At 66.5% G+C, this 57671-nt stretch carries 53 protein-coding genes, 1 tRNA gene and 1 pseudogene (1 of these 55 only partly in view); 28 read left to right on the top strand and 27 right to left on the bottom strand.

Translation table 11 applies throughout. The features are described from left to right. Together ACFVIV_RS14070 and ACFVIV_RS14075 are read right to left on the bottom strand one after the other, a co-directional pair. Positions 1–1180, bottom strand: partial view of a hypothetical protein gene (locus ACFVIV_RS14070; protein ID WP_379196072.1) — the 5' portion only. It extends 179 nt beyond the left edge of the window; the window shows 1180 of its 1359 coding nt (coding positions 1–1180); the start codon lies at positions 1178–1180; the stop codon falls past the left edge of the window. Positions 1181–1287: 107 nt separating this feature from the next. Continuing rightward, positions 1288–1581 (bottom strand): hypothetical protein, encoded by a 294-nt coding sequence (locus ACFVIV_RS14075; RefSeq protein WP_379196074.1) that lies wholly within the window; start codon positions 1579–1581, stop codon positions 1288–1290. A gap of 340 nt (positions 1582–1921) precedes the next feature. On the opposite strand from ACFVIV_RS14075, the gene ACFVIV_RS14080 reads away from it, so the two are divergent. The 5 genes from ACFVIV_RS14080 to ACFVIV_RS14100 all read left to right on the top strand — a co-directional run bounded on the left by ACFVIV_RS14080 (position 1922) and on the right by ACFVIV_RS14100 (position 4030). After that, a complete protein-coding gene (locus ACFVIV_RS14080) occupies positions 1922–2644 on the top strand; it encodes a tyrosine-type recombinase/integrase (RefSeq protein ID WP_379196076.1) in 723 nt (240 codons plus the stop codon). Continuing rightward, positions 2641–2889 (top strand): tyrosine-type recombinase/integrase, encoded by a 249-nt coding sequence (locus tag ACFVIV_RS14085; protein ID WP_379196078.1) that lies wholly within the window; start codon positions 2641–2643, stop codon positions 2887–2889. Before ACFVIV_RS14080 ends, ACFVIV_RS14085 begins: the two co-directional genes overlap by 4 nt. A gap of 159 nt (positions 2890–3048) precedes the next feature. Continuing rightward, positions 3049–3267 (top strand): hypothetical protein, encoded by a 219-nt coding sequence (locus tag ACFVIV_RS14090; protein WP_379196080.1) that lies wholly within the window; start codon positions 3049–3051, stop codon positions 3265–3267. A gap of 113 nt (positions 3268–3380) precedes the next feature. Next, positions 3381–3545: a hypothetical protein gene (locus ACFVIV_RS14095; RefSeq protein ID WP_379196082.1), complete on the top strand. Its 165-nt coding sequence runs from the start codon at positions 3381–3383 to the stop codon at positions 3543–3545. Between the two features lie 203 nt (positions 3546–3748). Beyond that, on the top strand, positions 3749–4030 hold the full coding sequence (locus tag ACFVIV_RS14100) for a hypothetical protein (RefSeq protein ID WP_379196084.1): 282 nt from the start codon (positions 3749–3751) through the stop codon (positions 4028–4030). A gap of 270 nt (positions 4031–4300) precedes the next feature. On the opposite strand, the gene ACFVIV_RS14105 is transcribed toward ACFVIV_RS14100, so the two are convergent. Beyond that, positions 4301–4876: a dihydrofolate reductase family protein gene (locus ACFVIV_RS14105; protein ID WP_379196086.1), complete on the bottom strand. Its 576-nt coding sequence runs from the start codon at positions 4874–4876 to the stop codon at positions 4301–4303. 176 nt (positions 4877–5052) lie between these two features. Here ACFVIV_RS14105 and ACFVIV_RS14110 point away from each other — a divergent pair, with 176 nt between their 5' ends. After that, on the top strand, positions 5053–5400 hold the full coding sequence (locus ACFVIV_RS14110; protein WP_379196394.1) for a hypothetical protein: 348 nt from the start codon (positions 5053–5055) through the stop codon (positions 5398–5400). On the opposite strand, the pseudogene ACFVIV_RS14115 reads toward ACFVIV_RS14110, so the two are convergent. Beyond that, positions 5393–5510 (bottom strand): annotated as a pseudogene (locus tag ACFVIV_RS14115) (IS5/IS1182 family transposase); the annotation flags it as partial. The gene ACFVIV_RS14110 and the pseudogene ACFVIV_RS14115 overlap by 8 nt on opposite strands. Positions 5511–5684: 174 nt before the next feature. Continuing rightward, on the bottom strand, positions 5685–6581 hold the full coding sequence (locus ACFVIV_RS14120; RefSeq protein ID WP_379196088.1) for an alpha/beta hydrolase family esterase: 897 nt from the start codon (positions 6579–6581) through the stop codon (positions 5685–5687). A gap of 101 nt (positions 6582–6682) precedes the next feature. Here ACFVIV_RS14120 and ACFVIV_RS14125 point away from each other — a divergent pair, with 101 nt between their 5' ends. Then, entirely contained in the window at positions 6683–6913 is a 231-nt protein-coding gene (locus tag ACFVIV_RS14125) for a hypothetical protein (protein ID WP_379196090.1), read from the top strand. A 3-nt stretch (positions 6914–6916) separates the two neighbouring features. Here the strand turns inward: ACFVIV_RS14125 and ACFVIV_RS14130 are convergent, their stop codons facing one another. Further along, positions 6917–7300: an ArsR/SmtB family transcription factor gene (locus tag ACFVIV_RS14130; protein WP_379196092.1), complete on the bottom strand. Its 384-nt coding sequence runs from the start codon at positions 7298–7300 to the stop codon at positions 6917–6919. 55 nt (positions 7301–7355) lie between these two features. Then, positions 7356–8123 (bottom strand): arsenite methyltransferase, encoded by a 768-nt coding sequence (gene arsM, locus ACFVIV_RS14135; protein ID WP_379196094.1) that lies wholly within the window; start codon positions 8121–8123, stop codon positions 7356–7358. 97 nt (positions 8124–8220) lie between these two features. On the opposite strand from arsM, the gene ACFVIV_RS14140 reads away from it, so the two are divergent. The 3 genes from ACFVIV_RS14140 to ACFVIV_RS14150 all read left to right on the top strand — a co-directional run bounded on the left by ACFVIV_RS14140 (position 8221) and on the right by ACFVIV_RS14150 (position 10802). Next, positions 8221–8574, top strand: coding sequence for an Rv2640c family ArsR-like transcriptional regulator (locus tag ACFVIV_RS14140; protein WP_379196096.1), 354 nt, complete (start codon positions 8221–8223; stop codon positions 8572–8574). A 94-nt stretch (positions 8575–8668) separates the two neighbouring features. Beyond that, positions 8669–10432 (top strand): AMP-dependent synthetase/ligase, encoded by a 1764-nt coding sequence (locus ACFVIV_RS14145; protein WP_379196098.1) that lies wholly within the window; start codon positions 8669–8671, stop codon positions 10430–10432. 115 nt (positions 10433–10547) lie between these two features. Continuing rightward, positions 10548–10802, top strand: a complete 255-nt coding sequence (locus tag ACFVIV_RS14150) for a hypothetical protein (RefSeq protein WP_379196100.1) — start codon at positions 10548–10550, stop codon at positions 10800–10802. A gap of 353 nt (positions 10803–11155) precedes the next feature. Here ACFVIV_RS14150 and ACFVIV_RS14155 read toward each other — a convergent pair whose 3' ends face one another. Next, the gene (locus tag ACFVIV_RS14155) at positions 11156–11572 is read right to left on the bottom strand and encodes a PaaI family thioesterase (RefSeq protein WP_379196102.1); all 417 of its coding nucleotides are present in this window, start codon (positions 11570–11572) and stop codon (positions 11156–11158) included. Positions 11573–11758: 186 nt separating this feature from the next. On the opposite strand from ACFVIV_RS14155, the gene ACFVIV_RS14160 reads away from it, so the two are divergent. Continuing rightward, a complete protein-coding gene (locus tag ACFVIV_RS14160; protein WP_379196104.1) occupies positions 11759–14869 on the top strand; it encodes a BTAD domain-containing putative transcriptional regulator in 3111 nt (1036 codons plus the stop codon). A 586-nt stretch (positions 14870–15455) separates the two neighbouring features. Here the strand turns inward: ACFVIV_RS14160 and ACFVIV_RS14165 are convergent. Further along, on the bottom strand, positions 15456–16838 hold the full coding sequence (locus ACFVIV_RS14165) for a serine hydrolase domain-containing protein (protein ID WP_379196106.1): 1383 nt from the start codon (positions 16836–16838) through the stop codon (positions 15456–15458). 308 nt (positions 16839–17146) lie between these two features. Here ACFVIV_RS14165 and ACFVIV_RS14170 point away from each other — a divergent pair, with 308 nt between their 5' ends. Continuing rightward, positions 17147–18184 (top strand): alpha/beta hydrolase, encoded by a 1038-nt coding sequence (locus tag ACFVIV_RS14170; RefSeq protein WP_379196108.1) that lies wholly within the window; start codon positions 17147–17149, stop codon positions 18182–18184. Positions 18185–18193: 9 nt separating this feature from the next. Here the strand turns inward: ACFVIV_RS14170 and ACFVIV_RS14175 are convergent, their stop codons facing one another. From ACFVIV_RS14175 to ACFVIV_RS14185, 3 genes are all read right to left on the bottom strand, one after another. After that, positions 18194–19807 (bottom strand): flavin-containing monooxygenase, encoded by a 1614-nt coding sequence (locus ACFVIV_RS14175; protein ID WP_379196109.1) that lies wholly within the window; start codon positions 19805–19807, stop codon positions 18194–18196. Between the two features lie 446 nt (positions 19808–20253). Continuing rightward, complete coding sequence (locus ACFVIV_RS14180) at positions 20254–20622, bottom strand: metalloregulator ArsR/SmtB family transcription factor (RefSeq protein WP_067541431.1); 369 nt, start codon at positions 20620–20622, stop codon at positions 20254–20256. 4 nt (positions 20623–20626) lie between these two features. Further along, positions 20627–21865 (bottom strand): MFS transporter, encoded by a 1239-nt coding sequence (locus ACFVIV_RS14185; RefSeq protein WP_379196111.1) that lies wholly within the window; start codon positions 21863–21865, stop codon positions 20627–20629. 204 nt (positions 21866–22069) lie between these two features. On the opposite strand from ACFVIV_RS14185, the gene ACFVIV_RS14190 reads away from it, so the two are divergent. Next, on the top strand, positions 22070–22843 hold the full coding sequence (locus ACFVIV_RS14190; protein WP_379196113.1) for a hypothetical protein: 774 nt from the start codon (positions 22070–22072) through the stop codon (positions 22841–22843). A gap of 398 nt (positions 22844–23241) precedes the next feature. On the opposite strand, the gene ACFVIV_RS14195 is transcribed toward ACFVIV_RS14190, so the two are convergent. Continuing rightward, entirely contained in the window at positions 23242–24024 is a 783-nt protein-coding gene (locus tag ACFVIV_RS14195) for an SDR family oxidoreductase (protein ID WP_379196115.1), read from the bottom strand. A gap of 147 nt (positions 24025–24171) precedes the next feature. After that, positions 24172–26067 carry a TerD family protein gene (locus ACFVIV_RS14200; RefSeq protein WP_379196117.1) on the bottom strand — a complete coding sequence of 632 codons (1896 nt, stop codon included), beginning with the start codon at positions 26065–26067 and terminating at the stop codon, positions 24172–24174. A 120-nt stretch (positions 26068–26187) separates the two neighbouring features. Here ACFVIV_RS14200 and ACFVIV_RS14205 point away from each other — a divergent pair, with 120 nt between their 5' ends. Further along, on the top strand, positions 26188–26685 hold the full coding sequence (locus tag ACFVIV_RS14205; RefSeq protein WP_379196119.1) for a hypothetical protein: 498 nt from the start codon (positions 26188–26190) through the stop codon (positions 26683–26685). 15 nt (positions 26686–26700) lie between these two features. On the opposite strand, the gene pabB is transcribed toward ACFVIV_RS14205, so the two are convergent. After that, positions 26701–28830 (bottom strand): aminodeoxychorismate synthase, encoded by a 2130-nt coding sequence (gene pabB, locus ACFVIV_RS14210; protein WP_379196120.1) that lies wholly within the window; start codon positions 28828–28830, stop codon positions 26701–26703. 139 nt (positions 28831–28969) lie between these two features. Between pabB and ACFVIV_RS14215 the strand changes: the two genes are divergently transcribed. Both ACFVIV_RS14215 and ACFVIV_RS14220 read left to right on the top strand, forming a co-directional pair. Next, positions 28970–30034: a phosphotransferase family protein gene (locus tag ACFVIV_RS14215; RefSeq protein ID WP_379196122.1), complete on the top strand. Its 1065-nt coding sequence runs from the start codon at positions 28970–28972 to the stop codon at positions 30032–30034. A gap of 85 nt (positions 30035–30119) precedes the next feature. Continuing rightward, a complete protein-coding gene (locus ACFVIV_RS14220; RefSeq protein ID WP_379196124.1) occupies positions 30120–30701 on the top strand; it encodes a DinB family protein in 582 nt (193 codons plus the stop codon). On the opposite strand, the gene ACFVIV_RS14225 is transcribed toward ACFVIV_RS14220, so the two are convergent. Together ACFVIV_RS14225 and ACFVIV_RS14230 are read right to left on the bottom strand one after the other, a co-directional pair. After that, positions 30698–31264, bottom strand: coding sequence for a TetR/AcrR family transcriptional regulator (locus ACFVIV_RS14225; RefSeq protein ID WP_379196125.1), 567 nt, complete (start codon positions 31262–31264; stop codon positions 30698–30700). The two genes, ACFVIV_RS14220 and ACFVIV_RS14225, sit on opposite strands and share 4 nt — an antisense overlap. Positions 31265–31277: 13 nt before the next feature. Then, positions 31278–32390 (bottom strand): agmatine/peptidylarginine deiminase, encoded by a 1113-nt coding sequence (locus ACFVIV_RS14230; RefSeq protein ID WP_379196127.1) that lies wholly within the window; start codon positions 32388–32390, stop codon positions 31278–31280. 167 nt (positions 32391–32557) lie between these two features. On the opposite strand from ACFVIV_RS14230, the gene ACFVIV_RS14235 reads away from it, so the two are divergent. Continuing rightward, positions 32558–33649 (top strand): RNA ligase (ATP), encoded by a 1092-nt coding sequence (locus ACFVIV_RS14235; RefSeq protein WP_379196129.1) that lies wholly within the window; start codon positions 32558–32560, stop codon positions 33647–33649. Between the two features lie 40 nt (positions 33650–33689). On the opposite strand, the gene ACFVIV_RS14240 is transcribed toward ACFVIV_RS14235, so the two are convergent. Next, positions 33690–34880, bottom strand: a complete 1191-nt coding sequence (locus tag ACFVIV_RS14240; RefSeq protein ID WP_379196131.1) for a serine hydrolase domain-containing protein — start codon at positions 34878–34880, stop codon at positions 33690–33692. Between the two features lie 168 nt (positions 34881–35048). Continuing rightward, the gene (locus tag ACFVIV_RS14245) at positions 35049–35837 is read right to left on the bottom strand and encodes an alpha/beta fold hydrolase (protein WP_379196133.1); all 789 of its coding nucleotides are present in this window, start codon (positions 35835–35837) and stop codon (positions 35049–35051) included. Between the two features lie 45 nt (positions 35838–35882). Between ACFVIV_RS14245 and ACFVIV_RS14250 the strand changes: the two genes are divergently transcribed. From ACFVIV_RS14250 to ACFVIV_RS14270, 5 genes are all read left to right on the top strand, one after another. Continuing rightward, positions 35883–36293 carry a MerR family transcriptional regulator gene (locus ACFVIV_RS14250; RefSeq protein WP_379196135.1) on the top strand — a complete coding sequence of 137 codons (411 nt, stop codon included), beginning with the start codon at positions 35883–35885 and terminating at the stop codon, positions 36291–36293. A gap of 211 nt (positions 36294–36504) precedes the next feature. After that, positions 36505–37944, top strand: coding sequence for an amino acid permease (locus ACFVIV_RS14255; protein WP_379196137.1), 1440 nt, complete (start codon positions 36505–36507; stop codon positions 37942–37944). 18 nt (positions 37945–37962) lie between these two features. Further along, complete coding sequence (locus ACFVIV_RS14260) at positions 37963–38775, top strand: serine hydrolase domain-containing protein (protein WP_379196139.1); 813 nt, start codon at positions 37963–37965, stop codon at positions 38773–38775. A 119-nt stretch (positions 38776–38894) separates the two neighbouring features. Beyond that, the gene (locus ACFVIV_RS14265; protein ID WP_379196141.1) at positions 38895–39428 is read left to right on the top strand and encodes a DUF3145 domain-containing protein; all 534 of its coding nucleotides are present in this window, start codon (positions 38895–38897) and stop codon (positions 39426–39428) included. A 54-nt stretch (positions 39429–39482) separates the two neighbouring features. Next, entirely contained in the window at positions 39483–39896 is a 414-nt protein-coding gene (locus ACFVIV_RS14270) for a hypothetical protein (protein WP_379196142.1), read from the top strand. 3 nt (positions 39897–39899) lie between these two features. Here the strand turns inward: ACFVIV_RS14270 and ACFVIV_RS14275 are convergent, their stop codons facing one another. The 8 genes from ACFVIV_RS14275 to aceE form a co-directional block, all read right to left on the bottom strand. Further along, positions 39900–40877: an esterase/lipase family protein gene (locus tag ACFVIV_RS14275; RefSeq protein ID WP_379196144.1), complete on the bottom strand. Its 978-nt coding sequence runs from the start codon at positions 40875–40877 to the stop codon at positions 39900–39902. A gap of 100 nt (positions 40878–40977) precedes the next feature. Beyond that, positions 40978–42741, bottom strand: coding sequence for a penicillin-binding transpeptidase domain-containing protein (locus ACFVIV_RS14280; RefSeq protein WP_379196146.1), 1764 nt, complete (start codon positions 42739–42741; stop codon positions 40978–40980). Between the two features lie 472 nt (positions 42742–43213). Then, positions 43214–44644 carry an acyl-CoA carboxylase subunit beta gene (locus ACFVIV_RS14285; RefSeq protein WP_379196148.1) on the bottom strand — a complete coding sequence of 477 codons (1431 nt, stop codon included), beginning with the start codon at positions 44642–44644 and terminating at the stop codon, positions 43214–43216. Positions 44645–44783: 139 nt separating this feature from the next. Then, positions 44784–46034, bottom strand: a complete 1251-nt coding sequence (locus ACFVIV_RS14290) for a KasA/KasB family beta-ketoacyl-ACP synthase (protein WP_379196150.1) — start codon at positions 46032–46034, stop codon at positions 44784–44786. Between the two features lie 9 nt (positions 46035–46043). Next, positions 46044–46343, bottom strand: a complete 300-nt coding sequence (acpM, locus tag ACFVIV_RS14295; protein ID WP_067541463.1) for a meromycolate extension acyl carrier protein AcpM — start codon at positions 46341–46343, stop codon at positions 46044–46046. Positions 46344–46449: 106 nt separating this feature from the next. Continuing rightward, a complete protein-coding gene (locus ACFVIV_RS14300) occupies positions 46450–47364 on the bottom strand; it encodes an ACP S-malonyltransferase (protein WP_379196152.1) in 915 nt (304 codons plus the stop codon). A gap of 128 nt (positions 47365–47492) precedes the next feature. Next, on the bottom strand, positions 47493–48791 hold the full coding sequence (locus ACFVIV_RS14305) for a PucR family transcriptional regulator (RefSeq protein WP_379196374.1): 1299 nt from the start codon (positions 48789–48791) through the stop codon (positions 47493–47495). Between the two features lie 45 nt (positions 48792–48836). Then, on the bottom strand, positions 48837–51707 hold the full coding sequence (aceE, locus tag ACFVIV_RS14310; RefSeq protein ID WP_379196376.1) for a pyruvate dehydrogenase (acetyl-transferring), homodimeric type: 2871 nt from the start codon (positions 51705–51707) through the stop codon (positions 48837–48839). Between the two features lie 208 nt (positions 51708–51915). Between aceE and ACFVIV_RS14315 the strand changes: the two genes are divergently transcribed. The 6 genes from ACFVIV_RS14315 (at position 51916) to ACFVIV_RS14340 (ending at position 57155) form a co-directional block, all read left to right on the top strand. After that, positions 51916–52473 (top strand): hypothetical protein, encoded by a 558-nt coding sequence (locus ACFVIV_RS14315; protein ID WP_379196154.1) that lies wholly within the window; start codon positions 51916–51918, stop codon positions 52471–52473. Between the two features lie 236 nt (positions 52474–52709). Further along, positions 52710–53132 (top strand): DUF3052 domain-containing protein, encoded by a 423-nt coding sequence (locus ACFVIV_RS14320; RefSeq protein WP_379196378.1) that lies wholly within the window; start codon positions 52710–52712, stop codon positions 53130–53132. 89 nt (positions 53133–53221) lie between these two features. Beyond that, complete coding sequence (locus tag ACFVIV_RS14325) at positions 53222–53686, top strand: peroxiredoxin (protein ID WP_379196156.1); 465 nt, start codon at positions 53222–53224, stop codon at positions 53684–53686. 30 nt (positions 53687–53716) lie between these two features. After that, positions 53717–53788 (top strand) — tRNA-Val (locus ACFVIV_RS14330). A 172-nt stretch (positions 53789–53960) separates the two neighbouring features. Beyond that, positions 53961–54437, top strand: coding sequence for a hypothetical protein (locus ACFVIV_RS14335; RefSeq protein ID WP_379196158.1), 477 nt, complete (start codon positions 53961–53963; stop codon positions 54435–54437). 15 nt (positions 54438–54452) lie between these two features. Continuing rightward, positions 54453–57155 carry an ATP-binding protein gene (locus tag ACFVIV_RS14340; protein WP_379196160.1) on the top strand — a complete coding sequence of 901 codons (2703 nt, stop codon included), beginning with the start codon at positions 54453–54455 and terminating at the stop codon, positions 57153–57155. The last annotated feature ends 516 nt before the right edge of the window (positions 57156–57671 follow it).

Raw genomic sequence — 57671 nt, forward strand, 5'->3', positions numbered from 1 at the left:
CCTGATCTAACCTTTCCGAAGGCCAGCAGTACACCCCTAGCTGCGCTCGCAACGGTGGAAACAGCCACCAATTTCCTTCTACCCACCAGTGGCTTGGGTCGACAAATCTTAGGGCGCCGTCGCCAACGAAATTCAAGCCGACATGGGAAAGGGTGTGAGGTGTTCTCTTTCTCTCTCTTAAGAGTTCTATTGAGTACATTAAGGTTGCATGTGGAATTCTTTCAGTCACCCAGGGTAACTCTGCTGCGCCTGATAGATTCGAGATATCGGTAAGAAGGGCATCGACTCGACCCATGCGAAGACCGGTTGCAATTTCCCATTTTCGATAGCTGTCTAGTAGTACCTCGGGTTCTGGTTCAAGATACTCCAAGGCAACGGGATTTTTGGTGAGCGACATTGCGGCCGCCAAGAACCGACACGGTGGATATAACTCTTCCCATCGAACAGTTGAAATTCCATAATGCAGCCCCGGTATCGGTGGGTTGAGTGCAAAATCGATCATGGCGAGCACTACATTTGGGCCAATGGCGCGCCCGGCAATGCGTTCTGCCATCCAGTACGGAATACCATAGCTGCCGCTCATAGTGTGCTTTAACATACGTTGAAGCGCAGGATCGGTAAACTCACGCAATGAACCCCGGAATAGAGGGTACCCCTCGTCTAATGCTGCCGCGCACTCAAGTAGTAGGGCTGTCGTCAGTGTTGTGGAATTAGCTTTCAAGGCAACGCTGATGCCAGTAACGTGTGAAACTCCTCTTGCGGAGGAGCGGTCGAGCATACCTTTGTTCTGCCATTGGGCCCAATTTATCGCCAGTGCTCGATCTATTATGTCGACTGGTTCTACGTCGGCAACCCTCAACTCGTCTGTAGTTCCGCCATTCAACAACGCCAGAAAAGCGGAGTGAAGGTCTAGCCAGTCTAACCCAAGATTGCATATTTGAGGGTCTGAATTCCTGACAATATAACTATCTCTGTAATCCAATAGTTTGTGACCATTTGACCTGTCATATGATAAGATCAACTTCTCGTTATTCGAAAGGGAGTTCAGAAGAGTTGTCGCAAGCGCGTCCCTGCTTCTCTGGAGAAACGTTAGCAAAATCCCGATCGAGGAACCATGAAACCTTATCCAATGATTGATTTCATGGAGATACTTATAGTGCCAGGAAAGCATCGTGGTCACGAGTGTTTCATCACCGCCCGTATAGTCGGGCGGGTCGAGGAAGAGTATCTGGCTTCGTAAATCCAACCTTGCGCCGAATGAAGAATGTAGGCTAGACAACGACGAAACTAGTTCTGCTCGTTCCTATCGTCTGGGCTGTCGGATTTATCCTCAATCTTCCCTCTGCTGCGAGCGCGTTTCAGCAAAGTCGCCAATATCTCGTAGACGGCAGATGTCGCGACACCGGTTGCGATGGTGATCGTGAGCTCAGCGAAAGCTCCGTAACGAAGCTCATCTCCTGTGGTCGACACAACCTCGGTGACTCGCACTTTGCAAGCATCCGCAAGCTGGGGGTGCTCTGCCACCTCATCGGCGAAGACCTTCAGATTGGCCTCTTCACCTTGGTACACAAGGGTTGTCATACCGCGCCCCCCTAGAGATTGATCACGCATGGTCGGTCAAGACTAACCTGGCCGTGACGGTACCGCTCCTTGAACGCGCTTGCTGCTGGTTCCGCTTTGAGGGCCAAGGAGCAGCCGATCCACCAACAAGATCGTCAAACGAATCGCCGAAGAGCAATGTATTCCCGCGTTACGCTTGCTGATGAACGGCATTTTCGCTGGTCAGGACAATGTCAGGCTTCTTTGATCTCATAATCCATTGGTCGCGGGTTCGAGCCCCGCCCGCCCCACAAACACCCTCTCACCTGCGGATACGCGCCACGAAAACGCGAAAGTAGTCCAGTGCAGAGCACGTAGATCAATGGACTATGGGCGTAGAATCGGCCCGCATGGGGCGCTGGACCTAGATGATCTCCGCGAACTGAAGGACGACTTCGCGACCGCGCTGCGCCGCAGGAACCGAAGCCAAGTGACCATCAGCGGCTACCTGTTGCGGATCGGCTACTTCATCGACTACCTGATCGAGCACGAGTTACCAACTCTTGCACCGGAGGTCACCCGTGATCACATCGGCGGGTTCATCGAGTCGTTGCTGACCCGACCGAACAAACGGACCGGCGAACCGCTCTCGCCGGAGTACGCCCGGGGCCACTACCGAGCGCTACAACAGTTCTTCAAATACCTTGCGGCAGAGGACATCATCGAGCATGACCCGTTTGACAGGATGGCCTTGCCCGATGCGCCCGAGAGCCTGACTGCGGTTCCGCCCGATGAAGCCCTGCGGGCGCTGCTGGCCGAGTGCGCTGGCACCGACTTCGAATCCCTACGCGATACCGCGATCATCCGGATGTTCATCGACACCGGTTGCCGCGTCGGAGAACTCGCGGGCCTCGACATCGACGAGATCGACTTCGCCGAGAACACGGCCCTGGTGATCGGCAAGGGGAGGCGGCCGCGGACCGCGCCATTCGGCGACAAGACCCGAATCGCCCTCCGCAAGTATCTGCGGGCACGCGCGAAACATCGCCAAGCCAAGCTCACCCAGAACGAGACGCGCTCTGGCTCGGCCGCCAGGGCCGCATGACCGACAACGGCATCAGGCAGATGCTCGAGCGCCGCGCTATCGCGGCAGGCATCGACCACATCCATCCCCATCAATTCCGTCACTGGTTCGCCCACAACTGGCTCGCCAGCGGCGGCCAGGAGCAAGACCTCATGATGCTCGCGGGCTGGCGATCCCGCCAGATGCCGGACCGCTACGGCAAATCCGTTGCCGCCGACCGTGCGAAGGCAGCCCACCGCCGCGCCCGCCTCGGCGACAAACTGTAAACGGATCCCGCGGCCATGACGCCGAAGCCAAACCCGCGTGACAGGTCAACTCACGCAGTGAACTTCGGTATCGAGCTCAGACTTCCGACATCACAGTGTGTGCGTGATGCGGAGCGGAGTGGATTCCTCCTCTCGCTGGGGCGGGAAACGTCGTTGGGCGTGGCGATCGATCCCGCCGCACACACGGTCTATCTCACCTCCGGGGGTTTCGGCAGTATCACGATGATCGATACGCGTACCCGCACGCTCAGTGCGTCACGACTCACCGTCAAGCCCGGCAGCTGGACCGGGGGAATCGCGGTGGACACCACAGCCCACGAGATCTACATAGAGCACGGCGAGTCCTCCCGGACCATCGAAATCCTAGCCCCCGCATAACCGACGTTCCGTGCTCCACGGACCTCCGCTGGACCCTTGGGTGAGTTCTGTGGCACTTCATTTGATTCGGCAACGACCCTCGAAATGTGTCCGATCCCGGGACAATCAGAAGCGTGACGGAGCTGATTCTGACCAATGAACGGCGCGGTGAACTCGTGGCACTGCTCCACGACGAAGCCAGGTTGAGAGCCGAGTATCCCGCGGTCGCGGACTATCTCTCCACAGCTCCGATGCCGGCAGGCACCGGAGATGATCGCGCAGACGAGCTTATCGTCTAGCTTACCGGAGTCCGCTGTGTGCGCTCGGTTGATCATGCGAGCAGCATCTGGCTAATGATTCCTGTTGCGGCACAACGAACTTGAGAATCCTTCGGGCGTGCCCGAATGCACTCGGTGAGTGGCGGGACATCGGATACCCTCTACCGTGGATCGATCGCCCACAGATCGGTGCTACTCGATCTTCTGATGCGGCGGAGGTGGCTATGGATTCGGGCACGCACATCCTGGTCGTTCTGGGTATCGCCTTCGCCTGCGGGCTTGTCTCGATGGTCATCGCGGATAGCAGAAACCGCTCGGACATCGAATTCTTCATCGTCGGGTTCATACTCGGCCCGATCGGCATCCTTATTGCGATACTCATCTCACCAGGTCCACCCGACGGAATGCGAAAGGTAACCTGCCCCCGTTGTAACGCGAAGCAGAATATCAACATTATTGCGGATGCGTACGAGTGCTGGCGATGCAAAACCAAGGTAACCGCGTGATCATCGAAAGAGCCGCCGAAGACCCGCAATTTGCGGAGATCGCAACAGCGCTGACACCGCAGGCGCGGCACCGGCGCACACCGATTCGGCGCCTGCCATGTTGTGTGTCAGCTCCGGTCCAACCATGACCCGTCGCTTCCCCTTGGTTTCAACTGCGGGTTCAGGCGGTCATCGCAACACTTCATCGAGTGCTTCTGATCCGTCGTTCGGCGCGGCGCTTGATTCTCGCCGCCGTGCGGTACGTCGGGCGTACCGCACGGCAACGCCTGCTTAGTGCACGACGTCGTACACGAGCTTGGCCACGCCGTTGGAGTAGGTCGCCGACTCCCGCAGGCGCAGTTGCTGCCTGTCCCGGTCCGACCGGCTGAACAGGCTCTTGCCCGCCCCGAGCAGTACTGGGAACACGAGCAGGTTGTACCGGTCGATCAGATCAGCGTCCGCCAGCCGCCGGGCCAGTTCGGCGCTTCCGTGGATGAAGACCGCACCGCCATCGCCCTTCTTCAGCTCGGCGATATCGTCGGTGGAGCGCAGGATCGTGATCGGGCCCCAGCCCTCGACGACAGCGTCGTCGGTGAGGCTGGAGGAGACCACGTACTTCGGAAGCTCCTTGTACGCGGCGTGGTCGGCGGAGTCGCGCCAGAACGGAGCGAACGCCTCATAGCTGCGGCGACCGAACATCAATGCCGTTGTGTCGGCAAGTTCTTCGCCCTTGAGCGAGTAGGCCTCGGGAACGAATTCGGTGTCCATCACCCAACCGCCACTGCGGTGCCCTTCCTCCTTGCCGCCCGGCGAGTCCGCTACACCGTCGAGCGACATGAAGCCCGTGTAGACCAGTTCACGTGTCAAAATTCCTCCTGAGTTTCGAAAGCGGTGATCGCCGATCGCCGGTGATCGCCCAGGCGCTGATCGCACCGGGCGGTTTGTACTTTCGCCAATCTGGCTGACACGGACCTGACACGGACCTGTCGGCAGGTTGGCTGTCGCGGTGGTGCGATGAGGTCACTGAGCTGGCCACTGTGCCGGTGGCCGCTGCTGACTTGATGGCCTTTTATGGTTACGTGGGTGAAGTCGTACTGGGTGACGTCGGAAACGGCTACTTCATCCATTCGGCTCGGCTGACGTTGGGACATTACCGGGAGGAAGGCACCGTATTCCTGCCGGCAGCCGAGAATCCGCACGGCTTGGTGTTCGCTTCCGATGGCGGGGGCGTCTTGTTCGCCGCCGATTCGAAAGGAGCCGTTCACCGTTCGAGCGCTGCTTCCTTCAGCGGTGCCTTCGAGAGAGTCACCGAAAACCTGGCAGAGTTTCTCGATTTGATCTACCGGTCTGTTGTTCGATTCGCGGCCACTGGTGAGCCCGGATTGATCTAGCTAGGCGTGGCAAGCGTGTCCGAGCGCGCACCCGCGGCATGCTGATGCGCCCGCGCGCTCGTCGAGTCCACCGACAACAGCTTCTCCACGTCCGCGGCCATCCCGGCATCCGCGGGCAAATCCCATCGTGAGTGTGGTGGACGACCTCGAACTCGGTGATGGCGCCGAGGGCCGGCCACTCGCCTGGAATGTCAGGGAGATGGAGTACTCCGATGCTAGGACAATCGAGGGGGCGGAACACATCATCGAAAGGCTTTGGCCGCCAAGACCGGTTCCCGTGTCGCTCACCGGGTGTGGGTTTTGAAGAAGTCCCAGATGAGGTCGGTGGCGGAGAGGCCGGCGGTGGGGTCGTTGAGTTCGCCGGTGGTGGCGCCCGGCCAGGAGTGGAACATTTCGGGGAGGCGGTAGGTTTGGACTTCGCTGCCGTCGGCGCAGGTGGCGGTGGTGTGGGTGATGCCGCGGGGGAAGTTCGAGATGGGGTTGGCGGGGGTGCAGGATAGGCGTTCCTGCCAGAGGGCGATGCCCTGTTCGAAGCGGTCGATGTTGCGGTCGCGGCCGCCGAGGAAGGTCAGGACGGGGATGGGGGTGGTGGGTTTGTAGGTTGGGGGCTCGACGGTTTGGCCGATGAAGCCGCCGCTCACGGCGGCTATTGCGGCGAAGGTGCCGGGGAGTTCCACGGCCAGGCGGAAGGACATGTCGCCGCCGTTGGAGATGCCGGTGGCGTAGGTGCGGGCGGGGTCGGCTTTCCAGGTGGTGATCATGCGGGCGACGACCTCTTTGATGAAGCCGACGTCGTCCTCGCTGCCGCAGCAGACCAAGGCGTTGAAGGCGCCGGAGTAGCCCTCGGGATAGGCCACCAGGAAATTCTCGGTGTCCGCCTTCGCGTTCAGGGCGGAGAGTTCGGCGATTCCCGCGGCATTGCCGGGGCGGTAGTGCAGGGCCACCACCAGCGGTAGCGGGGTGGCGCCGGTGTAGCCGGGTGGTGCGTGGACCACGTAGGAGCGGGTTTTGCCGGCGAAGTCGAAGCGGATCGTCTGATCGCCGGGGCCGGGTTTCTCCGGCGCGGTGGCGGTGGTGGTCGATGCGGTGGCATCGGTTGAATCGGGGGAACTTTCGCACGCGGTCAGCGCGAGCGCGGGTAGCGCTATGGCGGCGACGGCGGCAAGGCGCAGGCCGAACATCGAATCACTATGGCACGGAAGAGATCTGCAGTCGGGACGTTCCGGACAGGTTTGGCTGGTTCGACAGCCGCGGGGGTTCGGCGCTCGTAGTATCTCGCGGTATGCGGAAGCCGATTACGGTTGAGCTGGGGGAGACGGCGGCTCGGTTCCTCGAGCGGATGGCGGCGGACAGTGGGCTCGAGGTGTCGGCCTGGCTGGATGGGCATCTGCGGTATGAGGCGCGGGTGCTGGAGATCAAGGATCGGCTGCAGAAGGTGGCCGTGGAGGTGAGTTCGGCGGAGTTCGAGGACAGTACGCTGACGTGCCCGGCGTGTGGCGCCGTGCAGCTGTGAGGATCAGCGGTCCATGAAGACCGAGTCGAGGGTCGTGCCCAGAAGTTGGGAAAGCTGGTGCAGGACTTCGGGTTCGACGCGGTAGTAGAGCTGGGGGCCGCGGCGTTCGCGGGAGAGGAGGCCGGCTTCGCGGAGGATGCGCAGGTGGAGGGCGAGGGTTTGGCGGGAGGCGTTGAAGGCGGTGGCCAGGTCGCATTCACAGGTTTCGCCGCCCTGGTGGGCGGCGATCAGGCTGAGAATGCGCAGGCGCAGGGGGTCGGAGAGGGCAGCGAAGGCGGGGGCCAGGGTGGTGGCGGCCGCGGCGGACAGGGGTGATCGCGTCAGGGGCGTGACTCCGCAGGAGGTGGAGGGCACGACCGTGAGGTGCAGCCGCCCAGCTTTCGGCATTCATCGATAGTGACTCATATCCAATCGCCGGGCAATACACCGTGCAGCCGCCGAGCTAACGCGGTTTGACGGCCTTCACGATCGCCGAGTGCATCTCGGGCGCGACCTGGTGCGTGGGGATGAGTTCGATCTCGGTGAAACCGGCCGCGGCCAGCCCGGCGCGGTACTCGGCCATGGTCAGCGCGCCGGCGATGCAGCCGGCATAGTCGCCGCGGGCGAGACGGTCGGCGAGGGTGAGATGGTCCTCGGCGACCACATCGGTGACGCCGAAGCGGCCACCGGGACGAAGCACCCGGAAAGTTTCAGCGAAGACGGCCGACTTGTCCGGCGACAGGTTGATGACGCAGTTGGAGATGACCACGTCCACCGCGGCGTCGGGCAGCGGAATGGATTCGATGGCGCCCTTCAGGAATTCGACATTGCGCGCACCGGCCTCGGCGGCGTTCGCGCGGGCCAGGTCCAGCATCTCGTCGGTCATGTCCAGGCCGTAGGCCTTGCCGTCCGGCCCGACACGCCGCGCGGACAGCAGCACATCGATGCCGCCGCCCGAGCCCAGGTCGAGGACGGTTTCGCCGGTACGCAACTCGGCCACCGCCGTCGGATTGCCGCAGCCGAGGCTCGCGGCCACCGCATCGGCGGGAATCGCCTCGCGATCGGCGACGGTGTAGAGCCGATTGCCGAAGCCCGCTTCATCGAAGGTCTCAGCGCCGCCGCACCCGCCCGGACCGCAACAGCCGGTGCCTTCCTGCCGCAATGATGTTGCCGCCGTGGCATATCGGGCGCGTACGGCCGCATAGATCTCGTCTGCGTTCGAGTTGGTCATGACTCCACCTACCTGTGAGACATATATCGAAAAAGTCTGACCCACTCAGCATGGCCACCCTTTCGACATATGTCAATATCCTCGGTAGGGTGGTTTCGTGCCCAAATCTCTGCCCGTGATCGACATGTCCGCCCCGGTCTGTTGCGTACCGGTTGCCGCGGAGCCGATCGACGACACCATGGCGCTCGAAGTCGCCCTGCGGCTCAAGGCGATCGCCGATCCGGCGCGGGTGCGGCTCATGTCGATCCTGCTCACCGCCCGCGGCACCATGAGCACCGGTGAACTGGCCGCCGTCGTGGAGCTGGCCGAGTCCACCGTCAGCCATCACCTGGGGCAATTGCGCAAGGCCGGCTTCGTGGAATCCGAGCGGCGGGGCATGACCGTGCAGCACGGCGCCCGGCGTGACGCGCTCGCGGCACTGTGCCTGGTGCTGGATCCGAACTGCTGTTGAGAACAGGGCTTTCGCTGCCGGAATCGGGCAAATCGGTTCACCCTGCGTATGCTGACGCGCGGTCGAACCGATCGAACGAGGAGCACCCGGATCCATGACAGCAGCACCGGCCACCATGTGCGCGGCGTTTCAGGCGACAATCGCCCGATATGCGGGGGAGGTAGCGGTACGCACGGCCGGGGACGCGGACACGCTGACCTTCGGCGACTGGGGCCGTCGGGTGCGCACGCTGGCGGGCGGATTCGCCGCGCTGGGCGTCGGGCGCGACAGCAAGGTCGCGCTCATGCTGGCCAACCGGCCGGAGTTCTATCCGATCGATACCGCGGTGGTTCACCTTGGGGCCGTGCCGTTTTCGATGTACAACACCTCCTCGCCGGAGCAGCTCCAGCATCTGCTCGGGGACTCCGGGGCCGAGGTAGTGGTCTGTGAATCCCAGTTCCTGCCGGTGATCACCAAGGGGCGCAAGGGAACAGGCGTCAAGCACGTGGTGTGCATCGACGGCGGTGATGCGGAGACCATGAGTCTCGACGACCTCACCGCGCAGGCCGACCCCGACTTCGACTTCGAATCCGCTTGGCGCGCGGTGCAACCCGATGACGTGCTGACCCTCATCTACACCTCCGGCACCACCGGCGCGCCCAAGGGTGTACAGATCACGCACGCCAATATGGTCGCCATGGTGCAGGCCACCGTCACCTTGGCCGGCGCCGACAACAACGAGCGGGTGCTGTCGTTCCTGCCGTCCGCGCATATCGCCGATCGCTGGTCGGCGCTGTACCTGAGCATGTATGTCGGCAGCACCATCACCACCGTCGCCGACCGCACCGGTTTCGCGCCGGGCCTGGCCGACTGCCGCCCCACGTTGCTCGGCGCGGTCCCGCAGGTGTGGCAGAAGCTGCGCACCGGCATCGAGGACAAGCTGGCCGAATCCACCGGCGCCAAGGCGAAACTCGCGCACTGGGCGGTCGGCGTCGGCCGTCTTGTGTCCGACGCGCGGCTCGAAGGCCGTCAGGTGAGCCCGCTGCTGAGCATTCAGCACGCCATCGCCGACGCGCTCGTGCTGTCCAAGGTGCGCGCCGCGCTGGGCCTCAATGACATCAAGGTCGCCATCTCCGGCGCCGCGCCGGTCTCGCCGGAACTGCTGCGCTACTTCAACGGTCTCGGCATCGAGGTCAGCGATGCCTGGGGCATGTCCGAGCTGTCGGGTATGGCGACCCTGTGCCCGCCGGGACAGCTGCGCCTGGGCACCGTCGGAAAGCCGGTGGACGGCATGCGGATCCGCCTTGCCGAGGACGGCGAGGTGCTGGTGGCCGGGCCGCTCATCATGAAGGGCTACCTCAACCAGCCGAAACAGACCGCCGAGATCATCGATCCGGAGGGCTGGCTGCACACCGGCGATATCGGCGAAGTCGATGCCGACGGCTACCTGCGAATCGTCGACCGCAAAAAGGAACTCATCATCAATGCCGGCGGCAAGAATATGTCGCCGTCCAATATCGAGAACTGGATCAAGGCGTTCGCGCCGCTCATCGGGCAGGCCATCGCCATCGGTGACAATCGCAAATACAATTGCGCACTGATCGCCCTGGATCCGGACGCGGCCGCCGCCTTCGCCGAAAAGCACGGCATTGCCTGCGATCCCGCCGAGCTGGCGGCGAATCCCGAGGTGAAACGCCTCGTCATCGAGGCGATCGACCAGGCCAATGCCAAACTCTCGCGCATCGAACAGGTGAAGAAGTTCCGCATCGTGAGCGAGTTCTGGCAGCCTGGCGGGGAATTCCTCACGCCCACCATGAAGCCGCGCCGCAAGCCGATCAATGAGCGCTACGCGAGCGTCATCGAAGAGTTGTACGCCTGATCCGGAGAACCCGGAACAGGCGCTCGAGCAGCCGATATCTCGCCTCCCGCCGCGAATCCGCGGCGATCATGCGAGAATCGGCGTGCTCGTGACCCCGATCCGTGCAGGAGATTTCGTGCGCACTGGAAAAATCGTCCGCTGGTCCGTCGCCACCGCCATGGGGCTGTCGGCGCTCTCGTTCACCGCCGTGGGCACCGCGAACGCCGAGGTCAGCTACACCTACACCTGCACCGCGGAGGACTGGTCCGGAAACCCGCTGCCCGCCGTCACCGTCGAGGTGCGCAAGGGCAAGAACCAGGCGCGGTATGCGGCCCGCCCGGAATGGCGCGGGCAGGCCAAGTTCGAAACCATCGAGTGCACCCCGGTTTAACCAACTCTCGGGACTCTCAGGGGTTCCCCCTGAAACCCCGATCGGGAGGGAGCTCTCAGGGGTTCCCCCTGAAACCCCGATCGGGAGGGAGCTCTCAGGGGTTCCCCCTGAAACCCCAATTGGGAGGGAGCTCTCAGGGGTTCCCCCTGAAACCCCGATCGGGAGGGAGCTCTCAGGGGTTCCCCCTGAAACCCCAATTGGGAGGGAGCTCTCAGAGGTCCCCCTGAAACCCAGTTGGGAGGGGCTCAAGGGTTTCTCTGAACCCCGATCGGGAGTGGCTCTCGGCGGGGACTGAATCGCAGTTGAGAGGGTCGGCTCTCGGTGTTCCCTGACCCCCGAACCAGGGTTCGGTGTCAGAGCACTGCCTGGGTCTGGGTGACTTTGGCGACGAGTTTTCCGGCGTCGTCGTGGATTTCGGTTTCGATGACGATGAAGCTGCGGCCTGCGTGAATGGGGCGGGACGAGGCGGTGGCGTAGCCGGAGCGGACGGCGCGCAGGAAATTCGTCTTGGATTCGACCGTGGTGGTGCCTTGTTTGCCTGCGGGCAGGTTGAGGAATGCGCAGACCGCGCCGGTGGAATCGGCCAGCGACATGAGCACGCCGCCGTGGATCGTGCCGCCCAGCGTGCACAGCGATTCGTCCCAGGCCAGTCGGCTGCGCACCAGTTCGGGACCGTGTTCGAGCACCTCGATGCCGAGTTTCTCGCTGAATGGCATGGTGGCGAACAGTTGTGTGCCGATGGGGTCCGGAACGGTTTCGATATCGGTCATGAGATCGACTCTGCCGCAGGGGGCGCGGCGGGTCGATTACCTGTCGGGTAAAGGTCCCGATCAGCGGAAGTGTCGCCTCCGGCGGGGTTCTGCGAGACTCTCCCGGTGCGGGTAGGTGTGCTTGGGCCGGTTCAGGTTATTGCGGATGACGGGTCTCCGGTGGAGATCGGCGGGGTCAGGGTGCGGATGCTGGCGGCTCGGCTGGCGCTCGAGAACGGCGGGGCGGTGCCGGTCGGCGCGCTGATCGACGGGCTGTGGGGTGAGGACGCGCCGGCGGAGGCGGCGGGTGCGCTGCAAGCCCTGGTGTCGCGGCTGCGGAAGGCGCTGCGCGGAGTGGGAACCGTGGAGCTCGGGGCGGGCGGGTACCGGCTGCCGGAGGCGCGGCTGGATGCGCAGCGATTCGAAGACCTGGTGCGGCAAGGACGCAAGGACCTGGCGGCCGGACGCGCGGAAGCGGCGGCCTCGCTGCTGCGCGAGGCATTGAGCCTGTGGCGCGGGGAGGCGCTGGGTGATGTGGCCGAGGCGCCGTTCGTGCGCGCGGTCGCCGCGCGACTGGACGACCTGCGCGCCGCGGCCATGGAGGATCGCTTCGATGCCGAACTGCGCATCGGTCGGTACGCCGATATTCTCGGCGAACTCGAGACCGCGGCCGAGGAGAATCAGCTCAGCGAAAGGCTGGCGGCGCTGCGGATGCGGGCGCTGACCGCGGCCGGGCGGCAATCCGATGCACTGGCGGTGTACGAGGAGATGCGCGCCCGCCTCGATGACGAGCTGGGCATCGACCCGTCCGCGGAACTGCGCGAGACCCATCTGGCACTGCTGCGCGGCGAGCTCGAAACCCCCGTGGCGCGACGGGAACCCACCGTCAACCGGCTCCCGGCGCGATTGACCAGCTTCATCGGCCGCGATACCGAACTGGAGCGATTGAGCCGCTTGCTCACCGACTCCCGGCTGGTCACCATTGTCGGACCAGGCGGCGCGGGCAAGACCCGCCTCTCCCTCGAGGCCATGGACCGATACACCAGCGGCCCAGTCTTTTTCGTCCCACTGGCCGAAGTCGGCGCCCCCGACCAACTCGCCGATGCCGTGGCCGGCGCCCTCGGCAGCTCCGACGAACGCCGCGCCGACCAGGCCACCCGCCTCGCCGAACTCCTGAATGTCGGTGCCGCCGTGCTGGTCCTGGACAATTGCGAACACCTCATCGAGGCCGCCGCCGGACTGGCCGCACACCTCCTCGACCGCCTGCCGCACTTGCGCATCCTCGCCACCAGCCGCGAACCGCTGGCCATAACCGGCGAGACCCTGTGGCACCTGGACCCTTTGGCCATCCCGGCGGGAATCCCCGAACCTGCCGCTGCACAGCAATTCTCGGCCATCCAGCTCTTCATCGACCGCGCTACGTCCGTCCGCCCCGACTTCATCCTCGACGACCGCACCGTCGCCCCGGTGGTGGAGATCTGCCGCCAACTCGACGGCGTCCCCCTGGCACTCGAACTGGCCGCCGCCAAACTCCGCTCCATGACCGTCGACCAGATCGCCCGCCGCCTCGACGACCGCTTCCGCCTGCTCACCTCGGGCAGCCGCACCGCCCTCCCACGCCAGCGCACCCTACTGGCCCTGGTCGAATGGAGCTGGGACCTCCTCGAAGACCCGGAACGCGTCCTGGCCCGCCGCCTCTCCCTCTTCCCCGGCGGCGCGACAGCGGAAGCCCTGGAAGCGATCTGCTCCACCCCCGACCTCCCCGCCGACGACATCATCTACATCCTCGACACCCTCGTCGAGAAGTCCATCGTCACCCGCTCCGCCGATGACAACCCCCGCTACCGCATGCTCGAAACCGTCCGCGCCTACGCCGCCGACCAACTCGCCCGCTCCGGTGACAACCTCACCACCCGCTTCACCACCCACTTCCTCGCCCTGGCCGAGGAACACGAACCCCTGCTCCGCACCGGCGAACAACTCCGCGCCATAGCCGTTTTCGACGCCGAACACGCCAATATGGCCGCAGCCCTGCGCATTACGCTGAACTCGGCCTCGGCTCCGGTGCCCGCCGTCGGCATGACGGCACCCGAGGCCGACCGGGCGGCGCGGTTCGTGCGTGCCTTGTTCTGGTACTGGGGAATTCGCGGCATGAGCACTCAGTTCGAGACCGCTCTCGCCGAGGTGCCGCGGTTCGGCCATGCGCTGCCTGCGGCGACGCGTACTGCCTTGCGGGTGATTCGGACAATGGCCGGTGGCGGCGGGGCGGAGCTCGCTGCGGCGGAGGCATTGCTCGCGGAGAGCGAGCACACCGGAGCGCTGCACTTCCACCCGGCGCTGCCGCTGTGGGCATCGCTGCTGGCTTCGAGCACCGGCAATGCCGAACTCGGTGAGCGGCAACTCGAGCTGGCTCTGCGGTGGCCCGACCCCTGGGTGCGGGCCAGCGCGCATTTCGCCCGTGATATCGCGCTGACCGGCAGCGGTGCGCAGCCCGCCGGTGCGGACGCCCGGCGAGAAGCCTTGCTGGGCTTCGGAACCGTGGGTGATCGCTGGGGCCTGGGTATGGCGCTGCTCGCCCAGGGGCGGGATCACTCGCTGCGCGGCGACCACGAGTCCGCCATCGCCGCCTTCTCCCGCGCCGTGGCCGTGGCCTCCGAACTCGGCATGGAGGACGACATTCTTTCCAGTCGAACCGAATTGGCAAATGAACGCATGCGCTGCGGTGATCTGCCCGCGGCCCTGCGCGATATCGAATCCGCCCAGCGCCTGGCCACCGACCTCGGCTACACCCGCCTCGCCGCCCTGCTTCTGCTCCTCCGCGCCGAATCCCACCGTCGCGCCGGTGATCCCGCTCGAGCCGACGGCGAACTCGACCACCTGGAACAGCTGCTCGAGCGCCTGCCCAAGGCCACCGCCCAGTTCGCCGCCCATCGAATCCTCCTCGCCCGCATGGCCAACCGCCTCACCGCCGGCGAGGCCCCGCAAGCCCGGGCACTGCTGCCGAACGTCCTCTCCGGCCTCGGCGCCGGCGGCGACGCGGGCGCCGCGGCCCACTCCACCGCCCGAGTCGCCGAACTCCTCGCCGAACTCGAATTCCTCGAAGACGCCCCGGAATCCGCGGCCACCACCCTGGGAACCACCGTCGTCATCCGCGGCATCTTCGACTCCGGCGAACCCGAACTCCACACCCTCGAAACAAAACTCGTCACCCGCCTCGGTCGGAAAGTCTTCGACGCCGCGTATCGCCGCGGCACCGACCTCCCCCGGGAAGAAGCCCTGAACCGCCTGACCGCCGCCCAGCCAATGACCACCCCCTGAGCGCCGTCGCCGACATTCAGCCGCCGACCGACGGCTGCGGCTCCTTTCCCACAACGGTCCAGCAAACCCGCCTCGAGTGAACTAGTGCAGGCGATACGTCGGAACTGGTGCGCGCAGCCGCCCTGATCGACGCCCGGGCCGGGAGTGACGGCCCGCTGGATCGGTGCGCATTACGCCTGCGCCAGCGAACGACCGCGAGACATCGAGCGGGCGTATCCGTGTCGGCCGAGGGCCGCAAACCCGGCAGCCACTGCCGGTGCGTTCCAGGCTGTTACAGCGGTGAAAGCTCGTCGTACCGCGCTCGTCGGCCACCAGGATGTTGCGGGTGTGGCCGACCGCGATCGCCGCACGGATATGTGTCGTCGAGTGCCGCGACGTTGGGCGCGCTCATTCGCTAGTTGGGCTCAGCAATCGTCGGCGCGGTCGAGCCTGCGCCGAAGCAGCTGACATGCCACCGGGCGGCTGTATCGAGACAGGATCTGCGGGTTTGATCGGGTGCGGGAAATGGCGATGGCCGGGAATCGGGGCGGCTTCGTTGTGGAAGCGGCTGCCGATTCCCGGCCGAATTCGGGTTCGGGACAGGCGGTCAGGAGGTGCGGCTGAAGAGGCGGCCGGCCAGGTCGAAGCCGGTGATGGCGCCGGATTCGTTGCGGCTGAAGAAGCCGCGCTGACCCTGGAAGGAGCCTTCGGTGATCATGTATTCGTCGTTCGGGAGGAGGCCGAGGACGAACGGCGGGTGATCCTGGGGGAGTTCGGTTTCCGAGGCTGCACGGATTTCGGGGCGGATCTTGCATTCCAGCGTCAGGGTGTCGCCGTCGGTGGCGATGACGGCGGTCATGGCGTCGATCTCGTACCGGCCGCTGATCTCCGCGGCGCGGGCCGGGTCGTGGGGGAGGGGCTCCGGGTCGGCGTCGATAATGCCGAGGTAGTGCTCGAGCGCCCAGCGGACGATGGACTGGTTGGCGCCCAGGCCGTCGGGGCTGGCATTGGACATGACGACGATGACGACATCGCGGTCGGGGACGATGAGCAGCTCGGCGAATTGGCCGAAACCGGACCCGCCGTGGCCGTAGGTGCGCACGCCGTCGATCTCGCGGAGGAACCAGCACAGGCCGAAGCCGTCGCCGAGGGCGCTGGCGCGCAGTTCGGCGGTCTGCTGCTGCATCTGGCGGACGCGGGCGGCGGGCACGATCTCGGCGCCGTTCTCGGCGCGGCCGTCGGCGAGATGCACACGGCCCCAGCGCAACAGGTCGGCTGCGGTGGCGGCGATACCGCCGCCCGCATTATTGGCGCGGGTCCCCTTCCACACTCGCTGCACCACCAGGTTGCCGTCCTCGTCGCGCTCGTGGCCGAGAGCGAAGCGGCGGGTCATGATCTCGTCGCGGCCGAAGAACGTGGCGTTCAGGCCCGCCGGTTCCAGGATCATGGTGGCGACGGCCTTCTCGTAGGTCAGCCCGGTGACGTTCTCGATGATCCGGCCGACCAGGTTGTAGCCGGCCTGGCTGTAGGAGGCGCGGGTGCCCGGCTCGGCGATCAGCGGGATGGCCTTCAACTCCGCGACGAACTTGGCCAGGCCGTCATCGCCCTCGCCGGTGTCGTTGATGATGCTCCACTCCAGCCCGGCGGTGTGGTTGAGCAGCTGCTTCACGGTGATCTGCGCGGCGATCCGCTCATCGGACAGCTCCAGTTCCGGCACATAGGTGCGCACCGGGGCATCCAGGTCGATTCGGCCCTTGTCGACCAGCTTCATGATCACGCTCGCCGTGTACGACTTGCTGATCGAGCTCAGCGCGAACAGCGTGTCCTCGTTCACCGGGACCGGGTTCTCGATGCTGGTCACACCGTGCGCGGCGAATACGGCCTGCCCGTTCACCCACACGCCCGCCGCGATGCCGGGAACCCCGAATTTGGTGGCCGTGGCCTCGACGATCTCCGACAGCGCGACATTCGACAGCTCAGCGTTCGACATTTCCTCGGTCCTTCTCTCAGTTCGTGCCCGGCCCTTGTGTTTTCGGCCCGGCATCCGGTGTGCACTCACAGTGCCGACCGCCGCTGATAGCGCGCTGACAGTCCACCGACAGCCGCTGTCGGCGCGCCTGCGCACGGTGGTGACCCGGCGCACACCGGCGGCGCGATGGGAGATGATCCGGGGTTGTGTAACGGCGCTCTCAGGCTGCTGTCAGCTTCAGGCCAGCAAATGCTCAGCGCATTCCGGCAGTGTGAGCGGTTGATCTTTCCGATGGGAAAATTCACCGATTTGCTGAGGAGTTATCCGGCGTGCGTGTATCGAAGACCTGGGGCGGCGCAGTTGTAGCGTTGACCGCTACCGTCCTGCTACCAGTCGCCGCGGGCACCGCGACCGCCGCTCCGGCGCCCGCGCTGAACGCCGCCGGCACCTCCGCGGACGGCTCGCGGATCGTGTCGAGCTCGTCCACCGGCGACCGCACGATCAAGCTGCAGGTCTACTCCGCGGCCATGGGCAAGAACATCGAGGTCGATGTGCAGCGCGCCGCGGACCCCTCCGGGCCGACGCCGGTGCTGTATCTGCTCAATGGCGCCGGCGGCGGCGAGGACCAGGCCACCTGGCAGAAGCAGACCGATGTGCTGAACTTCCTGGCCGACAAGAACGTCAATGTCGTGCAGCCGGTCGGCGGTGCGTTCAGTTACTACACCGATTGGCGCGCACCGGATCCCAAACTGGGCGTGAACAAATGGAAGACCTTCCTCACCGAGGAACTACCGCCGCTCATCGACCGCGCGCTGAACACCAACGGCCGCAATGCCATTGCCGGATTGTCGATGGCAGGCACCTCGGTGCTGCAGCTGCCGATCGCGAAGCCGGGGCTCTATCAGTCGGTGGCGTCCTACAGCGGCTGCGCGCAGATCAGCGACCCGCTGGGCTATGACATGGTGAATCTGGTGGTCGCCGCCGGCGGCGGCAACACCGACAATATGTACGGCCCCAAGGGTGACCCCATGTGGGCGGAGAACGATCCCTACGTGCACGCCGACCAGCTGCGCGGCCTGAATCTGTTCATCTCCAGCGGTTCCGGCATCCCCGGCCAGTGGGACACCCTCGACGGCCCGCACACCCTGCCCGGCCCGGGCGGCCTGGCCAATCAGGTGACCGTCGGCGGCGTCATCGAGGCCGGCACCAACTACTGCACCCACAACCTGGCCGCCAAGCTGAACCAGCTGGGCATTCCCGCCACCTTCGACCTCCAGCCGACCGGCACCCACTCCTGGGGCTACTGGCAGGACGACCTGAAGAAGTCGTGGCCGGTGCTGGCGGCCGGACTGGGCCTGCCCGCCTGATCCTTCCGGCTACTCGCCGAGTTCGAAGTTGGGGTAACCGTTGTCGCGTTCCTCATCGCAGAAGCGGCGGTAGTTGCCGAATCCGCCGATGTAGGGCATGAATACGCGCTTCTTGCCCTCCACATTGGCGCCCATGTACCAGGAGTTGGCTTTCACGAAGAGGGTGCCCTCGGCGACCTCCATGAGGTGGTCGGTCCACTTCGCCGCCGCCTCCGCGCCGGCCTCGACGCGGCGAACTCCCTTGGCGCGGCAGTGGTTCACCAGCGCGAGCACCCAATCCAGCTGCTGCTCGGAGTGCAGCACCATATTCGCCATGACCGACGGGGTGCCGACGCTGTTGATGCTGAACATATTCGGGAATCCGGGGATGCCGAACCCGAGATAGGTGAGCGGCCCGTCCGCCCACGTCTCCGCCAGCCGCGACCCGCGCGCCCCCTGAATGTCGATGCGCAGCAGCGCACCGGTCATGGCGTCGAAACCGGTGGCGTAGACCAGCGTGTCGAGCTCGATGAACCGCTCCGCGGTCCGCACGCCGGTCGGTGTGATCTCCTCGATCGGCTCGCGCCGCAGGTTCACCAGCGACACATTGGGCCGGTTGAACATCTCGTAATAGCCGGAGTCGGTGCAGATCCGCTTGGTGCCGATCGGATGATCGGTGGGGATCAGATCATCCGCCACTCGCTGATCGTCGATCTTGGCGCGAATCTTGGCCACCGCGAACTCGCGAACCAGTTCATTGGCGGTGAGATCGCTGTTCTGATCGGGAAAGACCTTGTTGAACAGCACCCCGCCCTGATTCCAGCGATCCTCCATGGCCGCTTCGCGTTCCTCTGCGCTCAGCTCCAGGGCCTTGGTCTGAATGCTGGGGTGCGGCGTCGCGGCCGGCGCGTAGAACGACTTCTCCCGCCGCTGCCGGTATGTCGCGCGAATGTGCTCCTGCTCCGCCTCGGTCCACGGCCGATTGGGCATGGGCACACTGAAATTGGCGGACCGCTGGAACACCGTGAGCGCCTGCGCCTGCCGCGCGATAATGGGGGAGACCTGGATCCCGGACGAACCGGTGCCGATCACGCCGACCCGCTTGCCTTCCAGCGCCGCGCCCTCCTCCGGCCAGCGCGCGGTGAAAAGCTCCTCACCCGCAAAGGTTTCCACGCCCGGGATATTCGGCTTGATCGGCGCGGACAGGCAGCCGGTCGCGAAAATCACGAAGCGGGACCGGTATTCCTCCCCGCCCTCGGTGCGCAGCGTCCAGATCGACTCGCCCTCGTCGAAGTGCGCCGCCGTCACGAACCGGTTGAACCGATACCGCTCCCTCAGCCCGAACCGATCCGCCACATGATCGATATAGGCCAGGATCTCCGGCTGCGCCGCGAACCGCTCGGTCCAGGTCCAGCTCTGCTCCAGCTCGGGATCGAACGAATACGAGTAGTCCACGCTCTCCACATCGCAGCGCGCCCCCGGATACCGATTCCAGAACCAGGTCCCGCCCACGCCTTCCCCGGCCTCCAGCCCGAGTACGTCCAGCCCGGCCCGCGCCGCCTGATGGACGCCATAGAGTCCGGCGAATCCGGCGCCAATGATGATCACATCGTGTGGACTGTCCTGCCCGGCGCTGGGATGCATGCGCGACCTCTCAACATTCGTCTAGCGATATTTCGAATAGGCATATCGTCGAGTTCCGAACGCCAGGTCGCGAGCCCTCGTCCCACTGACCAGGAGCCCGCACAAAGGTGAAACATCACCGACCGGGAACTGGTGGCGGGGTCCACTCGCGAAATGCCGCCATGGTTTCCCGGTGATCGCTTGTCCAGCTCGGTACGGGCTCACCCGGCGGGCGCGGGGGCGGTGAGGTGAACACTGCGCAGATATGACATTGCCGTACTTGCGATTTCGGTGGTGTGATCACCGGGCGAGGGGGAATCATGAAGCTATGGCGAGAAGCGACTCGCCGGAGCCCGGCGTCCTCCTGTGAGGCCGGTGCATGGTTTGGGCGGAGGCGTCAATGAGGGGCGTCTCCGCCGAGCCGATCCGCCCGCGTTCGACCCGGTCCGCAGGTGTGCGGCGCAGTGTTATTCGTGGACCGGTTCGCCGGTGACCACGTGGTCGGCGTGGTTGAGGCCCTCGCGCACCAGGCGGGCCAGATGCCCGTCGCGAATGCGGTAGATGATGCGGCGGCCGTCGCGGCGGGTGTCGACCAGGCCGGTGAAGCGGAGCTTGGCCAGGTGCTGGCTGACCGCGGTGCGGGAGGCGCCGCAGGCCTCGGTGAGCGCGGTGACATCGGCCTCGGCGTCGGCGAGGATCCAGAGGATGTGCAGGCGGGTGGGATCGGACAGCATGCGGAAGGTGGCGGTCGCCGCGTCCAGGCGAGCCTGATCCGGATCGACGGGGTGGGTGAGGCTGGCGGAGGGCAACGCCTTCGCATTGCTCTTGCTCACCATCGAGTCACCTTCCTGCCGCTACCACCGCCTCGACTCCCACCGGCACGGATACCGGCCAGACGCGGGCAGCTGTTGTAGCTGCCAGTGTAGCGAGGATGGCCAGTGTGACCGCCGTCATCGGCAGTCCCGCCGCTGCTCCGAGGGTGCCCGCAATGGGATAGGTGAGCAGGAAGCACGCGTGCGAGAGCGAGAACTGCGCGGTGAAGGCGGCGGTGCGGGAACCGGGATCGGTCTGGGCGCGCAGCAGGCGGGCGGCCGGAGTGTTGATCATCGAGGTGCCCGCGCCGAGAGACATCCAGGTGACGGCCAGCAATACCGCGCCCACGGCCGGGGGAAGCAGGGGGATCGTCGCGGCCGCGGCCAAGCCGATCGGCAGGATTCGGCAGCCGGTCAGCATGAACCGGCGCTCGCCGAACGCCTGCAGTGCGCGCGGTGTGGTCAGCGCCACCGCCATGGACCCGAATCCGAAGCAGCCCAGCGCGAGTGCCACGCCGGTATTGCTGCCGCCGAGCCGATCCCGCACGTACACCACGGTATTCACGATCACCAGTGAAGTCGCCGCCGCCACAACCAGATTCATGGCCAGCAGGCCGCGCAGCACCGGCCGATCGAACATGACGCGCGCACCGTGGGTGACCCGCCGCACGAACGGCGCGGACGAGCGATCGGCGCTGAGCCGCGGCAGCCGGGTGCTGAGCACCAGCGCGGCCGAGGCCACGAAACCCGCTGCCGTGCCGACGAACAGCAGGTGATAGCTGATCACCGTGAGCAAGGCCGCCGCCAGCATCGGGCTCAACAGCGACTCCAGGTCATAGGCCAGCCGCGAGAGCGACAGCCCGCGCGTGTAGTCCTCCTCGTCGGGCAGCACCGTGGGGATCACCGACTGGAACGCGGGCGTGAACGTCGCCGATGCCGACTGCAACAGCGCGATCAGCACGTAGATCTGCCACGTCTGCGTCACGAACGGCAGCAGCGCCGCGATCCCGGCCCGCGCCGCATCCGCCGACACCAGCAGGACCGTCCGCGGCACCCGCTCGGCCAGCGCGGAAATCACCGGCGCCACACCGACATACGCCACCATCTTGATGGCCAGGGCGGTCCCCAGCACGGCTCCGGCGTCCGCTCCGGCCAGGTTGTAGGCCAGCAGGCCGAGAGCCACCGTCAGCAGCCCGGTGCCCACCAGCGCGACCACCTGCGCGGTGTACAACCTCCGAAACCTCCGGTGCCGCAGTACGCCAATCATGCCGCCCACTATAAGCCAACGCGTGCGCAGGTGTGCACATAATGTCCCATGAACGGGCGCGCGAGCGGTATCGCCCCTGCTCACGGTTTGTGCACCGGAATCGCCACCTGCGCCGGTCGATGTTCCTGCGCTACCAGGACCTCATCGCCGAATTGTCCTGTTGTTACCTGTCGACCCGGGCAATTCGCCGCTATCCTCGCCCTCATGGGGAGGCACCTGGCGGCCTGTTGCCTGGCCGCGGTCTCGGCGCTGGCGATGACCGGCTGCACCGTGCACGGCACCGCGCAGCCCGAGTCCGGCGCGCCGGAAACCGGCCCCGGCGTCACCCCCACGACCGGAGCGAGCCCGGGCGAGCCGGTCTCGGACCTACCCCCGTGCGGCGATATCGGCACCGCCGCAACACCTCCCGACTGCCTGCTGGAATCCCGCGACAGCACCGGACTCTCCTTCGAGGTCCGGCATTCCGGCAGCGACGGGCACACAATCACCACCGTGACCGTCCTCGACGGCACCGGGGCCCGCGTGCAGACCCTCACCGAGAAGGACACCAGCGCCCCCTCCGGCCCGCGCGTCCGCGATCTCGACGCCGACGGCCGCGACGAACTCATCATCCCGCTGGCACTCGCCGAGGCGAACACCCGCTACGCCGTCTACCGCGCCACAGCCGACACCCCCGACCTGCACCGCGCCGGCGAACTGACCGGCATCGGCATAGACACCGCCGACGCCGGCTACACCGTGGTCTCCGCCCGCACCGCCCACGCCAGCTGGGACATCGAATTCTGGACCTTCGACGCGGACACCCTGCGCGCCCTCGTCACCGCCGAGGTCCGCCCCACCGAGGACCGCAGCGGCACGGTCACCGGCTACATCTGCAAGGTCACCGACGACGGCGGCCTCTCCACCCTCGGCCTCACCCCCGACGAGGCCACCGCCAAGTTCTGCACCGAACCGGCCGTCGGCCGCGTCATGCGCTGACAAGCCGACCACGCACCCGCACCCGCACGCGAGCCTTCCTGCTGCGCCCTAAGCTGCTTCCGGCTGCGCCCCAAGCCGCTTCCGGCTGCGCCCCACGCCGTGTGCGGCTGCGCCCCACGCCGTGTGCGGCTGCGCCCCACGCCGTGTGCGGCTGCGCCCCACGCCGTGTGCGGCTGCGCTCTGCGTCGTGTGCGGCTGCGCCCGGTGACGTTTGCGGGAGCGACCGCGTCCGGCCGTGTGCCGAGTCTGGTCAGATGCGACTTGGCGCACAGCCGGGTCCTACCTCTCCCGGCGCACTCGACCTCGGGGGGAATACGGGGTTTATCGGGGGAATTCCCGATGTTCGAATACTTGCCGCGAGACCAGGATGGAGGCAGGTCAGCTGAACGGAATCGGAGTCAGGAACGCGGCTTTCCGTACCGGCGCCGCACCCATTCGGCGTAGTCGAACGACACCGCCTCGCCACTGTCGTCGAGGCACAGCGCAGCGTCGCGCAGTCGGCGGGCGATACGGCCCAGGGGCGGCACCGGGACGGGGAGGAGGGCGTGGCCGAGGATTTCGCGGCGAGCCGTGGCGAGTTCGGTCAGGGTGTGGACGGCGGGGCCGCCTACGTCGCGGACGCGGCCGGACGGTCCGGCTTCGGCCGCGTCGGCGAGGCGGGCGGCTACTGCTGTCACGTCGACCGGCTGGAAGCGCATCGAACTGTGTGGGGCCACGCGCAGCTTTGCGGACAGGCCGAGGATCTGGTCGATCAGTTCGTGGAATTGGGTGGCGCGCAAAAGGGTCCATGGGATCGGGCCCTGGGTGACCACGTGTTCCTGGGCGACCTTGGAGCGGTAGTAGGCGAACGGCACCTGATCGCAGCCTACGATCGAGATCTCCACATGGTGTCCGACCTCGGCGCGCTGCTCGGCCGCCAGCAGCGAACGTACGCCTTCCACCAGGACTTTCGCGCTGCGTGCACCCGTGTGGTTGGCGGCGTCGACGACTGTGGACACGCCTTCGAGCGCCTTGTCGAGGCCCGCGCCGGTAGCGAGATCCACCGGATGGTGCACCGTTCCGGGCACGGGATCGGTGGGTGGGGTGCGGGTGAGTACGCGCACGGTGTGGCCGCGCGCCGCGAGATCGCGCACCACCGGGGCGCCGAGTACTCCGGTTCCGCCCAATACCGCTATCTGCATGTCGAATCCCCTCTCCGATGCGCTCTTCTCGGACGCTAGGACCATTCGAACCGGTACTCAACATGATTCATCGCATCGTGTCGGACGGCCCACATTCGAGCGCTGTCCGCGCGTCGGTGCGGTTGGATGGCGCCGGACCGCCTGCGGTCAGATCCGCGCCCCCTTCGCGCGATTGCATGCGCGGCACAGGATCTGAAGGTTGGCCGCGCTCGTCGCCCCGCCCCGGCTGAGCGGGATGATGTGGTCGAACTCCAGATAGTGGCTGTCCCCGCACTCCACGCACTTGCCGCCGTCGCGCTGCCACACCTGCGCTTTGACTTCCTGTGGGATGGAACGCGTGTCGCGGCGGCCCGGGGTGAGCGCGAGTCGTTTCGCCACGCGCAGCGCGCCTTCCATGGTCGCGGCCACATGATCGGGATCGGCCACCTCGAACACGGCGCCGCCGCGCGCCGAGGTGGCGGCGACCAGCACCCGCCCGCCCTCCGAGGTCACCGAAACCACACGCGTCCACAGCATTTCGGCACCGGTGTCGGAGCCGGTGAAGCGCAGCTTCTTATTGCTGCAGATGAGTCGGCCCTCGGTGAGCTTCGGCCCGCGCGCCAGCTGCCGGATATGGATGGCCGGCACATCCAGATGCAGTTGCTCCTCCGGATCCAGGTGCAGCCCCGTGGCCGGCAGCACCGGCATCTCGCCCGAACGCAACCGGGTGAGCATGCGGCCGCGCTGCATCCGGCGGCGCAGATCCTCGATCAGCGGCCCGCTCAGCCCGAACGCGCCGACGGCCCGGTCGAAAGCCTCCATCTCCGGTTGTTCGATCGCCCCGTCGGCGAAGGCGAAGGCCACCAGCCGCTCCACATGGTCGTGCGCGAGCGGCCGCAGCGATTCCAGCGCCCGCGTCACGTCGATCTGCTGATAGCGCAGCGCCGTCCACAGCGCGTCCCAGTCCTCGCCCTGCGTGCCCACCGTGCGCAGCACCCGCTCGACCCGCCCCCGCCAGGCCAGCAAATAGTCGTCGATCTCTCCGGCGCACTCCCGGCACGGAGCGGGCGCGCCGAACAACCGCCACCGCCGCGGCCGCCCGCACCGCGGGCAGTGCCGGGCATCCACCGGCAACTGCGGCCGCATCGCCGCGGTCCACTCCGACCCGTCCCACCAACGCAGCCGCCCCGCCTGCTCCGGATCCGGATGCCAGTCGGCCCGTTCGGGATTCGGCGGCGGTGGCGGCGGCATCTCCGGCCGCTGGCGCTCGAGCGAGAACCCGCGCCGCGGCCCTCGCTGCCCGGATTCCGGCGTGCGCTGCCCCCGAACTGGCGTGCGCTGCCCTTGATCCGGCGTGCGCTCGTCCCGATCGGGCGCGGGCTCGTCTCGGCCCGAACTGCGCTGTTCCTGATCGGGCGTGCGTTGTCCTCGATCCGGTGCGAGCTGGTCTCGGTCCGAGGTGCGTTGCCGTCGATCTGGCGTGCGCTGGTCTCGGTCCGAGGTGCGTTGCCCTCGATCCGAGGTGCGTTGATCTTGATCCGGTGTCCGAGTCTGGGTCTCCGGCTCGTCCACCTGCACGCCGAACTCGGTCACGATGCCCGCCAGCCCGCTGGTCCACCCCTGGCCGATGGCGCGGAATCGCCACTGCCCGTCGCGGCGATAGAACTCCCCGAACATCATGGCCTGCACCGAGTCCGAGTCGGCGATCTCGAACCAGGCGACCGGGCGGTTGTGGTCGAACACCGTCAGCACCAGGCCCGGCACCTCGGTGAAGGATCCGCCCTCCACCGACCCGGTGAGCACGATCCGCGACACCTCGGATTCCGTGCGCGGCAGCGATACCGACAGTCGCGCGGTCCCCGGCCCCGGCTCCAGATCCAGCGTCACCGCCTGCGACACGTGCCGGGGAGCGTTGAAGAACACGAAATCCCGATCCGAGCGCACCTGCCCGGCCTCGGACAGGAGTAAGGCATGCGCATCCACCTCGTGCTCCGACTGCCACGAAAGGACAACCGTCAGAAGCGATGTCGGAACCGGCGCATGGCCACCCTTGGTGAGTTTCATTGTGATCGAAGTTTGCCACGCGACTCCGACACGCCCGCCGGGCCGCAGAACCGCCCGGTCGGAACACTCTGTGCCCTATCCGAAACAGTCCCGCACCACTACGTGATGCACAGTGGAACCATGACCACTCCGACCGGCCCCGCCCGCAAGCCCCCGGCATCGCGCGCCAAACCCCAGACCTCCCGCGTCCCCACCGCCGCCGACATCCTCGCGGCCGCCCAGGCCGCCGTCGAAGCCGCGCAGACCGCCGCCGGCCAAGCCCTCGACTCGGCCCAGCTCACCGCCAGCACCGCCTTCGACACCGCGGTCCGCCTGCCACCGGCCTCGGTCCAGCTGGCCGCGCAACTCCCCGACCTCATCGAGAACCTCACCATCGCGGTGGACCGCCTCAACTCCACCATCGACCGCCTCGACCGCACCCTGGCCCTGGCCGAGCCCGCCTTCGCGGCCTACGACCGCATGCTCACCCGCCTGGAGGGCGTCACCGCCCTCACCGAGGAACTCTTCACCCGCCTCGACAAACTCCCCGGCGCCTCCCTCCTGGGCCGCATCACCGGCACCCGCTCCACCCCCGATCCCGAACCGTCGCAGGAGAAGCCCCGAGGTCGGCGGAGGTAACCGTCCGGCGCTCGGTCAGGCCGAAGGGAGCGGGGCGGATGGCGTCACGCCGAGGCCGGGCAGGGCGCGCAAGGAGGCCGCGGCCTTCCAGACCATTTCGTGGTACTCGTCCTCGGGGTCGGAGTCGAGGACGATCGCACCGCCGGCGCCCACGCGCCAGCGGCCGTTGTGGCGGACGGCGGTGCGGATGACGATGTTCAGGTCGGCGGTGCCGCCCAGGCCGAGGAAGCCGATGGTGCCGGAATAGATGCCGCGGGCCTCGGTCTCCAGCTCGTCGATGATCTCCATGGTGCGCAGTTTCGGGGCGCCGGTCATCGATCCGCCGGGGAAACACGCGCGCAGGCAATCGATGACGTCGTGATCGGCCCGCAGCGTGCCGCGCACGGTCGAAACCAGTTGGTGCAAAGTCGTATACGTCTCGACGGCCATGAGCTTCGGCACGTGCACCGAACCGACCTCGCAGACCCGCCCCAGGTCGTTGCGGAGCAAGTCGACGATCATGAGGTTCTCGGCGCGGGTCTTGGGGCTCAGGGCCAGTTCGGCCGCCAGCGCCGCATCCTCGGCAGGAGTGTGCCCCCGCGGGGCCGTGCCCTTGATGGGCTTGCTCTCGACCGTGCCCGCCCGATCGATCTTCAGGAAGCGCTCGGGGGAGGAGCAGGCCACCTCCAGATCCGCGAATCGCAGAAACGCCGCGTACGGTGCGGGATTGCAGCGGCGCAGCGTGCGATAGACGCTCAGGCCCGCACTGCCGGCGGTGGGCTTGGCGGGCACGTACGCGCTGTCGGTGATGCAGATTTCATAGGACTCGCCCGCAAGCAACTGCTGCTTGCACACCTCGACATCGGCGAGATACCGTTCCCGGCCCCGGGTCAGCAGCGGCGCGACGCCGCGCTCCTCGGTGCGCAGCACCATATCCGGCGGATTCTCCCAATTCGGAACGGTTTCCAGAATGGCTTCCGTCGCACTGAGCCACTCCCGCGCAGCAGCAAGGGAATTCGCCTCGGCCAGCGCCAGCAGATGCGTCCGCCCCGCCTCGTGATCGACCACGATCAGCCGGTCCGCGAAGATCCACTGCGCATCCGGCGTCGGCGCGCGATGCGCCGCGGTCGCGCCGCAATCGGCCTTCATCTCGTACCCGAGGTACCCGACATAGCCGCCGACGAAATCGAAAGGCACATCCGGGAATTCGATCCGCCGGCGACGTAGCTCATCGGCCAGGTAATCGAGCACCCCGCCCGGAACGAAGCGCCGCCCGGCCGCGGATTCGACTTCCACCTGCCCCGAGCCCACCCGGTAGCGCACGGTCTCCGCCAGCGGCCCGGACGCGTCCCCGAGGAACGAGAACCGATCCAGCCCCGGTTCGACATGCTCACTGTCGAGCCAGAAAGCGCTGGGGGACCGGGCATACAGCCGATCGAACACGATCTCCGCGTCCACGGCCCGCTCCAGCACCATCTGCTCCACGCGATACTCGACACCGGCATCGAGTTCCCGAGCCTCCGTCGACGCGGGTGAAACACGCTGCGGCGCTTCGGCTCTCCGGAACGCGATCGGAGCCTTCCGCCACCCCTCGGTCAGCGCGGCGAAATTGCGCAGAATCGTCTTGCCGTGCTCGCTGGCAATGGATTCGGGATGGAACTGCACTCCCCACTGCGGCCGGCTGCGATGCCGGACGCCCATGATCACACCGTCGGGCGAGGTGGCCGTCACCTCGAGCTCGTCCGGCAGCGGCGTGGCCGCGCACAGTGAGTGATAGCGCACCGCCGTGAACCCCTGCGGCACATCGGCGAACAGCTCCCGGCCGTCGTGGGTGATGAGATCCGGATACCCGTGCCGCGCCTCCGGTGCGGCGGTGACCACACCGCCCGCCGCGATCACGATCCCCTGATGCCCCAGGCACACACCCAGCAACGGCAGTTCCGCCCGCGCGATCACCTCCGCCGAAATGCCGAAATCCCGGGGAACATCCGGCCGCCCCGGGCCGGGGGAGATGACGACGTTGTCGAAGCCGTCCAGATCGAGTTCGGCGAGCCTGGCCACCTCGTCATTGCGCACGACCACGGGTTCGGTCCCGTTCACCTCACTGATCAGCTGATACAGGTTGTAGGTGAACGAGTCGTAGTTGTCGATCAGCAGCGTGCGCATTTGGCACGCACATTACGCCTACCCGCCACGCCCATCGTGTACCGGTGCCCGCGACACGCATGCTCCTGACCTGGGGGAATTCTGCAGGACCAGATACTGCTGGCATATGCCTTCAGTTCTATTGGTGGCCTACGGCACAATGTTGGGCATGTCTGTAGTGCAGCCCGTCGAGGTGGATCGCGACGTCGTGGATTTCGCGATCGTCGGCAAATGGATGGATGAACAGGGCTTGCCCGGTGGCGAATTCACCGGCGTCAAACCCCTCGGCGGCGGAACGCAGAACATCATGCTGCGCTTCACCCGCGGCGGCCGCGACTACGTCCTGCGCCGTGGCCCCAAACATCTGCGCACCGCCAGCAACAATGTCATCCGCCGCGAATCCCGCATCCTCGGCGCGCTCGACGGCACCGGCATCCGTGCGCCCAAGGTCATCGCGGCCTGCGGCGACGAAGCCCTCATCGGCGCGGCGTTCTATCTGATGGAGCCGATCATCGGCTTCAACCCGCAGACCGAGCTTCCCGAACTGCATGCCAACGATCCCGAGATCCGCCGGCAGATGGGCCTGTCCGCCGTCGAGGCCATCGCCCGCCTCGGCTCCCTCGACCACGAGGCGCTCGGCCTGGCCGACTACGGTAAGCCCGAGGGCTTCCTGGAACGCCAAGTCCCGCGCTGGCTTTCCGAACTCGAGGGCTACAGCGCCAATGAGGGCTACGCGGGTCCGCAGATTCCCGGGCTCGAGCGCGTCGGCGACTGGCTGGACCGCAATCGCCCCGCGCCGGCCCGCCCCGGCATCCTGCACGGCGACTGTCATCTCGCCAACATGATGTTCCGCTACGACGGTCCCGAAGTGGCCGCCATGGTCGACTGGGAGATGTCCACCATCGGCGACCCGCTGCTCGATCTCGGCTGGCAGATCGCCACCCGCTTCGAACCCGGCACCACCGGGGCCTCCCTGGTCGGCAGCCTCGGCGCGGTCGGCGGCCTGCCCGCCCCGGAGGAGATGGCTGCCCACTACGCCAAGTTCTCCGATCGCGACATCAGCCAGGTCACCTGGTACACGGTGCTGGCCTGCTTCAAGCTCGGCATCGTCCTCGAGGGCACCTACGCGCGGGCGTCGGCGGGCAAGGCGCCCAAGCAGGTCGGCGACTTCCTGCACGCCATCACGCTGGAGCTCTTCGAGAAGGCGCACAAGCTCATGGACTGAGCGGTCCGCGAACTTGTCGCGATATCGTCGAGCGTTGGCAGAATATTGCTGTTCAAAAAGATTCTGACACCGTAGATTGTCGGTCATGTCGATCGTTCCGGATGCCAAGGACTGGACCTGGGTGCTCGAGCGCACCTGCACCGATTGCGGATTCGATCCGGCGGCCACCTCGTTCGAGGCGGTCCCGGGTCTCACCCGCGACAGCGCCGCGCGCCTGAGCGCCGCCCTCGAACGCCCGGACGCCGCTGTGCGCCCGGACGATTCGACCTGGTCGGCCCTCGAGTACGCCGCTCACGTCCGCGACGTCTGCCGCATCTTCGAGCACCGGCTCGACATCACCCGCACCGCGTCCGCGCGGCCCGGGCCGGTGATCGGCGGCTACGACCCGTCGGTGACCATCGACGATGCCGGAATCCCCATGTTCGCCAACTGGGATCAGGACGTCACCGCTATTGCCGAGGACTACGGCAGCCAGCGGCCCGCCGCGGTCGCGACCGAACTCGGCACGGCCGCCGACGCCGTGTCCCGCGCCTTCGCCTCGGTACCCGCGGAGGAGCTCGGCCGGGCGGCCAAGCGCAGCAACGGTTCCCGGTTCACCGTGGAGTCCCTGGGCATCTACTTCATCCACGATCTCGTGCACCACGTGCACGATGTGGAGAAGGTCTAGCCCAACTCGGCGGCCACCGCGCCGGAGAGCAACCGGCGCGCCCGGTCGAGGGTGATCGAGCCGCTGAGCCAGCGCTCGCTGAGACCCTCGACCAGGGCGGTCAGCCGTTCCGCGGCATCGGCCGCATCGACTCCGGCCGGCACCGAATTCTCTTTCTGCGCCTGCCGGATGAGGGATTCGATGTAATCCGTCCACGACCGCGTCGAAACCCGCAGCGGTTCCCGCAGATCCGTATTGAACACCGCGCTGGCCCGCAGCTCACCCCAGGCGATGCTGTTCTCCCGGACCTCCTCGGTCTCCTGGAGCTCCAGCAGCAGCACTTCTTCCACCTGCCGGCGCGCATCCGCGCCGGCGCAGGTCCGGTCGGTGTAGCAGGCGGCTCGGTGATCGATGTGCGCGAGCGCGGCCAGCACCACGCCCCGCCGATCCTTGAAGTGGTAGTAGATCAGCGCCGTGGACACGCCCGCCGCGGTCGCCACCTTCTCGATGCGCAGGCCGCGGACGCCGTCCTGCGCGATGACGCGGACGGCGGCCTCCAGGATCTGGGTCTGGCGGTCGGACACGAAAAACCTCTCTCTACAGCGCGGGTTCCTGCTGCGTGGCGCAGTGGATGCCACCGCCCCCCGCCGCCAGCGCATCGATGGCGACCGGCACGATCTGCCTTTCGGGGAAGAGTCGCGCGAGGGTGGTCGCGGCGGCGCGATCGGCAATCGGATCCCCGAACTCGGGGACGATGACCGCGCCATTGCAAACATAGAAGTTGATGTAGCCCGCCGCGAAGTCCTCGTTGTCCTCACTCGCCCATTGCGAGCGCACCGTGGCCGGCGCCTCGAGCACCTCGACCTGCAGTCGCCGCCCGCGCGCGTCGGTCGCCGCGCGCAGAATATCGAGGTGGCGGCGGGTCACGTCGTGGTCGAAGGAATCCGGGTCCTGATCCAGCGCGGCCACCACCACACCGGGTGTGGTGAAGCGGGCGTAGAAATCGGTGTGCCCGTCGGTGATGTCGTACCCGGCGATACCCGGCAGCCAGATGACCTTCTCGATGCCGAGCAGCCACCGCAGTTCCTCCTCGACGTCGGCCTTCTTCCACCCCGGATTCCGGTTGTTGTTGAGCACGCAGCTCTCGGTGATGATCGCCGTGCCCTCGCCGTCGACCTCCAGGCCGCCGCCTTCGAGGATCAGATCGGTTTCGAGCAGTTCGGCGCCGGTGCGTGCGGCGATGAAGGCCGCCAGCCGGGCGTCCTTGTCATAGTCCTGTTTCTCGCCCCAGCCGTTGAAGTTGAAGTTCACCGCGGCCTTGTTCGAGCCGGCCACGAAGACCGGGCCGGAGTCGCGCAGCCACAGGTCGTCCATCGGAGTCTCGACGAGTTCGATATTCGGGCCGAGCAGATTGCGGGCGAGATCCATCTCGCCGGGCCGCACCAGCATCGACACCGGCTCGAAGCGGGCGATGGCCTGCGCGATGGCGGCCAGATCGCGGCGCACCGCCGGCAGTAGCTCATCGCCCCACACCTTCGCGCTCGCGCCGAAGGCCATCCAGGTGCGCTGGTGCCGGGCGGCCTCATCGGGCATACGCCACATACGTTCATCCTCCACAGCGGTAGGGGACTGCCGCGGGGGGAAACCGCATCCCGCGAGCACGGCGCTCGCTACGGCCATTCCGGCCTGTATGAACTGACGCCGCTGCATGGAAGTCGCTCCTCGTTCGTGGGCCGCCCGTTCGATCGGGCGGCCCGTTGGCGATCACCAAGCTAATCCTGACTAAAAAATTAGTCAAGGTGATTCCGCTGGAAATCCCATGGACCGGCCGCGGGGGCGGGACCTACTCTGACGCGATCCAGAGGAGGGGATTCCTGATGTCAACCCTGCAGGTCACCGTCGAACGATTGATCGTCCATCCGCACGCCAACGCGGACCGGCTCGAGCTGGCCCAGGTCGGGCTGTACCGCGCCGTTATCGCCAAGGGACAGTTCACGACCGGTGACTATGCGATATACATTCCGGAGCAGGCGATCCTGCCCGAGGAGTTGATCTCCGAGCTCGGGCTGACCGGGAAACTCGCCGGGTCCCAGAAGAATCGGGTGAAGACGGTGCGGCTGCGCGGAGAGATCTCGCAGGGCATCGTCGGGTTGCCGGCCGCCCTGGCCGGCGTCGATCTGGCCGCGGCCGAGGCCGAGCGGACCGACTTCGCCGAACTGCTCGGCATCACCAAATGGGTGCCGCCGGTACCGGTCTCGATGTCCGGGCAGGTGGAATCCGCGCCCGATCTGATCCGGTGGATCGACGTGGAGAACATCAAGCGCTACCCGGGCATCTTCGAGGCCGGGGAGCAGGTCGTCGCCACCGAGAAGATCCACGGCAGCGCCTGCCTGATGACCTATCTGCGCGAGGGCGATCAGGTGCTGGTGTCCTCCAAGGGACTCGGCGGCCAGTCGCTGGCGCTGGTGCCCGCCGACGGCAACCTGTACTGGCGCGCCATCCGGCGGTTCGGACTGGTCGAGGCGGCGCGCAAGCTCGGCGAGGCCCTCGGCCTGGCCCGTGTGGGGTTCTTCGGCGAGGTGTACGGCGCGGGCGTGCAGGACCTGCACTACGGTGCGGCCGCCGCGCACGACGACACCCTCGGCTTCGCGCTGTTCGATGTGGTGATCGATCCCGCCCCGGAACCGGTGCGCTGGCTCGGCCACGCCGAAATCGGTGCCGTCCTGGCGGATCTCGGGATTGCCGTGCCGCGGGTGCCGGTGCTGTACGAGGGGCCGTACGACGCCGAACTGCTGCTGAACCTGGCGGAAGGCAAGGAGACCGTCTCCGGCTCGGAGGCGAATATCCGTGAGGGCCTGGTGGTTCGCCCGGCGGTGGAACGGCAGTCGCCGATCCTCGGCGGCCGCGCCATCGGCAAGATCGTCTCCAACGCCTACCTGTTGCGCGACGGCGGCACCGAATACGAGTGAGCAAGCGGGCGGCCCGATGACGGGCCGCCCGCCCACGGGCTCAGCGGCAGCGCAGCAGCGCCGCGCGCAGGTTGCGGGAGCGGACGTCGTCCAGCACGGCCATGCCGAGCCGGTTCATGACGTACCCGAAGCCCAGACCCGTTGCGGGGTCGGCGAATCCGAACGATCCGCCGTAGCCGGTGGTGCCGTAGGCGCGCTTGTCCGAGCCGAAACGGAAACTGCCGCGCGACTTCCGGAAGCCCAGGTGGTAGCGGCTGGGCGTGAGCAGCACCAGATCCTCGGCCGGAACATCGTCGGCGGTCTCGGCGGAGGCCAGGCGCGCCAGCACATCCCGGTCGATCGGCAGCTCACCGGTCGCCCCGGCCGCCGCACCATAGACCCGCGCCAGCGAGCGCGCCGTCCCCACGCCACCCGCGGCGGGGCTCTCCACGGCCAGGAATTCGCGCCGGGCCGCTCGCGCGGGCGCACCCACCTGCGGGCTGTTCAGCGCCTGGAACGACAGCCCGCGTTTGGCGAACAGCTGAATCCCGATGCGCACCGGCAGATCCCGCTCGTACCGCAGCACATCCAGCCCCTCGGTCGCCGACAGCTCCGCGACCCGGCCCATCGAGACCTCCTCGGGCAGGCCGATATAGAAGTCCAGCCCCAGCGGCCCCGCGAAATCCTCCGCGAATACTCGCCCCAGCGTCCGATGCTCCGGATCGACCCGCCGAATCAACTCCCCGTGATACAGCCCCGCCGTAATCGGGTGATACCCCTGCCGGGTCCCCGGCCGCCACAACGGTTTCTGATCAGCGAGAATCCTCGCCAGCCCATCCAGATCCCCCATATCCTTCAGCCGCACCGGCCGATCCAGCGCCGCCAGCCCCGCCTGATGATCCAGCAACTGCCGCACGGTAATCGACTCTTTCCCATGCGCCCCGAACTCCGGCCAGTACTTCACCACCGGCGCCTCGTACTCCAGCAACCCCCGCGACACCGCCGCCGCCACCACGAACCCGGTCATCCCCTTGGTGGACGACCACACCGGAGCCATGGTGTCCCGCTCCCAAGCCTTCGTCCGCCTCCGGTCGCGATACCCCGCCCACAGATCCACCACCGGCCGATCCCCGTCATACACGGCCACCGCCGCCCCGATCTCCCCATGCTGGGAGAAGTTCCGGCGAAAAGCATCAGCGACAGGCCCGAACCCGGACTCCACCTCGCCATGGATCTCAACACGCGCACTCATGATGCCCAGATCGTATCGACCCCACCGAGCAACGCCACCCCCGCGACGACCGCCCCCCCGCGCCCACCGAATGCCATCTCGCGGTCGGGCCTGGATCGCCTGCTGATCGGGCTGCGTCGCACTATGGACGAGCCGTGCCGCTCGGGGGCAGGCTGCTTCGCGTGGTGATCAGGCTGCCGCGGCGGCCGGGTATTGCGCCAGGAATTCGAGGATGGCGGCGTGCCAGCGATCCGGCTGCTCGATCATCACCACGTGGCCGCCGGGGAGTTCGAGGTACTCGGCGCCGGGGATGGCGGCCGCTTGCTCGCGCGCGCCGGCGGGGTCGACGAGGAGGTCTCCGGACAGGCCGATGACGAGGGTTGGTACCGCGACGCGGGGGAGGTCCGCGGTGATGTCGACCGCGGCGACCAGGGCGGCCTGGGCGGCGGTGCCGCCCGGAACGCCGGCCGCCATCTGTTCGAGCATGCCGGGAAGCTGGTCGGACGGAATCGCATTCACGAAGTCGGCGCTGAACCCGGCGAGCAGCGCGACTCGGGCGAATGATTCGCGGTCACCGGCGGCCAGCAATCGCTGCCACAGCTCCACATTGGCGCGCGCCCGGTTGTCCGCCCGCACGAATCCTGCGGTCAGCACGAGCCCGCGCACTCGCTCCGGATGTCGCACCGCCGCACGCACGGCCACCGCGGTGCCGAGCGAGTAGCCGATGATCGTGAATTCCTCGGACCCCGCTGCCGCCGCCTCGGCCACCAGAGCGTCTGCGAGCGAATCCAATTCGAGCGGAGTGTCATCCGCGGGATAGTCCGACCCGATCACCGTGTGCTGTGGGGCCAACACCGGAATCAGCGATCCGAAGTTGGCCGCGATCCCGCCGCTGGCGCCGTGCGCGAGCACGATCGCCGGGCCGGAGCCGGCGACGGTGGTGGTGAGGACGGGGGCCGGTGCTGAAATGTTCGTCATGCCGCCGACGTTAGGGATTCACATGGGTGTGAAGGTCAAACCGATGTGCGGGAGGTCACAGTGCTGATCGGCGAGCTGTCCCAGCGAACCGGCGTCCCCGCCCGCCTCCTCCGCTACTACGAGGAACAGGGACTCCTTGTCCCGCACCGCGACTCCAACGGCTACCGCACCTACGACGACTCCGCCCCCGCCACGGTCACCCGCATTCGCGACCTCCTCGAAGCCGGCCTCCCCACCCGCGCCATCCGCGAACTCCTCCCGTGCGCCACCGACACCGGCTACCAGCATTGCGCCCACTCCCGAAAAGTGGTCGCCGACGGCCTATCCCACCTCGAATCCCAGATCGAGGACCTCACCCGCCGCCGCACCCTCCTCGCCCGCCACCGAGAATCCCTCCTCGCCAGCCCTGTCAACCCCGAACCGGCCATCCACCCCGAACTCGCCGCGGACGCGTAACCGCTCGCGAGCCCGGCACAACCAACGTCGCTGGTCGTTGTGGCGCATGAGGCGGTTGCAGTGATCCCCCTGTCTTCGAGGACGATGGGGACGGTTGAGGTCGCCGGGTGGGTGAAGTCGGTGCCGTTGGGTAGCTGACGGGTGGGAGTGGGTGGGGGACACGTGGACCCTGTGCGGGTTTGCGGGGTTTGACCAGGTAGCGTGGCCTTACGTGCCGGGACTGAATCGGATTACCGCGTCATTGCTGCGGACGAAGCCTGTTGAGCAGCTCGCCTCGGATGGGGAGCACAGCGCATTACGCCGGAGTATGGGGCTGGTTCCGCTGATCGCGTTGTCGGTGGGGGCGACGCTGGGGACGGGCATTTTCGTGGTGCTGGGGGAGGCCGCGCCGCTGGCCGGGCCGGCGGTGGTGATCTCGTTCGCGATCGCGGCGCTGGCGGCGTTGTTCTCGGCGTTGTCGTATGCGGAGCTCGCCAGTGCGGTGCCGGTGTCGGGGTCGGCCTATTCCTATACCTATGCGACGTTGGGCGAGATTGTCGCCTGGGTGTGCGGGTGGTGCCTGCTGTTGGAGTACGGCGTTTCGGTGGCGGCGGTCGCCGTCGGGTGGGGCTCGTATTTGAACGAGTTCCTCGGTTCGACGATCGGGTGGCGGATTCCGGAAGCGCTGTCGGCCGCGCCCAGCGAGGGCGGCATCATCGATCTGCCCGCTGCGGTCGTCGTGCTCATTGCGACCGCGGTGCTGCTGGAGGGCGTGCGGGAGAGCGCGCGCGTCACGACCATCACGACGCTCATCAAGATCTCGGTGCTGATCTTCTTCGTGGTCGTGGCCGTGACCGCGTTCAACTCCGGCAACCTGCAGCCGTTCGCGCCGGCGGGTGTCGCGGGTATCGGGGCGGCCGCGTCGATGGTGTTCTTCTCGTTCATCGGCTTCGATGCCGCGTCGACCGCGGGTGAGGAAGCCAAGAATCCGCAGCGGGACCTGCCGCGCGCCATCATCATCTCGCTGGGCATCGTCACCCTGGTGTACGTGCTGGTGGCGCTGACCGCGGTCGCGGCGGTCGGCGTGGACGATGTGAGCAGCTCGGGCGCCTCGCTGGCCACCGTTCTCGAGCAGGTGACCGGAAAGGGTTGGCCCGCCACCATTCTCGCCGCGGGCGCGGTGATCGCCATCGCCTCGGTGGTGCTGACCGTGCTGTACGGGCAGACCCGCATCCTGGTGGCGATGTCCCGCGACGGGCTCATGCCGAAGGTGCTCTCGCGGGTCGGCGCCAAGCGGGTCCCGACCGTCAACACGTTCGTCGTCGGCGGCGTGGTCGCGGTGCTGTCGGCGCTGGTCCCGCTGGGCGAACTGGTGAACGCCACCAATATCGGCACCCTGGTCTCCTTCGCCCTGGTGAACATCGGCGTCCTCGTGCTGCGCCGCACCAAGCCGGACCTGCCCCGCACCTTCCGCACGCTGGTGCCCCTGGTCCCGGTCCTCGGCGTCGCCATGTGCGTCTGGCTGCTGGCCCACCTGCCCGGCGTGACCTGGCTGGCCTTCACCCTCTGGTCGGCCGTCGGCCTGGTCGTCTACTTCACCTACGGCCGCCGCCGCTCCGCCCTGAACAAGCCCACCCACACCGAACCCCCCGTCCCCGAACCCCTCCCATAAAGCTCGTAGGCTCTTGGTGTGCGAGCGCTGGAGCAGATTCAACGGTGGCCGGTTCGACATGCGGCGGCGGGTGTCGCGGTCAAGGACAGGGGAGTGGTCGACTCCGAGGGTGATCTCGATCGGGTGTTCCGGCTCGCGTCGGTGACCAAACCCCTTGTGGCGTACGCGGTTCTGGTCGCCGTCGAGGAGGGCGCGGTCGAACTCGACCAGCCCGCCGGGCCGCCGGGCTCCACCGTGCGGCATCTGCTGGCGCACACCTCCGGTCTGGCCTTCGACACCACCGAGGTGCTGGCCGAACCGGGCGCGCGGCGGATCTACTCGAGCGCCGGCTTCGAGGTGCTGGCCGACTTCGTGGCCGCGCAGACCGGGATCCCCTTCGCCCGCTATCTGCACGAGGCCGTCTTCGAACCGCTCGGCATGAACTCCTCGGCGCTGTCCGGGTCCGCCGGACACGCCGCGCGCTCCTCGGTCGCAGACCTGCTGCGGTTCGCTGTCGAATTGCTGAATCCCGAGATCGTGAGTGCGGAATTGCTCGCCGAAGCATCCACAGTGCAATTCCCGGATCGCAATGGCGTGCTCCCGGGCTACGGGTCGCAGCGTCCCAACGACTGGGGTCTGGGCTTCGAAATCCGCGATCACAAATTGCCGCACTGGACGGGCGGTTCGAACTCGCCCGGAACATATGGCCATTTCGGACAATCCGGTACTTTTCTGTGGGTTGACCCGGAAGTCGGCATGGCGTGTCTGGCGCTGGCGGACGAAAATTTCGGTGACTGGGCGCGGATGGCGTGGCCGACCCTCAGCGATGCCGTGATCGCGGAGTTTGCGTAGAACTCCGACACGTCCAAGAAGTAACACTCGTAACTCCGGGCACTCCAGTAAACTCGGGCAACGCCGGCTCTCGGGGTCGTTGGGGAAGACGTCCCTCGTCGAAGCCGGAGGTGTCAGTGGTGCGCGCGTCTAGTCAGTTCGCCGAGGCGACGTCTGGAGTCGTCTACATTCATGCGTCGCCAGCCGCGCTGTGCCCGCATATCGAATGGGCGCTCACCTCGACGCTCAAGGCGCCCGCCAAACTCCGCTGGACCGCACAGCCGGCCTCCTCGGGAAATCTGCGTGCCACCACCGATTGGTACGGTCCGGTCGGTACTGGCGGCCGGTTAGCCAAGGCATTGCGAGATTGGCCCGTGCTCTACTTCGAGGTCACCGAGGACCCCAGTGAGGGCGTGGACGGTGAACGCTACAGCTTCGTCCCCGGCCTCGGCCTCTGGAACGGCGCCATGAGCGCCAATGGCGATGTCATGGTCGGCGAGATGCGCCTGCGCGCCATTGTCGAATCGGCCCGCGCCCAGGGCCGCCAGTCCGCCGCCGACATCGCCGCCGAAATCGACCGCGCCCTCGGCACCGCCTGGGATGCTGCCCTCGAGCCCTACCGCCTCGGCGGCGAAGGCGCCGAGATCACCTGGCTGCGCCGCGACGTCGGCTGACCGCCCATCGGAACCCGTCCTGCCCGAAATGCGCTGCCTCGAAAGGAGTCTCCCGTGAACCGGTGGACCAGCCGTCCACTCACCCTCCTCGCCGCCGGCGCCCTGGCGGTGACCCTCGCGGCCTGCTCCGACGACGCCGACTCCCACGAGGGCCACAGCACCGCCGCGCCCAGCACCACCGTGCGTGCCGATGACACGCCTACCCTCGGCGATCCGGTCCACTGCGGCACCGGCCCCTTCGGCCTCGCCGTAGTCGCCTTCACCACCAAGGGCCCCGACTTCTGCCCCACCGCCCTGGCCGTGGTCAATGCCTACGCGGAGGCCCGCAACCAGCAGCCCGAGGGCGATATCCCCGTCACCGTCGACAACATCCGCTGGGTCTGCGGCGAACGCCAGGGCGACCCCAACCCCTTCCAGCAGTGCGCCAGCCAGAACGAATCCCAGGACAAGGTCCGCCTCATCTCCTGACGGCTACCCGCTGTTGCGCGGCACCCCGGCGCAGTCGATCGGTTCCGCGTGCGCCGGATCGAGCGCATTCAGAATGTGCTGGCCGACAATCGGATCGGCGGCCATGAAGATGTGCTCGCTGAAGTCGGCGGGGCAGGCGTCCTGGACCACGATATTGGTGATGTTCGGCGCGGCCGGCGCCATACCGCTGGTGTAGGGGATGACCGCTTCGTCGTAGCGGGTCATGATGTTGGTGTACTCGATGCTCGCCGGAAACGGGTCGCCGGCATTGACGGTGTTCAAATAGTCGGAGCCGGACAGGAAGTCGAGCACGGACTTGCTGAAGATCCCGACGACGGCATCGGTCACCGGTCCCAGCCCGATGCCGTTCAGCGCGTGGTACAGGTGATTCAGCCCGAGCAGGGTGGAGCCGTTCCACAGCGGTGTGATGTTGACGGACTTGGCGACCTTGGCATGCCCGCCCAGCACATTGATGTACCAGCGCGGCATCACCGTCCCCTGGGAGTGGCCGATGAGATCGACCCGCTCGGCCCCGGTGGCCGCGAGCACCCGATCGATGAACGGCGCCAGCTCGTTCGCCGCCACCGCGCGCATATCGGCATGCCCGGGTAGCGACAACCCGCCGAGCATCCCCGCGACCGTGCTCGGATCGATGCCGTAGGTCAGCGTGAACACGCAATACCCGTTGTTGGCCAATAAGGGTGAGATGTACCGGTAGTTCTGCGCGGGCCCGCCGCTGGTGCCCGAGATCAGCACCACCGGTTCCGGGTGTGCCGCACTGGGTTTGCAATTCCAGTCATTGGCTCCCGGCGGCGTGCCGCGAAAGTCGATCACATGCGGCAGGATCCCGGCCAGATTCTCCACCGGACCCCACGGAACATGATGGGGCAGTGCGGGTTCCGCCGCCGCCCGGCCCGGACCGTACCCGAGCGCGGCCAGGATGACGAGCATCGGCGTCAGCCATGAAGTTAGAGAGCGCATGTTATCTAAAGTAGAGTGACGCGCATCACTCACTCTATGGCCCTGCGCCAGAACACGATTCGAGAATGTGTGCGTCCGACCAAGCCGGGTGGCGGAGCGGCTAGCGGGCGCGCAGCATTCGACCCGCCGCCTCGACCGCTGGACCGGAACTGCCGGCGTCGCTGATGAATACGGCGAAGGCGAGATCTCCGTCGATGCCGACGAACCAGCCATGGGCGTGTTTGTCGTCGATGTATTCGGCGGTGCCGGTCTTGCCCAGCAGGCCCGGGATGTCGCGCAGGGCCGTGGCGGTGCCGCCGGTAATGGTCTCGCGCATCATGGTTTCGATTTGATCGGCGATGCCCGCGGGCAGTGCCGCCGGTGCGCGGTCCGGGGTGCCGGGCTGTCCGGCGACCACGGTGGGGGCGGGGACGGAACCGTGGGCGAGGGAGGCGGCGACGAGGGCCATGCCGAAGGGCGTTGCGGTGACGGTGCCCTGGCCGATTCCGGATTCCACACGTTCGGCGGGAGTTTCGGCGAGCGGTACCTTGCCGGTCACGGTGGTGAGTCCGGGTGTCACGTAATCGATTCCGAGGCCCAGCTGGGCGGCGGCGTTGGTGAGCCCGTCCGCGGGCAGCCGCACCGCGAGCTGACCCATTGTGGTGTTGCAGGATTGAGCGAAGGCGGTGTGCAGCGGGACCTGGCCGAGGTCGAAGTTGTTGTCGTTGGGGATACGGCGGCCTTCGATATTCGCGCTGCCGGGGCAGGGGACGACCGTGTCCGGGGTGACGATGCCCGCTTGGAGTGCGGCGGAGACGGTTACCGTTTTGAAGGTGGAGCCCGGTGGGTAGAGGCCGGTGAGTGCTATGGGGCCTTGCAGGTCGGCGGCCGAATTCTGGGCCATGGCAAGCACATTGCCGGTGGAGGGCTGCAAGGCGACGATCGCGGCGGGCTGAGTGACCGGGGCGAGGGCGGATTCGGCGGCCTGCTGCAGGGCGAGGTCCAGCGTCGTCCGAATATCCGTGGTGGCCTTCGGATCCTGTCCGGCAATACGGACGGTGCTGCCATCCGCGGTCTTGGCGCGCACCGCCCAGCCGGCCGCGGCGTCGGCGTTCTGCTGCCATAGCTCGGCGAGGCCCGAGAGCGTCGGTGAAGCGAGAGACTTGTCGGTGGTCAGCAGCCGGGTCTGCGGCGCCAGCGTGACGCCCGGCAGGGCCGCGAGCTGCTGCTCGATCGGCGCGAGATCGGCTTCTCGCAGGCTGATCGCCGTGACCGTTTTTCCTTGTGCGCCATCCAGATCCGATTGCAGCGATGCGGCGGTGATATCCGGCGCGATGGGCGCCAGCAGCGCTGCCACACCGGCCGTGTCCGCGCCCGGCGCGAGATTCACCAGGGTGACGACCTGCTGGGCCATCAACTCGCCACCGGCCGCGTCCAGCACCCGTGCGGGCTGCTGCGGGTAGGAGGGACCGTAGCTCAGCGGACCCTGTTCCAGACCGGGCGCGACGGTCGCCGGATTCCACGTCACCTTCCAGCCATCGGAGTCCGCCGCCGTGCCGGTGGTGGTGTAGGACCACTCGTGCGCACCGCCGCTGCCGAGCTTCCAGGTCGCCGCCAGCGTGAAAGTGCCTTTGCCGCCGTCCTTTCCGGTCTCGCGCACCTCGAACCTGGCTTCCTTGCCCAGCCCGTCGTAGAGCCCGGTGAGCGCGGTGGAGGCGGCATTCGGATTGTCCGTGAGCGCCGCCGCGGCCGCGACATCATCGGCATTCAACGCATCGGCGAACTGCTGGGCCACGGACTCGGGCTGCTCCGGTCCGGAGGCGCAGGCGGCCAGGGCCAGCGCAGGCGTCACGAGCAGGGCGAGAATCCTGGTTGGGGTGCGCACCCGCCCGACCCTACCGATCGGAAGCGAATCGCGGCCGGTGCGCCTTCGGCCTGCGTGTCTCAGCCTGCCGGCGCCGGAGCCTTCGCCATCGGATCCGGATCGTCGAGGGGTTCGACATCCTGCCCGTTCAGGATCCGGGGCAGCCGATCACGGTCGAGCTGACCTTCCCACCTGGCGACGACCAGCGTGGCGACACAGTTGCCGAGCAGGCCGACAGGGCCAGGAAGGACGAACCGGCAAGCCCGCCATGCCTTTGGAGGTGAGCATGAGCAGTTTCGGATATGCCGGAACGCTAGAAGCGGCATGTAAAGCCACCATGTCCCTTTTGTTGCGCACGGCAACCAAATCCATATACTCGCCCGCCGGCCCACTCCCCGGGATGCGTGCATAGTCTCCGCCGGAATGGGTACTCCCCATACAAGAACGCGGGCAGTCTCAACGGCGAGACCGCCCGCGTTCCCTGTTTTACGGTCTACAGCGGGATGTTCTTGTTGTGCTGCGCCCGGGCCGGAGCCGCGGCCAGCGCGGCGGCGATGGTGGAGCGGGTCTTGGCCGGATCGATGACCTCGTCCACGACGCCGATGGCGATGGCGCGTTCCACGCCGCCGGCGATCCGCTCGTGCTCCTCGGTCAGCCGCTCGATCAGCGCCTCGCGCTCCTCCTCGGGAGCGGCGGCAATGGCCTTCTTGTGCAGGATCCCGACCGCGGCCTTGGCGCCCATGACCGCGACCTCGGAGCCCGGCCAGGCGTACACGGCCGTCGCGCCCAGCGCGCGGGCGTTCATGGCGATGTAGGCGCCGCCGTAGATCTTGCGGGTCACCAGGGTCACCCGCGGCACGCGGGCCTCGGCGAAGGCGTGCAGCAGCTTCGCGCCGCGGCGCACCACGCCCTCCCACTCCATGCTCACACCGGGCAGATAGCCCGGCACATCGGTGACCACGATCATCGGAATGCCGAAGGCATTGCACAGCCGCACGAAACGCGCTGCCTTCTCGGCGCTTTCGGAGTTCAGGCAGCCACCCATGCGAATCGGGTTGTTGGCCAGCACACCCACCGTGCGCCCGCCCAGACGACCCAGGCCGGTGACGATGGAGCGCGCGTACCCGCCCTGCAGTTCCTCGAAAGAGCTTTCGTCGCCGACATTGTCGAGCAGTTCGTGAATGATCGGCTTCACGTCGTAGGCGCGCTTGGCCGACTCCGGCAGCATGGCCTTGAGGTCGACATCGCCGTGCGCCGCTGCGGCCAAGTCGAATTCGCCCTGCTCGGCGAACATCGACACCAGCCGCCGCCCGCGGTGCATGGCATCGGCCTCGTCGTCGGCGACGATATGGCAGACGCCGGACTTCTTGCCGTGGGTGACCGGCCCGCCCAGCGTCGCCATGTCCACGTTCTCACCGGTGACACTGCGGACCACGTCCGGGCCGGTGACGAAGATACGGCCCTCGGGGGCCATGATCACGATATCGGTCAGCGCGGGACCGTAGGCGGCGCCGCCGGCCGCGAAGCCGAGCACCACCGAAATCTGGGGGACCTGACCGGAGGCGCGGACCATGGCCTCGAAGACCAGTCCGACCGCGTGCAGCGCCTCCACCCCTTCCGCGAGGCGGGCGCCGCCCGAATGCCACAGTCCCACAACGGGAATCTTGGACTCGATGGCCGTATCGATGGCATCGACAATGTGCTTGCAGCCCTCGACGCCCATGGCGCCGCCCATCACGGTCGCATCGGAGCAGTAGGCGACGGTGCGCACGCCGTCGACCTCACCGATGGCGGCGAGCACGCCGGACTTGTCGCGGGGATGCAGCGGGAGCACGGTGCCGGGATCGAAGAAGCGCTGCAACCGGCCCAGCGGGTCCCGGGGATCGGTCGCGGTATCGGCATGCGCGGGAGCCATGATGGTCATCGCAAACTCCTGGTGAGAAGTGCGGTCGCGGAGAGCGGCTGCGAATGTCAAAGTCCCGGCGGGGAGCTCGGTGCGGGATCGCCATCCGAGCCCCCGCCGGGACCGCTTGTCTTACTGACCGGTTCTGAACGACCTGATGTCAGTACCGGCCGAAGGCGAGCGCGACATTGTGCCCACCGAAACCGAAGGAGTTGTTGATCGCGTACTCGATGTCCTGACGGCGAGCCTCGCCGTGCACGACATCCAGGTCGATCTCCGGATCCTGGTTGTCCAGGTTCAGCGTCGGCGGGACGATGCCGTCCCGGATGCTGAGGACCGTGAGCACCGACTCGAGCGCGCCGACGGCGCCGATCGAGTGGCCCAGGGCGGACTTGGGCGCGTAGACCGAAGCGTGCTGGACGCCGGCCTTGTGAATCGCGTTCTTCTCCGCGGTGTCACCGATGGGGGTGGCGGTCGCGTGCGCGTTCACGTGGGTGATGTCCTTGGCGGACAGACCCGCGGTCTGGATCGCGCGCTGCATGGCGCGTGCCGCACCGGTGCCCTCCGGATCCGGCGCCACCAGGTGGAAGCCGTCGGAGGTGATACCCGCGCCCAGCAGCCGGGCGTGGATGGTGGCGCCACGAGCCTTGGCGTGCTCCTCGGTCTCGATGACCATGAGCGCACCCGCCTCGCCGAAGACGAAACCGTCGCGATCCTTGTCGAACGGACGCGAGGCGCCCTTCGGATCGTCGTTGCGGGTGCTCATGGCACGCATCATCGAGAACGCGGCGATCGGCACCGAGTCGATGAAGCCCTCGACGCCACCGGTGACGACCATATCGGCGTCACCCATGACGATCATCCGCCACGCATTGGCGATGGCCTCCGAACCCGACGAGCACGCCGAGACCGGAGTGATCACTCCCGCCCGCGCCTTGAGCTCGAGACCGACGACCGCCGACGGACCGTTCGGCATGACCATCTGAACAGCCAGCGGCGAGATCTTGCGATAGCCGCCGTTCTTCAGCTTGTCGACCGAATCGATGAGGGCATCGCCGCCACCGAGACCGGTGCCGATGGCCACACCCAGCCGCAGCGGGTCGACCTCCGGGGAGCCGGCGTTCTTCCAGACCTCACGACCGAGGACCATGGCGAGCCGCTCGACATAAGCCATGCGGCGGATCTCGACGCGATCCAGCAGCGTGTCCGGCGACACCTTCAGGTGCCCGCCGATCCGAACCGGAAGGTTGTACTCCTCGATGAAGTCGTCCTCGAGGACGTCGATCCCGCTCTCGCCGTTGAGCAGGCCCTTCCACGTCGCATCGACGTCACCGGCGATCGACGTGGTCGCCGCCATGCTCGTTACGACGACGTTGGGGAAGTTCCCATTCAAGGTGGAAGGAGTGGTCACGTGTCGGCCTTACTTGTCGCCGAACTTGGCCTTGAGCTCCTCGGCCGCGTCCGCGTTCTCGGCCTCGAGCTTCTGGATGTAGGCCACCGCGTCGCCGACGGTCTTCAGGCTCGCCAGGTCCTCATCGGGGATCTTGACGCCGTACTTGTCCTCGGTCTGGACGGCGATCTCGACCATCGACAGCGAGTCGATGTCCAGGTCGTCGACGAAGGACTTCTCGATGGTCACCTCGGAGGGCTCGATGCCGGTCACCTCTTCGATGATCTTGCCGAGCTCTTCGACGATCTGTTCCTGGGTCAGAGCGGCCACTGTGGTGGCTCCCTTCTTGTCTTCGTGTAGTGGGGATGTGGGGTGTTGATTTCCTGCCGCGGTCTACGCGCCCCATCGCCGTTGGTGGAGCAGACCGCGAGTCAAGCTAGTCCGCGGCTGTGAGTTCTGCCAGCGCGGGGAGGTCCGCGGGTGTCTTCAGCGCCAAATTCGGGGTGCCCTTGAGCTCCCGCTTGGCGATGCCGACCAGGGTGCCCGCCGGCGGCAGTTCCGCCACCGCGGAAACTCCTGCCGCGCGGATCGTCTCGGTGCACAGGTCCCAGCGCACGGGGCGGGTGACCTGGGCGGCGAGCTTCTCGATCGCATCCTGGCCGGAGGCGACCGGCTGGCCGTCGAAGTTCGACAGCAGCACTCGCGTCGGCTCGCCGGGCACGATCTTGGAAACAGCCTCCGTGACAGCGTCCTGGGCCGGAGCCATGAACGCGGTGTGGAAGGCGCCGGCGACCGGCAGCGCTCGAACGCGAGCCTTCTCGGGCGGGTTGGCCGCGAGTTCTTCGAGCGCCCCGAGCTTACCCGCTGCCACGATCTGACCCACCGCATTGCGGTTGGCCGGGATCAGGCCGAGTTCCTCGAGCCGGGCGAGCACGACGGCTTCGTCGCCGCCGAGCACCGCCGACATGCCGGTCGGCTCGAGTGCGCACGCTTTGGCCATCTCCGCACCGCGGAGGGCGGCCAGGGCCACGGCGTCGTCGGCGGAGATGACTCCGGCGACGGCGGCAGCGGCGAGTTCGCCGACCGAATGACCGGCGACGATGGTGTCCGCGGGAAGCGATTCCTGCGGGATTTCCGCGAAAGCAAGCAGGGCAGCCGCGACGACCAGCGGTTGGGTAACCGCGGTATCGGTGATCTCTTCGGCGGTCGCGGTGGTGCCCAACCGCAGCAGGTCCAGCCCCGAGGCCTTCGACCACAGCGCGATGCGATCGGTTGCGCCGGGAAGTTCGAGCCAAGGAGTGAGCATGCCGGGTGTCTGAGAGCCCTGTCCAGGGGCGAGCAATGCGATCACGCCTCTAAGAGAACACTGTGAGGCCGGTCTCCAGAGATGTCGGCACGAATGAAGCTTCCGGAGGTCTTTTGTGGGGTGTCCACAAAAGGGGAGGTGGGTTGTGCCGATCGTCCGATTCGGTGGACGCGTTACATCCCCTCTTTCGGATCTGTGACAACTGGGATCTCTGAGGTAGGAGTAGGTGATTCGTTACGGGTTCGTGTCAGCCTGCCTATGGTGGCGGCGATACGTAACACGTAAGCATCGCGCGGATTCATCGGATCGCGACCAGTGATGTCGGCTACGCGCTTCAACCGATAACGCACGGTATTTGGATGGATGAACAGTTGCCGAGCGCAGGTCTCGACCGCTCCACCGCAATCCAGATAGGCGTCCAAGGTATTGGACAGGTCCGCGGCGGCGGCCAACGGTAACACAATGTTGTCGTTGAGAGCCTCCACCGCGGCGCGATCGCCGAGCAGGGCTCGCTCGGGTAGCAATTCCGAGGCGTGCACCGGGCGTGGCGCGCCGCGCCAGCCCACCACCGCCTCCATGCCGGCCATGGCCTCCACCGAGCTGATGTGCGCGGCGGACAGGGTGCGCGTCGTGGGGCCGATGACGACCGGGCCGTCGGAGAAGACCTCGCCGAGGAGGTCGGCCAGGAAGGGAGAGGGGTACATGGTGTCGCCCAGATGGCCGCTGACGACCATCACCAGGCGGGTGCCCTGGACGACGGCCAGCGCATTGCGGCCGTGCCGTGCGGCGATGCCGTGCACGGAGCCGACGACCGCCGCCACTTGATCTTTCGGGGGTGTGCCGACCAGGACCGTGGCGGGGGCGGTGGCGTCCCAGTTGAGAGTGGCCGCGCGGGAGAGCATTTCGGGGCCGGTATCGCCGCGCACCACGGCGTCTACGACGAGGGCCTCCAGGCGGGTATCCCACGCGCCGCGAGACTCGGCCGCGCTGGCGTACACCGAGGCGGCCGCGAAACCGAGCTCCCGCCCGTATCGCAGTACCGCCTCGGTGAGCGCCACCAGCTGCCGGTCGTTGCGCGCCAAGGCCGGTAGCCACTGTTCGAAGAACTCCATGGCCACGCGGACCATGTCGACGGTCTGGCGCAGCGTCAGCCGCCGCGCCAGATCGTCCGGGATGACCTGGAAAGCGTCCAGGCTGAATCGGATATCGCTTTCCGGGTCCTGCAACCACTCCAGAAAGTTCACCACCGCCGTCTGCACCAGCAACTGGACTCCCGCGCGTTGCGCGGCATCCAGATTGGCGAAGAACGGCAACCGCTCCTGCATCGAGGCCACGGCCTCGGTGGAGAGCCGACCCGAGAACTGCTTCACCCGCTTGAGCAGCGTGTCGGGAAGCGGATCGCGGGTCTGCCGGTTCGGGGAGAGCGCGCCGGTCGGGAGGTACACCTCGTGTTCGGAGGAACCTTCGTTGATCCGGCGCGGCCTCGGCGGTTTACGTTCCACAGTGTTAATCGTGCGTTATGCGTCGCCACCCTCGGAACCGGGTGCCGCCTTGGGGGCCGCGTTCACATCGTCGATGCGGTACTTGGCGGCGGCCTCGGCGGCTTTGGCCTGGTCGATCTTGCCTTCCTTGGCCAGACCGGACAGCGCGGCCACCACGATCGACGCCGCGTCCACGTTGTAGACACGGCGCGCCGCGGGGCGCGTGTCGGAGAAACCGAAACCGTCGGTGCCCAGGGAGATGAACTGGCCCGGGACCCACTGGCGGATCTGATCCGGGACCGCGCGCATCCAGTCCGAGGCGGCCACGAACGGGCCCTGCGCCTGGGACAGGACCTTGGTGACGTACGGCAGGCCCGGATCCTGGTCCGGGTGGCGCAGTTTGGCGATCTCCTTGGCGAGGGCCTCCTTGCGGAGCTCGCCCCACGAGGTCACCGACCAGACATCGGCCTGAACGCCCCACTCCTCGGCCAGCATCTGCTGGGCGCGCAGGCCGTCGGGCATGGTGACGCCAGCGACCAGGATCTGGGCGCGCACATCGCCCGCCGCGCCCGGCTTGTAGAGGTAGATGCCCTGCAGCAGGCCCTCCACATCCAGGTTCTCCGGCTCGGCCGGTTGTGACTGCGGCTCGTTGTAGAGGGTGATGTAGTAGAAGATGTCCTCGCCGCCGAACTCGTGGTGCTGGGAATGCGCCTCGGGATCGGTGCCGGGCAGGGCCTCCTGATAGCTGTTGGCCACGCCGCCGCCGTACATGCGGCGCAGACCGTCGCGCACGATATGGGCGATCTCGAAGGCGAACGCCGGATCGTAGGGGACGCACGCCGGGTTGGTCGACGCCAGCAGCAGCGAATGACCGTCGTTGTGCTGCAAGCCCTCACCGGTCAGCGTGGTGCGGCCCGCCGTGGCGCCGAGCACGAAACCGCGGGCCATCTGATCCGCCGCCGCCCAGATGCCGTCGCCGGTGCGCTGGAAGCCGAACATCGAATAGAAGATGTACAGCGGGATCATCGGCTCGCCGTGGGTGGCGTAGGAGGTGCCGACCGCGGTGAAGCTCGAGGTCGAACCGGCCTCGTTGATGCCCTCGTGCAGGATCTGGCCGACGCTCGACTCCTTGTAGGCGAGCATGAGTTCCGCGTCGACCGAGGTGTAGAGCTGGCCGTTGCGGTTGTAGATCTTCAGCGACGGGAACCAGGAGTCCATACCGAAGGTGCGGGCCTCGTCCGGGATGATCGGCACGATGCGCTTGCCGATCTCCTTGTCGCGCAGCAGTTCCTTCATCAGGCGGACGAAGGCCATGGTGGTGGCGACGGACTGCTTGCCCGAACCCTTGCGGATGGAGCGGTAGGGCTCGTCGCCCGGCAGCTGCAGCGGCTTGGCCTTGGTGCGGCGCTCGGGCAGGAAACCGCCCAGCTGCTTGCGGCGGTCCAGCATGTACTGGATCTCCGGGGCGTCCTGGCCGGGGTGGTAGTACGGGGGCAGGTACGGATCGCGCTCCAGCTCCGCATCGGTGATCGGAATGCGCTGCACGTCGCGGAACGCCTTCAGATCATCGAGGGTCATCTTCTTCATCTGGTGCGTGGCATTGCGGGCCTCGAAGTGCTTGCCCAGGCCGTAGCCCTTGATGGTCTTGGCCAGGATGACCGTCGGCTGGCCCTTGTGCGCCATGGCCGCCGCGTAGGCCGCGTAGATCTTGCGGTAGTCGTGGCCGCCGCGCTTGAGGTTCCAGATATCGCCGTCGGACAGGCCCTTGACCAGTTCCTTGGTGCGCGGGTCGCGGCCGAAGAAGTGCTCGCGGACGTAGGCGCCGTCATTGGCCTTGTAGGTCTGGAAGTCGCCGTCGGGGGTGGTGTTCATGAGGTTCACCAGCGCGCCGTCGCGGTCGGCCTGCAGCAGGGCGTCCCACTCGCGGCCCCACACCACCTTGATGACATTCCAGCCGGCGCCGCGGAAGAACGACTCCAGCTCCTGCACGATCTTGCCGTTGCCGCGGACCGGGCCGTCGAGGCGCTGCAGGTTGCAGTTGATGACGAAGGTCAGATTGTCCAGGCCCTCGTTGGCCGCGACCTGGATGAGGCCGCGCGATTCCGGCTCGTCCATCTCGCCGTCGCCGAGGAAGGCCCACACATGCTGATCGGCGGTGTCCTTGATGCCGCGATCGTGCAGGTAGTGGTTGAAGCGCGCCTGGTAGATGGCGTTCATCGGGCCCAGACCCATGGAGACCGTGGGGAATTCCCAGAAGTCCGGCATGAGCCGCGGGTGCGGGTAGGAGGACAGGCCGTGGCCCGGACCGCCGTGCGAGTACTCCTGGCGGAAGCCGTCCATCTGATCTTCGGACAGGCGGCCTTCCAGGAACGCGCGGGCGTAGATGCCGGGGGAGGCGTGGCCCTGGATGAAGATCTGGTCGCCGCCGCCCGGGTGGTCCTTGCCGCGGAAGAAGTGGTTGAAACCGACCTCGTACAGCGCCGCCGAGGACGCGTAGGTCGAAATATGGCCGCCCACACCGATACCGGGCCGCTGCGCGCGGTGCACCATGACCGCGGCGTTCCAGCGGATGTAGGCGCGGAAGCGGCGCTCCACCTCCTCGTCGCCCGGGAACCACGGCTCGTTCTCGGTGGGGATGGTGTTGACATAGTCCGTGGAGGTCAGCGCGGGGATCGCCACGCGGCGCTCCCCGGCGCGCTCCAATAGCCGCAGCATGAGGTAGCGGGCCCGGCCGGGACCCTCGCGCTCGAGCATCTCGTCGAAGGAGTCCAGCCATTCGCTGGTCTCCTCCGGATCGATGTCCGGCAGGTATGACGCCACCCCCTCGCGGATCACTCGGACCCGGCCCCCCGCCGGGGGTTTGCGCGCCGGGCCGTTTGTGGGACTCGACGAAGAGATCGGGTGCATCAGGTCGGTCAAGACATTTGCTCCTCGTACACAGGGGTGGGACATCATGGCGTCAGTACCCCGGGTAGCCGCTGATGGGCGGCATACCCGTAACGATTGGTTTGGGGCGCATCTCACATCCTCGTGCATGATGCGTCCCAGGTCATCATGTCAGCCGGAAATCCAGTACGGTCTCCAGGGAACCGGCCTAGGCGGAACGGGGAGGACGATGAAGCTGCTGAACCCGCGTGGGTTCGGGATGTTTTGCACTACTGCGACCCTTGGCGCGGGATTGGTTCTCGTAGGTTGCGCCAACTCGGTCGAGGGTACTCCGACAGCCGATCAGGCTGCGGCCACGTCGTTTCGGGCCGAAGCGGCCTCCTCTTCGGCGGCGGCTACCTCGTCGAAGAAGGCCGCCGCGCAGGCGAAGGCGATAGCCGACAACTGCAATCCGTTCCGCACCACCACCGGGACGGCAGTCGACCGCTACAACGACTTCGTCGACGCCCACGACGGCAATACCGCGGACCAAGCGCAGAAGCGCGACACCGCGGCCAACGCCCTCGACGATGCGGCGCGCACCGTGGAAACCCAGGTGAACGCGTCGGGCGCGGACCTGCCGACGGACCTGGCCACCAAGCTCACCGACTACGTGAACGCGGCCCGGGCGCTGGCGGCGGAGGTGCGCAAGATGTCGTCGACGTCGTCGGTCGCGCCGCTCAACGAAGCGAGCCGCACGGTCAACGACGCGCTCAATGCGGTGCGGAGCGCCTGCCCCGCTCGCTGACGATTCACATCGGCCGATGCGAAGCGAGCGCGGGTCTGGTGAAACCGGTTGTGAGCGGGGCGAATCTGGGCGGCGTGTCGGGTGAAATGTGCCCGGCGCGGCGTGTCGGTGCACAGACTCTCGGGTCTCACATAAGACATTTAGGGTGCGAATTCGGTCGATCGGCTTGCGCTGAAGCCCATAACCATGTTCGCTTGCAACTACCTATTGTCTCGGGAGTTGAGGAGGACACCACCGTGGTCGCCGCGGCGGACGCGCAGAACTACGCTCAGAAGCTTGGCATTGCACACGGCATGGTGGTTCAGGAACTGGGCTGGGACGAGGATACCGACGACGACCTGCGGGCGGATATCGAAGAGGTCGTCGGCTCCGAACTCCTGGACGAGGACACCGACGAGGTGGTGGACGTCGTACTGCTCTGGTGGCGGGACGGCGACGGCGACCTCGTGGACGAGCTGATGGATGTCATCACTCCCCTCGCGGACGACGGTGTCGTCTGGGTCCTCACCCCCAAAACCGGCCAGCCAGGGCATGTCGACCCGAGCGAGATCGCAGAATCGGCCACCCCGGCCGGCCTGACCTCCACCACCCCGGTAAGCCTCGGCACCTGGACCGGTACCAAACTCACCCAGCCCAAAACGCCCTCGAAGCAGCGCTAACTCGCGTCTTCGCTAAGGTTTTCGCCAGACGGCGCTCACCCCCGGTGAGCCGCCGCCTGCCCGAATGCCCGACAGATGGAGGTTCCCGCATGCCACTAGAGGTCGGCGTAGTCGCCCCGGACTTCACCCTGAAGGACCAGAACAACCAGGAAGTAACCCTCTCGTCCTTCCGCGACAAGAAGAACGTCCTGCTCGTCTTCTACCCCCTGGCCTTCACCGGCATCTGCCAAGGCGAACTCTGCAAGGTCCGAGACGAACTCCCCAAGTTCCAGAACGACAACGCAGAAATCCTCGCCATCTCGGTGGGCCCCCCGCCCACCCACAAAATCTGGGCAGCCGAACAGGGCTACACCTTCCCCCTCCTCTCCGACTTCTGGCCCCACGGCGCCGTAGCCCAGTCCTACGGCGTCTTCAACGAAAAATCCGGCTACCCCAACCGCGGCACCTTCGTAGTAGACAAGGACGGCATCATCCGCTTCGCCGAAATGAACGGCCCCGGAGAGCCCCGTGACCAGCAGGCTTGGGAGAAAGCGCTCACCGCGCTAGATTCATAGACCGTTGCGCCGCCACACCCGGCGCACCCGGGGCGTATAGCTCAGCGGTAGAGCACTGGTTTTACACACCAGCGGTCGGGGGTTCGATCCCCTCTGCGCCCACTCCCGAAAACCCAGGTCATGCCTGGGTTTTCGTGTATCAGCATCGATCTTGGAAGCAATCTGTGTTGGCATTCGTGTAGCAGTGATTGTTAGCTGTGTACTAGCCTCGGTGCGAAGCTGGCCTGGCGGTCCCATCAGAACGACGCTGTGGGTTGTCGACTTAGGTAAGACGGTGTCCATCACCGTTCAGCTGCGGTGCTGGTGGCAGTCATCTAGGCTTAGCGATAGTCTCGGGCTGAGTGAATCCGGGGGTTGGGAATTGGTGGATCCGGTATCGCTGGGGATTGCGGCGGCAGCACTGTTGGCATCGAAGTTCGGGGAAAGGATCTCCGAACAGGCTGCCACGAGCAGCTGGCATGCGATCGGCCAACTGCGGGAACTTATCGCTCGGAAGTTCGGGCGCGACCCCGAAATACCTCGTGCCCTAGCCGAATTGGAGCGGAATCCTACGCTGGAAAACCAGGTTGCCGCCGCCGAGGTGATCGACGGCGCCGTGCGTACTGACCCAAGTTTCGCTGCCGCCTTGCAGCAACTGGTGGACAGCGCACGCCAGGACACCTCGATCGACGTATTCGTTGCCAATGCCTACGACCAAGCTCGGCAGGTCAACATTCGCGGTGACAACACCGGGACCATCAACCTCAGCTGACTAAGGATCCCCGTCGTGTCCGGGTTCGAGGCTCGCGACAACGCCCAGCAGGTGAATATCGCCGGTGACCACACCGGCGACATCACATTGGCGGGTGTTTGCGAGACCTCACCGCCGCGCCCGGTGGTAACTGCTGCGTTGCGTCGTGATGTGGTCACGTTCCTCGGGCGTGATCGAGAGTTGGCACGGATCCTCGCTGTAGTGGGGCCGGGGCGGATGGTGTCGATCCACACCATCGACGGTATGGCAGGGGTTGGAAAAACAGCCCTCGCGGTTCGCGCCGCTCACGAGTTGAGACCCAGGTTTCCCGATGGGCAGTATTTCGTTGAGTTACACGCACACACTCCGGGCCAACCGCCTGCCGACCCCTCTGACGTGCTGGCCGGGTTGTTAGGCGGGCTCGGCATCGACCCTCGGTATCTGCCTGACACCCTGGCCGGGCGGCGGGACATGTGGCGCGACCGCTTGTCCGGTAGGCGAGTGTTGCTGGTGCTCGATGATGCTCGTGACCACGCTCAGATCGAGCCTCTGCTGCCTGGTGGGCGCGAGTGTCTGACGTTGGTGACCAGTCGGCGGCGGCTGATCGCACTGGATGAAGCACTGCCGCTGGCGTTGGAAGTCCTCGACCCTGGTCCCGCCATCGACCTGTTTACTCGCCTGGCTAATCGCGCACCGGCCACGAACACCGACCAGGTGGCGGTGGCGGAGTTGGTGCGGCTGTGCGGATATCTGCCGCTTGCGATCGTGTTGCTGGCCGGGCGGCTGGCCCATCACGCGACTTGGAGCTTGACCGGGTTAGCCGATCAGTTTGCAGCCGCTACCGACCGGCTGACCGAACTTCAGGCCGGAAATCGCGCGGTTCGCGCGGCGTTCACTGTTTCCTACCAAAGCCTCACACTTCGCCAGCAGCGGGTGTTTCGCCGGTTGGGGTTGCATCCCGGGCCCCACATCGACGCCGAAGCTGTGGCGGCACTAGCTGACCTCCCGCTCCTGGCAGCACGGGAGGAGCTGGAGGCCCTCTACACCGATCACCTGATCGACGAAATAGTCCCTGGCCGCTATCGATTACACGACCTGCTACGCGTCTACACTCTTACCTTGACTCGTGATGACCCCGCCAGCGAGAACAACCAAGCCTTAGGTCGGCTACTGGACTATTACCAAAGTACTGCTTTGATTGCGGACCGATGGCTGGCGTGCCGCACTTGCCCCACTGTGGCCACGCCACTCCCTCCCAGTCTCACTCCAGAGTTCGGAGACGAAATACAGGCGATGGCATGGATGCGTCTGGAACGAGCGAACTTACTGGCCTGTCTTGAATACATCGCCCTCCACCAGCCCTCACGAATGGTTAGGCTGACTGAATTGCTGGCAGGGTTGCTTGAACGGGACGGGCCGTGGCCTTTGGCTGAGCAACTGCATCAACGTGCGGCGGAAGCCGCCGAACAACTAGGCAAGCAGGCTGCCCATGCCAGCGCCCTCGACGACCTCGGCACCATAAAGTGGAGATCCGGGGATTTCGAGCAGGCCGCGAATCTGCACCAGCGGGCCCTGGCAATCTTCCGGGAGACCGGCAATCGCCTCGGTCAAGCTAACGCCCTGAACAATCTTGGCCTCCTACGTAGGACCACCGGAGACCCGGTGCAAGCCGTTGATTTGCACCAGCGGGCCCTGGCGATCTTCCGGGAGACCGGCAATTGCCTCGGTCAAGGTAAAGCCCTCAACAGTCTTGGCAACGTGCATCTGCTGATTGGTGAGTATGGGAGGGCCGCTCATCTATACAAGCAGGCCCTGACGATCTTTCAGAAGATCGGCAACTGCTTCGGCCGAGCTAGCACCCTAAACAACCTTGCTCTCCTACATCAGGACGCTGGTGAGTATGGGGAGGCCGCCGATCTGTTCAAGCAGGCCCTGATGATCTATCAGGTGACAGGAAACCGCCTCGGTGAAGCGAACAGTTTCAACAACCTCGGTCTGGTGTGCAGGGACACCGGCGATTACGCGCAAGCCGCTGATCTAAGCCGGCAGGCCCTGACGATCTTCCAGGAGACCGGGAACCGCCATGGCCAAGCTGGTGCGCTCAACAGCCTCGGCAATGTGAGCTGGTACATCGGGAAAAATGAGCAGGCGATCTATCTGTACGAGCAAGCCTTGACGATCTTCCGGGAGCTCGGTGATTGTGTCGGCGAAGCCGATATTCTCACCAACCTTGGTCTTGTGCACAGGGATATCGGCGAGTTGCGGCAGGCCGCGAACTTGCATCAGCAGGCACTGGCGATCCACCGAGACGTTGGCTGCCGCCTTGGCGAAGCGCATGCCCTAACCAATCTCGGCGACGTGTGTCGGGCGACCGGTGAGTACCCGAGGGGCGCGGATCTGTACGAGCAAGCCTTGACGATTTTCCAGGAGCTTGGCAACCGTGCTGGAGAAGCCGAGGTGCTAAACGGCACCGGGGGACTATTGCTTGCGACCGGCGCACCCGAGCGGGCGCTAGTGATGTTCACCGACGCATTCGCACTGGCACGCGACATCAACAGCCCGCTTGAACAGGCTCATGCACTGGAAGGTACTGCCCGCTGCCAGGCTCGCCTCGGTGACACTGCCATGCCTTGCCTGCGTGAAGCGATCGAGATCTACCGCCGGATCGGCGCACCCGAAACTGATAAGGCTGTGGCTTTTCTTGCCGAGCTCGAATCATGCTCCTCACAGGACGGATAATTCACAGTCCATCCTGTGCAGTCGTTGGTGACAGCTGCAGGGCCGCTTGTGTTGAGGCAATCGACACTCACGTGTTTCAGACAGCTGTCCAGACATAGGTTTCATGTCCATTCGTGTTCTGTGCGGAATGCTGCAAGAGTCGCTGACCAGCTGGACGAAGGCGGCGTACATCAGCGGCGACGGCGCGGCTCAGCCGAGCTGGTTTCACACACCAGCGGTCGGCGGTTCGATCCCGTCTGCGCCCACCAGAGAGAAATCGCAGGTCAGAAGGCTGCGCAATTCCTTCTGGCGTATAGCGCGCCAGGTGATTTGGCCGCTGATCTGCAGTAATTGCGCTGTTGGCGGTTCGAACCCCGCAGGGTCCTTCAGGCTGAAGGCAACTGGCGTGATCAGTATGGTCAGAGTGATAAGCGCGGTGGTGTCGCTCGCACTGAGGCTCCGGCTGCTCGGGTGGGCAATCTGCGCTGGTTCGGCGGCCGTTCTCGCTGCGGGTGCTGTAGGTCTTCTCCTTGGCAA

The organism is Nocardia sp. NPDC127526, from assembly GCF_042672265.1.
Taxonomy (GTDB): domain Bacteria; phylum Actinomycetota; class Actinomycetes; order Mycobacteriales; family Mycobacteriaceae; genus Nocardia.

Coding starts and splice junctions, on each gene's coding strand:
- ACFVIV_RS14075 (WP_379196074.1), bottom strand. CDS start 1,581: ATGACAACCCTTGTGTACCAAGGTGAAGAGGCCAATCTGAAGGTCTTC.
- ACFVIV_RS14080 (WP_379196076.1), top strand. CDS start 1,922: ATGGACTATGGGCGTAGAATCGGCCCGCATGGGGCGCTGGACCTAGAT.
- ACFVIV_RS14085 (WP_379196078.1), top strand. CDS start 2,641: ATGACCGACAACGGCATCAGGCAGATGCTCGAGCGCCGCGCTATCGCG.
- ACFVIV_RS14100 (WP_379196084.1), top strand. CDS start 3,749: ATGGATTCGGGCACGCACATCCTGGTCGTTCTGGGTATCGCCTTCGCC.
- ACFVIV_RS14120 (WP_379196088.1), bottom strand. CDS start 6,581: ATGTTCGGCCTGCGCCTTGCCGCCGTCGCCGCCATAGCGCTACCCGCG.
- ACFVIV_RS14125 (WP_379196090.1), top strand. CDS start 6,683: ATGCGGAAGCCGATTACGGTTGAGCTGGGGGAGACGGCGGCTCGGTTC.
- ACFVIV_RS14130 (WP_379196092.1), bottom strand. CDS start 7,300: ATGCCGAAAGCTGGGCGGCTGCACCTCACGGTCGTGCCCTCCACCTCC.
- arsM (WP_379196094.1), bottom strand. CDS start 8,123: ATGACCAACTCGAACGCAGACGAGATCTATGCGGCCGTACGCGCCCGA.
- ACFVIV_RS14145 (WP_379196098.1), top strand. CDS start 8,669: ATGACAGCAGCACCGGCCACCATGTGCGCGGCGTTTCAGGCGACAATC.
- ACFVIV_RS14155 (WP_379196102.1), bottom strand. CDS start 11,572: ATGACCGATATCGAAACCGTTCCGGACCCCATCGGCACACAACTGTTC.
- ACFVIV_RS14160 (WP_379196104.1), top strand. CDS start 11,759: ATGCTGGCGGCTCGGCTGGCGCTCGAGAACGGCGGGGCGGTGCCGGTC.
- ACFVIV_RS14165 (WP_379196106.1), bottom strand. CDS start 16,838: ATGTCGAACGCTGAGCTGTCGAATGTCGCGCTGTCGGAGATCGTCGAG.
- ACFVIV_RS14175 (WP_379196109.1), bottom strand. CDS start 19,807: ATGCATCCCAGCGCCGGGCAGGACAGTCCACACGATGTGATCATCATT.
- ACFVIV_RS14180 (WP_067541431.1), bottom strand. CDS start 20,622: ATGGTGAGCAAGAGCAATGCGAAGGCGTTGCCCTCCGCCAGCCTCACC.
- ACFVIV_RS14185 (WP_379196111.1), bottom strand. CDS start 21,865: ATGATTGGCGTACTGCGGCACCGGAGGTTTCGGAGGTTGTACACCGCG.
- ACFVIV_RS14190 (WP_379196113.1), top strand. CDS start 22,070: ATGGGGAGGCACCTGGCGGCCTGTTGCCTGGCCGCGGTCTCGGCGCTG.
- ACFVIV_RS14195 (WP_379196115.1), bottom strand. CDS start 24,024: ATGCAGATAGCGGTATTGGGCGGAACCGGAGTACTCGGCGCCCCGGTG.
- ACFVIV_RS14200 (WP_379196117.1), bottom strand. CDS start 26,067: ATGAAACTCACCAAGGGTGGCCATGCGCCGGTTCCGACATCGCTTCTG.
- ACFVIV_RS14205 (WP_379196119.1), top strand. CDS start 26,188: ATGACCACTCCGACCGGCCCCGCCCGCAAGCCCCCGGCATCGCGCGCC.
- pabB (WP_379196120.1), bottom strand. CDS start 28,830: ATGCGCACGCTGCTGATCGACAACTACGACTCGTTCACCTACAACCTG.
- ACFVIV_RS14215 (WP_379196122.1), top strand. CDS start 28,970: ATGTTGGGCATGTCTGTAGTGCAGCCCGTCGAGGTGGATCGCGACGTC.
- ACFVIV_RS14220 (WP_379196124.1), top strand. CDS start 30,120: ATGTCGATCGTTCCGGATGCCAAGGACTGGACCTGGGTGCTCGAGCGC.
- ACFVIV_RS14230 (WP_379196127.1), bottom strand. CDS start 32,390: ATGCAGCGGCGTCAGTTCATACAGGCCGGAATGGCCGTAGCGAGCGCC.
- ACFVIV_RS14235 (WP_379196129.1), top strand. CDS start 32,558: ATGTCAACCCTGCAGGTCACCGTCGAACGATTGATCGTCCATCCGCAC.
- ACFVIV_RS14240 (WP_379196131.1), bottom strand. CDS start 34,880: ATGAGTGCGCGTGTTGAGATCCATGGCGAGGTGGAGTCCGGGTTCGGG.
- ACFVIV_RS14245 (WP_379196133.1), bottom strand. CDS start 35,837: ATGACGAACATTTCAGCACCGGCCCCCGTCCTCACCACCACCGTCGCC.
- ACFVIV_RS14275 (WP_379196144.1), bottom strand. CDS start 40,877: ATGCGCTCTCTAACTTCATGGCTGACGCCGATGCTCGTCATCCTGGCC.
- ACFVIV_RS14285 (WP_379196148.1), bottom strand. CDS start 44,644: ATGACCATCATGGCTCCCGCGCATGCCGATACCGCGACCGATCCCCGG.
- aceE (WP_379196376.1), bottom strand. CDS start 51,707: ATGCACCCGATCTCTTCGTCGAGTCCCACAAACGGCCCGGCGCGCAAA.
- ACFVIV_RS14315 (WP_379196154.1), top strand. CDS start 51,916: ATGAAGCTGCTGAACCCGCGTGGGTTCGGGATGTTTTGCACTACTGCG.
- ACFVIV_RS14325 (WP_379196156.1), top strand. CDS start 53,222: ATGCCACTAGAGGTCGGCGTAGTCGCCCCGGACTTCACCCTGAAGGAC.